47 protein-coding genes and 1 pseudogene (2 of these 48 only partly in view) are annotated in these 57,671 nt (G+C 57.7%); 24 read left to right on the top strand and 24 right to left on the bottom strand.

Translation table 11 applies throughout. The features are described from left to right. On the top strand, positions 1 to 863 hold the 3' portion of the coding sequence (locus GRX64_RS12560; protein WP_166267703.1) for an S-(hydroxymethyl)glutathione dehydrogenase/class III alcohol dehydrogenase. The gene continues 250 nt to the left of window position 1, outside the view; the window shows 863 of its 1,113 coding nt (coding positions 251–1,113); its start codon lies beyond the left edge, outside the window; its stop codon occupies positions 861 to 863. A 797-nt stretch (positions 864 to 1,660) separates the two neighbouring features. Here GRX64_RS12560 and GRX64_RS12555 read toward each other — a convergent pair. Then, positions 1,661 to 3,232, bottom strand: a complete 1,572-nt coding sequence (locus GRX64_RS12555; RefSeq protein WP_235937662.1) for an ice-binding family protein — start codon at positions 3,230 to 3,232, stop codon at positions 1,661 to 1,663. Between the two features lie 458 nt (positions 3,233 to 3,690). Here GRX64_RS12555 and GRX64_RS12550 point away from each other — a divergent pair, with 458 nt between their 5' ends. Then, positions 3,691 to 4,317: an FMN-binding negative transcriptional regulator gene (locus GRX64_RS12550; protein ID WP_166267701.1), complete on the top strand. Its 627-nt coding sequence runs from the start codon at positions 3,691 to 3,693 to the stop codon at positions 4,315 to 4,317. 194 nt (positions 4,318 to 4,511) lie between these two features. Here the strand turns inward: GRX64_RS12550 and glcF are convergent, their stop codons facing one another. From glcF to dctP, 8 genes are all read right to left on the bottom strand, one after another. Further along, a complete protein-coding gene (glcF, locus tag GRX64_RS12545; RefSeq protein WP_166267699.1) occupies positions 4,512 to 5,720 on the bottom strand; it encodes a glycolate oxidase subunit GlcF in 1,209 nt (402 codons plus the stop codon). Positions 5,721 to 5,829: 109 nt separating this feature from the next. Then, positions 5,830 to 6,888, bottom strand: coding sequence for a glycolate oxidase subunit GlcE (gene glcE, locus GRX64_RS12540; RefSeq protein ID WP_166267697.1), 1,059 nt, complete (start codon positions 6,886 to 6,888; stop codon positions 5,830 to 5,832). Next, a complete protein-coding gene (locus GRX64_RS12535) occupies positions 6,881 to 8,344 on the bottom strand; it encodes an FAD-linked oxidase C-terminal domain-containing protein (RefSeq protein ID WP_166267695.1) in 1,464 nt (487 codons plus the stop codon). Before GRX64_RS12535 ends, glcE begins: the two co-directional genes overlap by 8 nt. A gap of 30 nt (positions 8,345 to 8,374) precedes the next feature. Beyond that, positions 8,375 to 8,800, bottom strand: coding sequence for a GlcG/HbpS family heme-binding protein (locus GRX64_RS12530; protein ID WP_166267693.1), 426 nt, complete (start codon positions 8,798 to 8,800; stop codon positions 8,375 to 8,377). Between the two features lie 14 nt (positions 8,801 to 8,814). Further along, complete coding sequence (locus tag GRX64_RS12525) at positions 8,815 to 11,052, bottom strand: malate synthase G (protein ID WP_166267691.1); 2,238 nt, start codon at positions 11,050 to 11,052, stop codon at positions 8,815 to 8,817. A gap of 92 nt (positions 11,053 to 11,144) precedes the next feature. Beyond that, positions 11,145 to 12,686, bottom strand: a complete 1,542-nt coding sequence (locus GRX64_RS12520) for a TRAP transporter large permease (RefSeq protein ID WP_166267689.1) — start codon at positions 12,684 to 12,686, stop codon at positions 11,145 to 11,147. Next, positions 12,683 to 13,387: a TRAP transporter small permease subunit gene (locus GRX64_RS12515; RefSeq protein WP_166267687.1), complete on the bottom strand. Its 705-nt coding sequence runs from the start codon at positions 13,385 to 13,387 to the stop codon at positions 12,683 to 12,685. Before GRX64_RS12515 ends, GRX64_RS12520 begins: the two co-directional genes overlap by 4 nt. An 83-nt stretch (positions 13,388 to 13,470) precedes the next feature. Further along, positions 13,471 to 14,580 carry a TRAP transporter substrate-binding protein DctP gene (gene dctP / locus GRX64_RS12510; protein WP_166267685.1) on the bottom strand — a complete coding sequence of 370 codons (1,110 nt, stop codon included), beginning with the start codon at positions 14,578 to 14,580 and terminating at the stop codon, positions 13,471 to 13,473. A gap of 280 nt (positions 14,581 to 14,860) precedes the next feature. Between dctP and GRX64_RS12505 the strand changes: the two genes are divergently transcribed. The 10 genes from GRX64_RS12505 (at position 14,861) to GRX64_RS12460 (ending at position 27,215) form a co-directional block, all read left to right on the top strand. Further along, a complete protein-coding gene (locus GRX64_RS12505; protein WP_166267683.1) occupies positions 14,861 to 15,607 on the top strand; it encodes an FCD domain-containing protein in 747 nt (248 codons plus the stop codon). A 27-nt stretch (positions 15,608 to 15,634) separates the two neighbouring features. Next, positions 15,635 to 16,003, top strand: coding sequence for a CidA/LrgA family protein (locus GRX64_RS12500; protein ID WP_166267681.1), 369 nt, complete (start codon positions 15,635 to 15,637; stop codon positions 16,001 to 16,003). After that, complete coding sequence (locus GRX64_RS12495) at positions 15,996 to 16,727, top strand: LrgB family protein (RefSeq protein WP_166267679.1); 732 nt, start codon at positions 15,996 to 15,998, stop codon at positions 16,725 to 16,727. The genes GRX64_RS12500 and GRX64_RS12495 overlap by 8 nt, the downstream gene beginning before the upstream one ends. 2 nt (positions 16,728 to 16,729) lie before the next feature. Further along, complete coding sequence (locus GRX64_RS12490) at positions 16,730 to 18,682, top strand: ATP-binding protein (protein ID WP_166267677.1); 1,953 nt, start codon at positions 16,730 to 16,732, stop codon at positions 18,680 to 18,682. Between the two features lie 134 nt (positions 18,683 to 18,816). Further along, positions 18,817 to 19,887: a TRAP transporter substrate-binding protein gene (locus GRX64_RS12485; protein WP_166267863.1), complete on the top strand. Its 1,071-nt coding sequence runs from the start codon at positions 18,817 to 18,819 to the stop codon at positions 19,885 to 19,887. A 111-nt stretch (positions 19,888 to 19,998) separates the two neighbouring features. Continuing rightward, complete coding sequence (locus tag GRX64_RS12480) at positions 19,999 to 20,433, top strand: DUF4864 domain-containing protein (RefSeq protein ID WP_166267675.1); 435 nt, start codon at positions 19,999 to 20,001, stop codon at positions 20,431 to 20,433. 217 nt (positions 20,434 to 20,650) lie between these two features. Next, positions 20,651 to 21,631 (top strand): TAXI family TRAP transporter solute-binding subunit, encoded by a 981-nt coding sequence (locus tag GRX64_RS12475; protein WP_166267673.1) that lies wholly within the window; start codon positions 20,651 to 20,653, stop codon positions 21,629 to 21,631. Positions 21,632 to 21,765: 134 nt separating this feature from the next. Continuing rightward, on the top strand, positions 21,766 to 23,958 hold the full coding sequence (locus tag GRX64_RS12470) for a TRAP transporter permease (protein ID WP_166267671.1): 2,193 nt from the start codon (positions 21,766 to 21,768) through the stop codon (positions 23,956 to 23,958). Between the two features lie 90 nt (positions 23,959 to 24,048). Beyond that, positions 24,049 to 25,866 (top strand): sensor histidine kinase, encoded by a 1,818-nt coding sequence (locus tag GRX64_RS12465; protein WP_166267861.1) that lies wholly within the window; start codon positions 24,049 to 24,051, stop codon positions 25,864 to 25,866. After that, entirely contained in the window at positions 25,863 to 27,215 is a 1,353-nt protein-coding gene (locus tag GRX64_RS12460) for a sigma-54-dependent transcriptional regulator (RefSeq protein WP_166267669.1), read from the top strand. Before GRX64_RS12465 ends, GRX64_RS12460 begins: the two co-directional genes overlap by 4 nt. Here the strand turns inward: GRX64_RS12460 and GRX64_RS12455 are convergent. Together GRX64_RS12455 and GRX64_RS12450 are read right to left on the bottom strand one after the other, a co-directional pair. Beyond that, positions 27,205 to 27,687 carry a sensor histidine kinase gene (locus GRX64_RS12455; protein WP_166267667.1) on the bottom strand — a complete coding sequence of 161 codons (483 nt, stop codon included), beginning with the start codon at positions 27,685 to 27,687 and terminating at the stop codon, positions 27,205 to 27,207. The two genes, GRX64_RS12460 and GRX64_RS12455, sit on opposite strands and share 11 nt — an antisense overlap. After that, positions 27,678 to 28,310, bottom strand: coding sequence for a histidine kinase dimerization/phospho-acceptor domain-containing protein (locus GRX64_RS12450; RefSeq protein WP_235937674.1), 633 nt, complete (start codon positions 28,308 to 28,310; stop codon positions 27,678 to 27,680). Before GRX64_RS12450 ends, GRX64_RS12455 begins: the two co-directional genes overlap by 10 nt. 448 nt (positions 28,311 to 28,758) lie before the next feature. Between GRX64_RS12450 and GRX64_RS12445 the strand changes: the two genes are divergently transcribed. After that, positions 28,759 to 29,943: a MalY/PatB family protein gene (locus tag GRX64_RS12445; RefSeq protein WP_166267663.1), complete on the top strand. Its 1,185-nt coding sequence runs from the start codon at positions 28,759 to 28,761 to the stop codon at positions 29,941 to 29,943. Between the two features lie 59 nt (positions 29,944 to 30,002). Continuing rightward, a complete protein-coding gene (locus GRX64_RS12440) occupies positions 30,003 to 30,872 on the top strand; it encodes a diacylglycerol/lipid kinase family protein (RefSeq protein ID WP_166267661.1) in 870 nt (289 codons plus the stop codon). A gap of 37 nt (positions 30,873 to 30,909) precedes the next feature. Here the strand turns inward: GRX64_RS12440 and GRX64_RS12435 are convergent, their stop codons facing one another. Next, the gene (locus GRX64_RS12435; protein WP_166267659.1) at positions 30,910 to 31,137 is read right to left on the bottom strand and encodes a hypothetical protein; all 228 of its coding nucleotides are present in this window, start codon (positions 31,135 to 31,137) and stop codon (positions 30,910 to 30,912) included. A gap of 240 nt (positions 31,138 to 31,377) precedes the next feature. After that, positions 31,378 to 32,601, bottom strand: coding sequence for a GGDEF domain-containing protein (locus tag GRX64_RS12430; RefSeq protein WP_166267657.1), 1,224 nt, complete (start codon positions 32,599 to 32,601; stop codon positions 31,378 to 31,380). Positions 32,602 to 32,954: 353 nt separating this feature from the next. Here GRX64_RS12430 and GRX64_RS12425 point away from each other — a divergent pair, with 353 nt between their 5' ends. From GRX64_RS12425 to GRX64_RS12410, 4 genes are all read left to right on the top strand, one after another. After that, a complete protein-coding gene (locus GRX64_RS12425; protein ID WP_235937661.1) occupies positions 32,955 to 33,749 on the top strand; it encodes a CLCA_X family protein in 795 nt (264 codons plus the stop codon). A 124-nt stretch (positions 33,750 to 33,873) separates the two neighbouring features. Continuing rightward, the gene (folM, locus tag GRX64_RS12420; RefSeq protein ID WP_166267655.1) at positions 33,874 to 34,581 is read left to right on the top strand and encodes a dihydromonapterin reductase; all 708 of its coding nucleotides are present in this window, start codon (positions 33,874 to 33,876) and stop codon (positions 34,579 to 34,581) included. Between the two features lie 73 nt (positions 34,582 to 34,654). Next, the gene (locus GRX64_RS12415) at positions 34,655 to 36,037 is read left to right on the top strand and encodes a ribonuclease J (protein WP_166267653.1); all 1,383 of its coding nucleotides are present in this window, start codon (positions 34,655 to 34,657) and stop codon (positions 36,035 to 36,037) included. Positions 36,038 to 36,157: 120 nt separating this feature from the next. Then, positions 36,158 to 38,269 (top strand): NosR/NirI family protein, encoded by a 2,112-nt coding sequence (locus GRX64_RS12410; protein WP_166267651.1) that lies wholly within the window; start codon positions 36,158 to 36,160, stop codon positions 38,267 to 38,269. 43 nt (positions 38,270 to 38,312) lie between these two features. Here GRX64_RS12410 and GRX64_RS12405 read toward each other — a convergent pair whose 3' ends face one another. The 3 genes from GRX64_RS12405 to GRX64_RS12395 form a co-directional block, all read right to left on the bottom strand. Then, a complete protein-coding gene (locus tag GRX64_RS12405; protein ID WP_166267649.1) occupies positions 38,313 to 39,776 on the bottom strand; it encodes a patatin-like phospholipase family protein in 1,464 nt (487 codons plus the stop codon). Positions 39,777 to 39,968: 192 nt separating this feature from the next. Then, complete coding sequence (locus tag GRX64_RS12400) at positions 39,969 to 40,871, bottom strand: GGDEF domain-containing protein (protein WP_166267647.1); 903 nt, start codon at positions 40,869 to 40,871, stop codon at positions 39,969 to 39,971. Continuing rightward, positions 40,868 to 41,860, bottom strand: coding sequence for a diguanylate cyclase domain-containing protein (locus tag GRX64_RS12395; protein WP_166267645.1), 993 nt, complete (start codon positions 41,858 to 41,860; stop codon positions 40,868 to 40,870). Before GRX64_RS12395 ends, GRX64_RS12400 begins: the two co-directional genes overlap by 4 nt. 317 nt (positions 41,861 to 42,177) lie before the next feature. Here GRX64_RS12395 and GRX64_RS12390 point away from each other — a divergent pair, with 317 nt between their 5' ends. Genes GRX64_RS12390 through GRX64_RS12380 form a run of 3 tightly spaced genes read left to right on the top strand, consistent with a single transcriptional unit; the run spans position 42,178 to position 47,473 of the window. Beyond that, a complete protein-coding gene (locus GRX64_RS12390) occupies positions 42,178 to 45,114 on the top strand; it encodes a CheR family methyltransferase (protein ID WP_166267643.1) in 2,937 nt (978 codons plus the stop codon). 21 nt (positions 45,115 to 45,135) lie between these two features. Then, positions 45,136 to 46,776, top strand: coding sequence for a PAS domain-containing sensor histidine kinase (locus GRX64_RS12385; protein WP_166267641.1), 1,641 nt, complete (start codon positions 45,136 to 45,138; stop codon positions 46,774 to 46,776). A 31-nt stretch (positions 46,777 to 46,807) separates the two neighbouring features. Further along, positions 46,808 to 47,473 carry a response regulator transcription factor gene (locus GRX64_RS12380; protein ID WP_166267639.1) on the top strand — a complete coding sequence of 222 codons (666 nt, stop codon included), beginning with the start codon at positions 46,808 to 46,810 and terminating at the stop codon, positions 47,471 to 47,473. Positions 47,474 to 47,525: 52 nt separating this feature from the next. On the opposite strand, the gene GRX64_RS12375 is transcribed toward GRX64_RS12380, so the two are convergent. Then, on the bottom strand, positions 47,526 to 47,996 hold the full coding sequence (locus tag GRX64_RS12375; RefSeq protein WP_166267637.1) for an Hsp20/alpha crystallin family protein: 471 nt from the start codon (positions 47,994 to 47,996) through the stop codon (positions 47,526 to 47,528). Between the two features lie 254 nt (positions 47,997 to 48,250). On the opposite strand from GRX64_RS12375, the gene GRX64_RS12370 reads away from it, so the two are divergent. Further along, complete coding sequence (locus GRX64_RS12370; protein ID WP_166267635.1) at positions 48,251 to 48,931, top strand: hypothetical protein; 681 nt, start codon at positions 48,251 to 48,253, stop codon at positions 48,929 to 48,931. Positions 48,932 to 48,992: 61 nt separating this feature from the next. Continuing rightward, positions 48,993 to 49,214: an ABC transporter permease gene (locus GRX64_RS12365; RefSeq protein WP_166267633.1), complete on the top strand. Its 222-nt coding sequence runs from the start codon at positions 48,993 to 48,995 to the stop codon at positions 49,212 to 49,214. A gap of 43 nt (positions 49,215 to 49,257) precedes the next feature. Here the strand turns inward: GRX64_RS12365 and GRX64_RS12360 are convergent, their stop codons facing one another. From GRX64_RS12360 to GRX64_RS12340, 5 genes are read right to left on the bottom strand one after another with little or no spacing between them, the layout of a single operon-like run. After that, complete coding sequence (locus GRX64_RS12360) at positions 49,258 to 49,485, bottom strand: formate dehydrogenase subunit delta (RefSeq protein WP_166267631.1); 228 nt, start codon at positions 49,483 to 49,485, stop codon at positions 49,258 to 49,260. Further along, the gene (fdhD, locus tag GRX64_RS12355; protein ID WP_235937659.1) at positions 49,482 to 50,378 is read right to left on the bottom strand and encodes a formate dehydrogenase accessory sulfurtransferase FdhD; all 897 of its coding nucleotides are present in this window, start codon (positions 50,376 to 50,378) and stop codon (positions 49,482 to 49,484) included. The genes GRX64_RS12360 and fdhD overlap by 4 nt, the downstream gene beginning before the upstream one ends. Beyond that, the gene (fdhF, locus tag GRX64_RS12350) at positions 50,338 to 53,226 is read right to left on the bottom strand and encodes a formate dehydrogenase subunit alpha (protein WP_166267629.1); all 2,889 of its coding nucleotides are present in this window, start codon (positions 53,224 to 53,226) and stop codon (positions 50,338 to 50,340) included. Before fdhF ends, fdhD begins: the two co-directional genes overlap by 41 nt. A 26-nt stretch (positions 53,227 to 53,252) precedes the next feature. Beyond that, on the bottom strand, positions 53,253 to 54,788 hold the full coding sequence (locus tag GRX64_RS12345; protein ID WP_166267855.1) for a formate dehydrogenase beta subunit: 1,536 nt from the start codon (positions 54,786 to 54,788) through the stop codon (positions 53,253 to 53,255). After that, complete coding sequence (locus tag GRX64_RS12340) at positions 54,788 to 55,348, bottom strand: formate dehydrogenase subunit gamma (RefSeq protein ID WP_166267627.1); 561 nt, start codon at positions 55,346 to 55,348, stop codon at positions 54,788 to 54,790. The genes GRX64_RS12345 and GRX64_RS12340 overlap by 1 nt, the downstream gene beginning before the upstream one ends. A gap of 98 nt (positions 55,349 to 55,446) precedes the next feature. Here GRX64_RS12340 and GRX64_RS12335 point away from each other — a divergent pair, with 98 nt between their 5' ends. Continuing rightward, positions 55,447 to 56,544 (top strand): substrate-binding domain-containing protein, encoded by a 1,098-nt coding sequence (locus GRX64_RS12335; protein ID WP_166267625.1) that lies wholly within the window; start codon positions 55,447 to 55,449, stop codon positions 56,542 to 56,544. A 39-nt stretch (positions 56,545 to 56,583) separates the two neighbouring features. Here GRX64_RS12335 and GRX64_RS19605 read toward each other — a convergent pair. Beyond that, positions 56,584 to 56,766 (bottom strand): annotated as a pseudogene (locus GRX64_RS19605) (MFS transporter); the annotation flags it as partial. 216 nt (positions 56,767 to 56,982) lie between these two features. Then, a protein-coding gene (locus GRX64_RS12325; protein ID WP_166267623.1) for a protein kinase domain-containing protein crosses the window boundary here: on the bottom strand, positions 56,983 to 57,671 show its 3' end. Its footprint extends 1,162 nt past the window's final position; only the last 689 of its 1,851 coding nucleotides appear in the window; the start codon falls outside the window, past its right edge; it ends in the stop codon at positions 56,983 to 56,985.

Genomic DNA, 57,671 nt, shown 5'->3' with positions numbered 1-57,671 from the left:
ATGTCATTCCGCTCTACACCGCAGAGTGCGGCGAGTGCAAATTCTGCACATCCGGCAAGACCAACCTGTGCGGGTCGGTGCGCGCCACCCAGGGCAAAGGCGTGATGCCGGACGGCACCTCGCGGTTTTCCTACAAAGGCAAACCGGTTTACCACTACATGGGCTGCTCCACGTTCTCCGAGTTCACCGTGTTACCAGAAGTCTCCCTGGCCAAAATTCCCAAAGACGCGCCCCTGGATAAAGTGTGCTTGTTGGGCTGTGGTGTGACCACCGGTATCGGTGCCGTGTTGAATACCGCCAAGGTGGAAGAAGGCGCAACCGTGGCCATCTTCGGATTGGGTGGTATTGGTCTGGCCGCCATCATCGGCGCGACTATGGCGAAAGCGGGTCGAATCATCGCTATAGATGTCAACCCGGGCAAATTCGACATTGCCAGGCAACTCGGCGCCACCGATGTGGTCAACCCGAAAGACTACGACAAGCCCATCCAGGACGTCATCATCGAGATGACCGATGGCGGGGTGGATTATTCCTTTGAATGTGTCGGTAATGTGCAATTGATGCGCGCAGCCCTGGAGTGTTGCCACAAAGGGTGGGGCGAATCCATCATCATCGGTGTTGCCGGTGCCGGTGAAGAAATCAGCACCCGCCCTTTCCAGCTGGTCACTGGCCGAGTCTGGAAAGGCTCTGCATTTGGCGGTGTGAAAGGTCGCACCGAACTGCCGGGCTACGTGGAAAAAGCTCAAAAAGGCGACATCCCGCTGGACGTGTTCATTACCCACAACATGCCGTTGGACGACATCAACAAGGCGTTTGATCTGATGCACGAAGGCAAAAGCATCCGGACCGTCATTCACTACTGACACTGTCGGTTTATCACCCCTTTGCAGCGCGCTGCAAAGGGGTGTTTTAGGAACCTCCGAATAAGTCTATTGACGATTCTGCAAGCCTTGAGAGCCTTCCTGGTCTGTGTCGATTTTTCTGGCGACGCCGGTAATTCCGTAATCCGTTAGGCAGCGTCGTGTCAGCCGCCAGCACTAAAATGACCTGAACACGTGCTGGCCATGTTTGAGGAAATCGAGCAAGCCCGGGCGGTGGCCGGCGGCCGCGTGCGATGCGCCGCATGGAACCCTGGCGTCGAATGCAAGGCAACACAAAGCTCATTGCGGACGGTCGTGAATGCATAGACTTACAGTCTGTACCAAAGACCGCTGCTTGTACCTATGCCTATACCTGTACCTATACCTATAGCCGACGCTTCAGCTTCGGAACAGCCCCTCGTCCTGCCATAATGATCCTCAGGGCCCTGACGGGCCCTCCGAAGCTTAAGCGTCGGCGACAACAACCCCTCCGCCCGCAGAGGCCGGCGCTCCCGCTGGACATCGCCGTGTCTCTTTGTCTTGCGCGATGAACCATAAAAAAGGCAGCCGGAGCTGCCTTCTGTCGATCGAGTTGTCTGCGAATGTGTGCCCTGCAAAAGGAAACTTTGGATTCCGGAAACACAGGCGCCAAGTCTTGCGTTTTGTGCTCTCAACACGTTGAAGGCAACGGGCAAACCCTGACTCTATGGCTCTGGTTGTTCAGACTGTTAACACGACTGAATGGGTGTGCCGTTTTAACAGTGCTGTCCTGGTTTTATCCTTTTATCGGGCATCCATTTTTATGGCGCTGTAACGGTGTTCATTTCCAGGGTTACAGCAGTCTGTGATAGCAGCCTGCCGTTAACCGTTGCGCCTGTTTTAACGGTAACGCCTTTCTCGGCGATCACAATGCCTTTGAAACTTGCACCTGTATCGAGTACCACACCGGTGCCGCCGCCAACCTGCCAGAAGACATTCTCCGCCACCGCCCCGCCGGATAAAAGCACTTGGGTATTACTTGCCTGAAGTACATCGCCGGCTATCTGGAAGATCCAGACATCGTTGGCGCTGCCTGCAAGCGTCACATCCGTATTGATCAACACGTTTGTACCCCATTTATAAAGACCTGGGGCCAGTGTCTTGCCGCTGACATCACCTGCATGCAGTTCGGTAAAGTCAGGGGTGGTTCTACCTGCTGCGTCATTGTAGGCCGTTCCCATGTCGAGTACCGCGTTGGCAACCAGCGTGTTGTCTGGTGCTGTGCCGGCAAAGCACGCTCTGCCACCAGCACTGGCGACATACGCATCATCAGCGCCGTAGATGATGCTAGTTCCAGTCATTTCATCGCAAGAAACATTGTTCATGGCCGTCGCAGTGATTGGGCTGGCACCGATGTTCCCAGTGATAGCGGATTGAAACACATTGGTAATACCGGTTTTAGTCAGTATGACAAAATCGCCGGCGGTTCTGAGATTGACGGGTTCCGGGCCAGTCGCGATGGCGTCTCCGGTCTCAAATGTCCAGATGTAATCAGCTGTAAGCGCATTGGTTGCGAGATCCGTTACCGCCATTGTCAATGTCGCGGTATAGGTGGTGCTGGCAGCAAGATTGTTTACAGGGTTAAAGGTCACCAGCTTGTTCGAGTAACTGACGGTACCTTGTACGGGTGTTCCACCCATGGTCAGAGTGAAGCTGTCTGAATTAACGCTGGCAGGATCCAGTGTTTCGCTAAACACCGCATGGATGTTTCGGTTGAGTGCAAAGCCTGTCGCTGCATTAGTCGGGTCTGTGGAGACTACCGTGGGAGCGTCAGTGTCAGCCGCGATTCCGCTTCTGAACTGCCAGACATAGTCGTTTGCCAGTGACTTACCGGATAGGCTTTTTGCCGCTGCGGTAATGGTGGCGGTGTAAGGCGTATCGGCGGTGAAACCGGGCGCAGAGGGTGTAAACGTTACGCTACTGCTGTTGGCGTCGGTAGACACAGCACCTGTGAGTGCGGGTCCGGTGTCACCAGCCACAGTAAAACTGAAGCCGTCAATGGCTGTCGCGTCCATCGATTCACTAAAGTAAGCGATTACTTTGCTGTTGAGTGGCACCGGGTCGGCAGCATCGGCCGGGGCGGTAGACGTAACCGTCAGCGCGGCTGCCACGGAGCCGTTGTCGCTGCTGTTGTTGTTGCTATCACTACCACATCCTGCCAATAAAGCAGTGAACATGATCGCACTGATCCATAAGCTTCGACTTGCATAGTTTTTTATCGTATTCATTATTATATCCATTAAATGTTTTAACCGCAGATTAATACGTGCTGCGATTAATGGCGGCAAGAGGTTTGCTCTGACCGGAAGGTTCTTTTTTATTGCATTGGGCATACGGTGGTGTCACAAGATAGATCGCCGTCTAAATTATGATTAGGGTGTAGAGTTTGACAATAATTCCGTCTAGAACCGGGCCTTAGACGGTAGGAGAGACAGGTACTATGCGCTTAAAAAAGACAAATAGGTGAAATGTTTTTATGAAATTTGTAGTTTTAGATTAAATCGATGTCATTAAAATAGTCATTGTTACTGTTTTTTAGGCATTTTTGATAACAACGGCAGGTTAAAGATTGGGGCGATAAAATATAAGCACTTATACTGCTCTCTTAAAGCCAATATGTTTTTGTATTTAAGACTATTTTATTTAATACAGTTTCTATAGTTATTGGGTCATTTTATTGTTTGTTGCGAATATAAATATATCAAATAGTCTTTATTGTTCGATAATTCAATAGTGTAGATCAGCCGCTTCAGGCAGAATTGGCAGTCAGATCGCATAAGGAGATTGCCAGATGTACGTCCCCAGTCACTTCGCGGAACAGGATTCCCAAACGCTCCAGCAGTACATTCGTGATTATGGTTTCGGGTTGCTGATAGTCGCCGACGAGCAGGGCATTGAGGCGAATCACCTGCCTTTTCATATCAATACCGATGCGTCCGGGTCTCTGGGTCTGTTGCAGTGCCATCTCGCGCGGAGCAATCCGGTTTGGCAGCGGCTGGAACGCGGTGCCCGGGTGCTGGTGGTGTTTCAGGGGCCCGATGCCTATGTGTCACCGGCGTGGTACCCGACCAAAGCCGAGTCTGGCCGGGTTGTCCCGACCTGGAACTATCTGGCCGTCCACGCACAGGGACGCCCGCGCGTCGTGCAGGACGTAGACTGGCTGAGAAGCCACCTGCACCAACTGACCGATCGCCACGAGACAGGAAGAGCGCAACCCTGGTCAGTGGACGACGCGCCCCAGGATTATACCGAGCGCTTGATGCAGGGCATCGTGGGGGTTGAGATCCGCATCGAGACGCTGACGGGAAAACTGAAGGCGAGCCAGAACCAGCCGGGCCGTAACAAAGCAGGCGTTAAGGCAGCGCTGGCCGGTGGCGACGACACCAAGGGCCATGCGATGTCTAAATTTATCCGCTGACCCGCCACCGGAAATGCATGCGCAATGGATTGGAAAGGTCCCGTCGTTGTGGGCGCGTGGCAGCATCAAATGAATGCACGAAGCCACCCGGCACCAGACTAACCCATCACAAGACCTGACCGTGGGCTGGTAATTCACCCAGCGGGACCGGCTATCCCCTGGCCGTGCGGCGCAGGGGATGTTACATGCGTACGTTATCGGTCGAGCAATTCCACCCAGTGTTGCACTGGCACCTGGGCCTTGGTTTCCAGGTGTAACTGGCAGCCGATGTTGGCGGTGACGATGCGGTCGGGTTGGTCCAGGGTCAGTGCTTCGAGTTTGTTTTTCAGCAGCTTCTGACTCATTTCCGGTTGCATGATGGAGTAGGTGCCAGCCGAGCCGCAGCACAGGTGTTTGTCTTTGGTTTTGGCCAGATCAAAGCCGGCTTTGGTCAACACCTGTTCCACCAGGCCACTCTTCTGCATCGCATGTTGCAAGGTGCAGGGGCAGTGGAACGCTATTTTGTCGGTGGACTTCTGCAGCTCGAGTTTGCTCAGGTCTTCCGCCAGCAGGACCTCACCGATGTCTTTCATCAGTTCACTGACGCGTTTCGCCTTGTTGGCATACACCGGGTCGTTGCGAAGCAGGTGGCCATAATCCTGCACCATGGCACCACAGCCGGAGGCGGTCATGACGATGGCTTCGGCACCGGCTTCGATGGCCGGCCACCAGGCGTCGATGTTGCGACGCATGAAGTTCAGGCCTTCCTCATGAGCCGACAGGTGGTAACTGACCGCTCCGCAACACCCGGCTTCCGGTGCTTCCACCAGGGTAATGCCCAGTTTGTCCAGCACCCGCGCTGTTGAGGCGTTGGTGGTAGGCGCGGCGGAGGATTGCGCGCAGCCGGCTAACGCCATCATTGCCCGCGGGTGACTGGCGGTTGGCCAGGGTGATGCTTTGCGCCGGGGCGGCACCTTGGCTTTCAGGGCCGGCGGCAGCACCGGTTTGAACAGTTGCCCAAGCGCCAGCAGCGGTCCGAACCGATTGCTGTAGGGCAGCACTTTACGCAACGCCAGCCGCATCAACCGCTGCTTGCGTGGGCGTTCCAGCTTGTCGTCAATCACGCCACGGCCAATGTCCACCAGACGTCCGTACTGGACACCGGAGGGGCAGGTGGTTTCGCAGGCGCGGCAGGTCAGGCAGCGGTCGAGGTGATCCCGGGTTTTGTCGGTCACCTCGGCGCCTTCCAGCATTTCCTTGATCAGGTAGATTCGGCCACGGGGGCCGTCGCGCTCATCGTTGAGCTCCTGATAGGTCGGGCAGGTTGCGGTGCAAAAACCGCAATGGACACAGGCCCGCAGAATCTCCTCGGCTTCGATGCCGTCCGGGGAGTTTTTAAATTCAGCAACAAGGTTCGTCTTCATGGAGCACCTGGTGGTTTATATCCGGCTGTCGTTATAACAGTCACTGTCGTGGTCGTTATCACCGTCGTTATCACCGTCGTTTTCACAACCGTTCTAACGGTGACAACGGTTACATCCAGCTATAAAGACGGCCGGGATTAAACAGGCCATCCGGATCAAAAGAGTGTTTCAGTCGCTTCTGGATCGCCTGCAACGCGGGCAACTGCCGGTGCATCACTTCACCGGTGCGATCCCCGCCCCGGAACAGGCTGACCTGTCCGCCGGCTTTCTCAGCATGAGCTTCCATCGACGCCAGTTCGGCATCACCGCGATACCAGCGCTGTGAACCGGCCCAGTCGATCAACCAGGGGCCGTCCAGCGGCGGATTGGGCGCGGTGGAGTTAACCGAGAAGCGCCACAGGGGTTGGTCACCCGCGAAAAACGGTAATTGCTGATCACGCAGTTGCTGCCAGAATTCGTCGCCGCCCGTCATCAGGGGAATATCCCATTGTTTGGCGGTGGCCTCGACAGCCGACTGCGCGCCGGACAGCCGCAGATAAAGCTTACCGTCCAGCCAGCACGCGGCTGACAGCGGTTTCGGTTCGGCGGCACGGGCGTTCATGAACAGAATGGCTTCGTTCTGCCGCATCTCGCGCGACAGGGTGACGGTGGTGGCCGGTCGTGGCAGCACCTTGAGACTGATTTCCGTCAGCACGCCCAGGGAGCCCATGGCGCCGGCCTGGGTTCGGGACACATCGTAACCGGCAACGTTTTTCATCACCTGGCCACCGAAACGCAGCTTTTCGCCGGTGCCGTTGATCAACCCGACGCCCAGCACCTGATCACGCACTGAGCTCCACCAGGGTCGTCCGGGGCCAGACTGGTTGCAGGCCAGGGTGCCGCCAATGGTGGAGGCGTCGCTGAAATGCGGCGGCTCGAAGGACAGCATCTGATTGTTCTTCGCCAGTGCCGCTTCAATCTCAAGCAGTGGCGTACCGGCGCGTACCGTCAGCACCAACTCCACCGGCTGGTAGGTGACGATGCCACTGTGGCCGCTGACGTCGAGACGGTCGGCGTCGATGGCACGCCCCATAAAGGCCTTGCTGCCGCCCCCGACGATGCTGAGTTTACGGGCCTCGGTGCGCGCGGTTTTAATCTGGTCCTGCAGCTGTTCAGTGATATCAGGCATGGTGAGCTTCCGCCGCCTGTGGTTTTAAGTTAATGGCCCGGTATTCCTGGCAGTTGCGCAGGGTGGGTACGCCCTTACCGGGGTTAAGCGTGCCGCGCGGGTCAAAAGCCTCTTTCACGGCATTCAGCTGTTCGATTTCCTGGTCGGTAAACTGCATCGGCATCTGACGTATTTTCTCAATGCCAACACCGTGTTCACCGGTGATGCATCCGCCCACTTCCACGCACAGTTGCAAGATACTGCTGCCAAAGGCTTCGGCTCGTTCAAACTCGCCGGGTTTGTTGGCATCAAACAGGATCAGCGGGTGCAGGTTGCCGTCGCCGGCATGGAAAACATTGGCCACACGCAGGCCGTATTGCTTGGACATGTCCTGCATGGCGTTCAGGACATCGGCCAGATGAGCCCGGGGGATGGTGCCGTCCATGCAATAGTAGTCCGGGGATATCCGGCCCATAGCGGGGAAGGCATTCTTGCGGCCTTTCCACAACAGCGCTCGTTCGGCTTCGTCTTTGGAGGTCCGAATGGAGGTGGCGCCGAAGTCCCGGAACAGGGCTTCCACTTTCTCGATGTGTTCCTGCACTTCTTCTTTGGTGCCGTCCACTTCGCACAGCAACAAGGCTTCGGCCTCGACCGGGTAACCGGCGTGGGTAAAGTCTTCCACGGCTTTTATGGCGTGGCTGTCCATCATCTCCAGACCGGCAGGAATGATGCCCTGGGCAATGATGCCGCCGACCGCATCGCCGCCGTTGTCGACGCTGTCAAAACCGGCCATCACAACGCGGGCGATTTCCGGTGTCGGCAGCAGTTTGACCTGAATTTCGGTGATGATGCCCAGTAACCCTTCGGACCCAGTGATCAGGGCCAGCAAGTCCATGCCGCAGCTGTCCAGGCCATCGCTGCCAATGACAACGCGCTCACCTTCAACCGTGATCATTTCTACGCTGAGGATGTTGTGGGTGGTCAGGCCGTATTTCAGGCAGTGCACACCGCCGGAATTCTCGCCGACATTGCCACCGATGGTGCAGGCAATTTGCGACGACGGGTCGGGTCCGTAATAGAGACCGTATTCCGACGCGGCTTCGCTGATCGCCAGATTACGCACCCCGGATTGCAGCCGCGCCGAGCGGGCCATTGGATCAATGTCGAGAATGCGGTTGAATTTGGCCAGCGACAACACCACGCCGCCGGCATCCGGCAAAGCGCCGGCGCTCAGGCCGGTGCCGGCACCACGGGCAACCACCGGTATCTGATAGCGGTGACAAACGCGCATGACTTCCTGAACCTGGTCCACTGTCTCCGGCAACACCACCATCAGGGGCATCACACAATACATCGACAGGCCGTCACACTCGTAGGGCTTGAGTGTCTCCTCGTCGGTGATCACAAAGGCCGGATCAATAAAGCTCCGGAACATGCTGGCCAGTTCGGCCTTATCGGGTTTGCTTGCGGAATTCATCACCATACTCCGGGCGGTTGCTGTGCTGTTTTAACCGCGATCAATGTTGAAGTAATCGATACCCGCCTGGGCGCAGGTCATGTCCTGTTGCGGGGTGCCAGAGCTGAGGCCAATACCGCCAACCACTTCGCCGTCAACGGTGATTGGCAGGCCACCACCAACCACACAAAGCCGACCGCCCATGGACGTGTGGATACCGAACACCAGGTTGCCGGGGACACAAGCGGCGTTGTATTCGTGCGTTGCCTTACGGGCGGCGGCCGCCGTATAGGCTTTATCCTGGGCGATGGTGATGCTGGTGATCTTGCCACCGTCCATGCGCTCGAAAGCGATCAGATTGCCGGACTCATCGGTGATCGCAATACACATGGGGATACCGATTTCACGGGATTTGGCCGCGGCGCCTTCAATCAGAATACGGGCGTCTTCCTGGTCGAGTCTCTTTAGTGTCATCATAAATATTATTCCTGTTACGGGGCTTGTTGAAAAGGCGACTGGCTGTTGCCGATACGGTTCGGCGGGGCCAGGGTCTGTAGACCCTTGGCCTGCCGCCGACGCTCATGCAACACCGGTTCGGTATAGCCACTGGGCTGTTCACAGCCAGTGAAAATCAAATCGTATGCAGCCTGAAAGACCACACTTTTATCAAACTCACGGCCCATCTTGCGGTAGTGGGGATCGCCCGCATTTTGGCTGTCCACCACCACCGCCATGAATTTCAGCGTATCGATCACCTGATCGTCGGTGCAGATGCCGTGATAAAGCCAGTTGGCCAGCAACTGACTGGAAATTCTCAGGGTGGCTCGGTCTTCCATCAACCCGATGTCATTGATATCGGGTACTTTGGAGCAGCCAATACCTTGGTTCACCCAGCGCACCACATAGCCCAGTATGCCTTGTGCGCAGTTGTCGAGCTCGGCCTGAATACGGTCCGGGGCAAGCCGTGTCTGGCCCAGCAATGGCGGGGTCAGGAGTTGATCCAGACTGTCTCGCTTGCGGGACATAAGAGCCTGTTGCCGGGCCTGCACGTCCACCTGATGATAGTGAACCGCGTGCAGTGTCGCGGCGGTTGGTGAGGGCACCCAGGCGCAGTTGGCACCCGCTTCGGGGTGAGCTCGTTTGGTTTCCATCATGCGCCGCATCTCGTCCGGCATCGGCCACATGCCTTTACCGATCTGTGCGACGCCGGCGAGGCCGCAGGCCAGGCCAATGTCCACATTGCGATTTTCGTAGGCCTGTATCCAGGGCTGGGTCTTGATGTCGTCTTTCGGCAGCACCGGGCCGGCGGCCATGCAGGTGTGAATCTCGTCACCGGTCCGGTCCAGAAAACCGGTGTTAATGAACGCCAGTCGTTCGCGTACGGCGCGAATGCATTCGGTCAGGTTGGCGGAGGTGCGCCGTTCTTCGTCCATCACACCCACTTTGATGGTATTGCGCGCCAGTCCCAGGGCGTCTTCGACCCGCTCAAACAGCAGGTTGGTAAAGGCCACTTCATCCGGCCCATGCATTTTGGGTTTGACGATGTAAACGCTGCCTTGCCGGCTGTTGCGGCGGGGGCTCAGGCCCTTCAGGTCGTGCAGTGTACAGAAAGTGGTCACCATGGCGTCCAGTAGACCTTCGGGTACCGCCTGGTTGTTGGCATCCAGCACCGCGTCGGTGGTCATCAGGTGCCCGACGTTGCGCAACAGCAGCAGACTGCGCCCGGGCAGCGTGAGTGTGGCCCCGGTAGGAGTCTGGTAATGCCGGTCGTCGTTGAGCTGCCGGGTGATGGGATGGCCGTGCTTGAGGAAGGTGTCTTCCAGCGTGCCTTTCATCAGCGCCAGCCAGTTGCGATAGACCAAGACTTTGTCATCGGCGTCGACGGCGGCGACGGAGTCCTCGCAATCCATGATCGTGCTGACCGCGGATTCAAGCACCACGTCCCTCACGCCGGATGCGGCGAGCGCACCGATGGGATGCTCCCGGTCGATAATCAGTTCAATGTGCAGGCCATGATTTTTCAGCAGGATGACGAGGCCACGTTCATCCCGGCTGTGACCCACCAATTGCGCCGGCTGCGCCAGGGCCGTGGTATCGCCATCAGAGGTGGTGGCTTCGAGCACCCACCGGTCGTGGATATTTTCAAGCCGGTATTCCACGACATCGACGTGCGAGCCATGGGCCAGAGGGGTCGATTGATCCAGGAAATCGGCGGCCCAGCGGATCACGCGCTCGCCCCGAAACGGATTGAACTCGTCGGTTTTTTCGCAGCCTGTGTTTTCGGCGATCATATCGGTGCCGTACAACGCATCGTAGAGGCTGCCCCAGCGGGCATTGGCGGCGTTGACCGCAAATCGGGCGTTATTGACCGGTACCACCAGTTGTGGACCGGCAATGTGAGCGATTTCGTCGTCGACATGAGTGGTGTCGATCTGGAACGGTTTGCCTTCCGGCACCAGATATCCGATGTCGGCTAGAAACGTGGTGTATTGGTCCAGGTGAATGGTGCGACCTTTGTGGGCATCGTGCCATTGGTCAACCTGGGTTTGCAGTCGGTCACGGAAAGCGAGCAGTTCCCGGTTGCGCGGTGCCAGTTCCGTGACAATGGCCTCAAAGGATTGCCAGAACTGGTCCGGGTCAATGCCGGTCCCAGGCGCAATCTCATGGGCCACCAGATCATGGAGCGGTGCCGCAATCTTCAATCCGTTGATGGTGATTCGACTGTTCATCTGGTTCTCGCTGACGCTTGCTAACTCGGTGGAACCCGCCCGACAGCGCCCTCAAAAGAGGCCGCCGCCGGGCGGGAGCATGATCCCGACGGTTAGCCGTAGACCAGGCCTGGCAGCCAGGTAACGATGGATGGGAACACGATGCACAGGAACAGCCCCAGTGCTTGCAGTCCCAGGAACACCAGGGCGGAACGGAAGATCGTCGCCATGGAGATTTCCGGTGGACACACACCGCGGATGTAGAACAGTGCATAGCCAAAGGGCGGACTCAGGAACGACATCTGCATGTTCACCAGGTACAGCACCCCGAACCAGAGCACCACATCGGAACCGTCAATACCGGGCAGGCCGAACAGGCCATCAAAGGTCAGTGCTTCGACGATGGGAATGAAAATAGGCACGGCCAGCAGCAGAATGCCCACCCAGTCGAGGAACATGCCCAGTACCACCAGCAGCAACATCAGCAGAGCCAGCACCGCGTAGGGCGACAGACCAATGCCAAGGATGGTTTCAGTGATGAATGCCTGGCCACCCTGGAGGATGTAGAAACCGACAAACACCGAGGCCCCGAACATGATCCACAGCACCATGGCGGAAGCCTTGGTGGTGGTAATCGAAGCATCCCTGAGCGCCGAAATTGACAGTGCGCCATGTTTCCAGGCCACCAGCATGGCACCAAAGGAGCCAATACCCGCTGCCTCTACCGGCGTTGCGACCCCGCCGAACAACAGGCCAAGTACGAGGAAGACCAGGATCAGCGGCGCGATCAGGCTGCGCAGCAAACGCAGTTTCTCAAGGGTGGATACGCGCTCTTCAACCGGCACCGGTGGCCCCAACTTGGGGTTGAGCCAACTGCGGATCAGGACGTAGGCGACGTACGTCATCGACAGCATCAGGCCCGGCATCACCGACCCGAGGTAGAGCTCGCCCACAGACTGCTGGGCGACCACGGCATACAGGATGGCGAGGATCGAGGGCGGAATCAGGATGCCCAGGGTGCCGCCGGCCATAATGGAGCCGAGGGCGATCTGGTGATCGTAACCGCGTTTCAGCATCGCGGGCAGGGCAATGATGCCCATCGTGACTACGGCGGCCCCGATCACCCCGACCATCGCGGCCAGAATGGTGGATGCCAGGATGGTGGCTACGGCCAGACCGCCGCTGAGGCCGCCCATCCATTTGTAGACCACACTGAACATTTCCTCGATCAGGCCAGCGCGTTCAAGCATCGAAGCCATGAAAATGAACAGCGGAATCGCCGCCAGGTCGGAGTTGGTCATCATCGGAAAAATACGGCTCGGCACGATATTGAGCATCGCGGTGTCGCCCACCAGATAGACAAACATGACCCCGAGGCCACCGGTAACGAAAGCCAGCGGCAGGCCCATCATCAGGGCCACCATCAGCGACCCGAACATCAGGTACGTTAACGGTCCGATGCTGACTCCCGACAGGGTGCCGGCAAGCCGGAACAGGAAGTAGTCGTCGCTGTAAGGATCGTAAAACAGTATGTTGATGACTTCGACACAGATGATAAAACCGAGCCCGACGGTCGCCAGGATCATCAGCCAGGTGCCGAGTTGACCGATCAGACGGTCTTTGGCCGTGGTAGCGTTGGCAGCTTGAGTGCTCATTCAGATGCCTCCCGGCCCAGACGGATAAACACTGAAATGTCTTTCAGCAGCTTGGAAATACCGGCCAGCAGTAGCATAAACGAGCCCAGCAGCATGATGCCTTTGACCGGCCAGTACTGGATGCCCCAGGTCTCAACAGTGGTTTCACCCATGGAATATGCGTTCTCGAAATAGGTCCAGGACGTCAGCACCAGTACCAGTGCAAACATGAAGAAAAACATGGAAGTAAAGATGTCCATGCCAATGCGTCCGCGCAGGGGCAGGAAGTTGTAAACCACATCCACCCGGACGTGGGCGCCGTGTAACAGTGCAAAGCCACCGGCCAACAGGTATTGCATGCCCAGCAGCAGATAGCTGGCCTCATGCACCCAGATGGTCGGGGTGTTGAATATGTAACGCATGATTACTTCGAAGAAGTAGAAACAGACGGCGTTGACGGTCCAGAACGAGATAAACAGACCCGTTTTGTCGCTCATCCAGTCTACCGCCCGGGTAAACAGGTTGGCGTCCGAGCTCTGGTATTCGACGGTGGGTGGCTCGTCCTGCCCTTCGCCTATGGGTGGGACAGCGGCCTCCGTCTCGTCCTGCGTATCTGAACTGCGCCAGCGGTCGAGCGCAATCATGATCAGTGGCATGATTGCCAGCCAGCCCCAGTAAAGCCAGTGGGGCATTACAAAACCAAAACCTTCCAATTCAGACATGATGTACTACCTCTGGTATTGACCAGAATTATCGATGGAAAAAGGGGAGAGCAAAGCTCTCCCCTGGTCAAACACTTGGGACGTTACTTCATGCCCTTGATGTCTTCCTCGGTGATATAACCGACGGTGTCGTTCATCATGTATTCGAGCTGCATGTCGAAGATCGCACGGGCGTCTTCGTTCTTGTTCGCCCAGCGGTACCAGACTGGAATAGCCGCGCGGCGGAATTCCTGCAGGTCAGCCTGGCTCAGGCGAGTCACCGTGGTGCCAGCTTCCTTGAACTTTTTCATGGCTTCAATGTTGCGCTTCTGAATAGCCAGGTAGTGCTTCTGGGAGTAGATCCGGACTTCGTCTTCCACCAGTTGCTGCAACTTGGGATCCAGCGCTTTCCACGCCCGCAGGTTGACGGTCAGGTCCATCAGGTCAACCGGCTGGTAGACCGACATGACGCCTGGAGGCCCCATCAGGATGGTGTCGGTGACCTGGGCAAAGCCAAGTTCCCAGTTGACCGCAGGCCCTACGTAGTCAGCGGAGTCGATGGTGCCTTTTTCCAGTGCAGGGAAAATGTCCGAGCCTGGCAGGCTGACCGCTGACACACCGAATTCAGCAAAGACTTCCGCAACCATACCGCCAGGCAGGCGCATTTTCAGACCCTTGAGGTCGTCCAGGCTGTTAATCGGCTCTTTGGAGTGAATGATGTTGGCGTCGTGCTGAATCGGTCCGACGTAGAACAGGCCGAACTTCTCGTAGATTTCACGGGTTTTTTCCAGCATGCCCAGAGAGTAGAACATGGTGTCCCACTGGTGTGGCTGGTCCGGACCGGCCGGATAGGACGACAGGAAAACAGAGGCCGGAATTTTGCCTGACCAATAGAGTGTGAAGGGGTTCATGCCCTGCAGCACACCATTTCGAACGGCATCGAACAGACCGTTATTGTCGGCAGCGACCGCTTTGGCGGGGAAACAGGTGAATTTCAGTTCGCCACCGCTCTTTTCTTCGATGCCGTCGCACCAGTCTTTGAACAGGTCGTAACCGACGGTGCCCGCATCCCAGACCGACTGGATTTTCCAGGTGGTAGCGGCCTGTGCGCTGCTGGCCAGGAGAACGGCCCCGATGGTTGCGGAGGTCAGCAGTGTTTTGAAGATGCCGCGGCGCGGCGTCACGCTTGTTGTGTCAAATTCATTCTTATTCATAATCGGACTCCAGAAGACTCATCACATTGTTGTTGTTGGACTTCGCCGCCACACTTTGAGCCCTCGGTGCACTCAGCGAGGTCCCCGGAATTACTATCACGGTGACGTTAACCCTAATCATTGGTTCAGAATTGGTGGTAAGTCCAGATGAATGGCAACTGGTCGGACCAGTTTTTCTAGACAGTTATTGGGGCATGAGCCATATTCAGCTTAAGGCGGGCAGATAGCTCACATTTCAGATTGTTAATAACGGAACTGGTCTGACCAGTGGTTTCTACTGATGGAAAACAAGTCGGTACCTATATCCCGGGCGGTGGCACACCGTCTGGAACAGCTCATTCTGGACGGCACCCTGGCTCCTGAGCAGATGATTCCCTCAGAGCGCCAACTGGCGGCCAGACTGGGGGTTTCCCGTGCGGTCATTCGTGAGGCGTTGCGCGAGCTTCAAGGTCGGGGCATCATTGAAACCCGTCATGGCAAAGGCTCCTTCGTTTCCCATATGCTGCCTGAGCCCGAAACCGACGGGCCGTTGATGCAGCTTTTCATTGGCCACTCCCGGACCTTGTACGATCTGTTTGAAGTGCGCGAAGAGCTTGAAGGCAAAGCCGCCTATCTGGCGGCTGAGCGGGCGACAGAAAAAGACCAGTACCTGATCACCAAAGCGTTCAATGAAATGGAGATGGCCGATCCGTTGACCAACGCGGAACTCGATCATGCCTTCCACCGTGCCATTGTGAATGCCTCCCACAACCCGGTACTGATCCATGTGCTGAACAGCCTGAAAGACCTGATGTTGCACTCGGTACAGGCCTCGGTCGCCAACCTGAGTCACCGGGAGGCGTTCAAACGCCAGATTGACAAACACCACCGCCAGATCTATCACTCCGTTATCAGTCGTCAGGCGAAGTGGGCTAAAAAAGCGGCCATGGCCCATGTGGTTCATGTCAGCAACTCCCTGCGCCAGATCGAAGAACAGGAACACGGCATCATTCGCGCGGCCATTGAGCCGCACCACTACCCGCAATGACCCGGTGACGGGCCAGGACAAGGGCGTATGAATTTTCTGAACGGCATCACCCTGCTATTGATTTATCAGTTGGTGGGAGAGGTAAGTGTACGGCTGCTTGAGTTGCCGATTCCCGGACCAGTGATGGGCATGGTGATGCTTTTTATATCGTTGGTCCTGAGCGACCCCGTAAAAGCAGCGGTGGAGCCAGCAGCAACGTCACTCCTGAGCCATCTGTCACTGTTGTTTGTCCCCGCCGGGGTCGGCCTGATGGTGCATTTTCACCGGTTGGCTGAGGAGTGGCTGCCAATCAGTACCACCCTGATTGTCGGGACCATTGTCACCATGGCGGTCACCGCTTGGGTGATGCAGTTGGCGGGGCGGTGGGTGACTGGGGAGAAACGCCAGGATGACTGAGCCGAAGCTGGTCCAGATCTGGGTCTATCTGTCAGCGTCACCGTTACTGGGCCTGGCCATGACCCTGGTGGTCTACAGTCTTGCCTACAGACTCTATATACGGGCCAATTCCAACCCGTTACTGAACCCGGTGGTGACGTCGGTGGCCGTGTTGATCGGAATTCTGCTGGCCACCAACACGACCTACGATGTCTATTTCGACGGTGCCCAGTTTGTCCATTTCCTGCTTGGCCCGGCGACCGTGGCCCTTGCCGTGCCGCTGTACCAGCAATTTGCCAAACTGAAGCAGGTATGGCTGCCGGTGACGGTTGCATTAATGGCCGGTGTTTTGGTTGGCACGTTCAGTTCCATCACCATTGCCAAACTGCTGGGCGCCAGTCTCGAAACCCAGCTCTCGCTTGCACCCAAGTCGGTAACCGCGCCGGTTGCCATGGGCATATCGGAGCAGATCGGTGGCCTGCATTCGCTCACTGCAGCACTGGTCGTGGTAACCGGGATTATCGGCGCGGTCATAGGGACCAAGCTGTTTGATCTGATGGGCGTCAAGGACGACAGTGTCAAAGGCATCGCCATGGGGCTGACGGCCCACGGTATCGGCACCGCCCGTGCGTTTCAGGTCAGCGACCAAATGGGTGCGTTTTCAGGGCTGGCGATGGCGCTATCCGCCTTCACCTACGCCATCGTTTTGCCCTGGCTGTTGGGCCTTATTGGCATGATTGACTAACCGTGAAGAAAAAACACGATAACGTGGGACTCAAGGTTCTGCCAGTGGCGATGTTGTGGTTCATCAGAGTCTCGGTGGTGGTGATTTCGTTATTGGCCGTGTTTTACATCGACCGCTTCAATTACCGGTCGTTTCTCGAACAGACGCGGGCGGATGTTGCCAGCGAGCTGGCCGTTTTGCGGGCGGAACTGGAAGGCGCCATCACCAAGAATCTGCAAACCGTCCGGGGAATGGAAGCGGCGATCGCCACGGAGCCCGGCTTGAGCCAGGAGCGATTTGATGAACTGGCCGATGTCATTCTGCAAGACCGCCTGCAATTGAGGAACATTGGTGCTGCGCCGGACATGGTCATCCGTATGACGTACCCATTGGCCGGTAACGAGGCTGCGATCGGCCTCGATTTCCGGGCCAACAAAGACCAGTGGCCTGAAGTAAAGCGCAGTGCTGAATCTGGCCAGTTGGTGCTGGCGGGTCCGGTGAACCTGGTGCAGGGCGGGCAGGCATTTATTGGCCGGATTCCGGTGTTTACCCCGGCCAGGGGCGGTGAACCCCGAAAGCTGTGGGGCATGATTTCCGCGGTGATTGATAGGGCGCAGTTGTATCAAGAAGCCGGACTGCTGGCGTCGGACCAACTGCAGACGGGGATGCGCAAGACCCTGGCGGGTGGCGAGCCTGGCCCGGTCTTCCATGGCGAGCCGGCGCTGTTCGATGACAATCCGGTGATCATGTCGGTCAGCGTTCCCGGCGGAACCTGGGACTTGGCCGCGGTACCGGCGGGCGGCTGGCCCCAGGTCGCGGACAACGTGTTGACGGAGCGGTTCCTGCTGGCGCTGGCGTTGTTGGCGATCATCGTACCGGTGTTGATGCTGACCTGGTCCATCCAGCGCCAGCGCATTGGTCAAAGTCAGTTGCGCGCGCTGTTCGAGCTCTCACCTTTGGGAATCGCCCTGGCCGACGATGAAACCGGTCGCTTCATCGACGTTAATCAGGCCATGCTGGCTCTGACCGGTTATGACCGGGTTGAGTTGCTGACCCGCAAGGTCTCGGACCTGACCGGTGGTTTGGAACAGACCCCCCTGAGTCACAACGCCGTTGGTGGACTGCAGGAGCACACCTGCCTGCGGGAAGACGGGTCGCTGTTCTTCGGGCTACTGACCTGGGCGCCTCTGCAAGATGAGTCGGGGCGAAAGCTGGTCTGGCTGGTGGTGCAGGATATTTCCGAGCAGAAACGCATTGAGAAAATGAAAAGTGAGTTTGTCTCAACGGTCAGTCATGAGCTCAGAACACCGTTGTCGTCGATTTCCGGCTCATTGAAGCTGGTGGCCGGCGGGGCAGTTGGCGAGATGCCAGAGAAAATGCAGAGCATGGTCGATATTGCGCTTAAGAACAGTCATCGCCTGGCTTATCTGATTGATGACCTGCTCGATATGGACAAGCTGGTTGCCGGCAAGATGCGACTCTCCATGATGACTTTACCGGTATTGCCACTGGTGGAATCCAGTATTCGAAATCAGCTTGGCTATGCCAACCATTACGGGGTATCAATCCGTCTGGAAGGCGCCGTCTCAGACAGTCGCGTGCGGGTAGATGAGCAACGCTTCCAGCAGGTAATGGCGAACCTGTTGTCGAATGCCCTTAAGTTTTCACCGGCCGGTAGCGAAGTGGTGGTGACGGTTGAAACTCTGGGCGAGCTTTTGCAGGTCTCGGTTCAGGATCAGGGGCCTGGCATTCCACTATCGTTCCATAACCGGATTTTCCAGCGCTTCGCCCAGGCAGATTCATCCGACACCCGCGCCAAGGGGGGGACCGGGTTGGGACTGGCGATCACCAAGAAACTGATGGAGTTGATGGACGGGGACGTAGAATTTGAATCGGAATCGGGCCAAGGTAGCCGGTTCTTCATCTCGATGCCGGTAGCGAAGAGCGACGATGCATCCACCGCTCAAATCGTTTAGTTTATACAGAGTCGTCGCTGGCCGACGGCTGCTGATGATAACAACCCATAACTAAGTTAAGTAAACGGCGATCGCGGTCTATGATGACCTATAACAAACACAATACACAGCCACTGGAAACTGGACGCCTTATGATGACTCGTCTGCTAAAAGGAGCTGCCCTGGCACTGCTCTTGACCGTTGCAACTTCCCTGGTCCATGCCGAAAAAACCTACACCTTGAAATTGGCTGAAACCTGGGGCCCAAATTACCCGATACTCGGCGATACCACCCGCAGCATGGCCGCCATGGCCAAAATAATGTCCAACGGCCGATTGGATATCCGAATCGACTCGTCCAACAAGCACAAGGCGCCGTTCGGCATTTTCGACATGGTGAAAGCGGGCCAGTACGACATGGGTCATACTGCCTCCTACTACTACAAGGGCAAAATCCCCAATGCCATGTACTTTACCACCGTGCCGTTCGGCATGATTGCGCCGGAGCAGTACGCCTGGTTTTACTACGGTGGCGGCATGGAGCTGATGCAGAAAGTGTATGAACCCCACGGTTTGCTCTCGTTTCCCGGCGGCAATACCGGTAACCAGATGGGCGGTTGGTTCCGTAAGGAAATCAACTCGCTGGAGGATCTTCAGGGCCTGAAAATGCGCACCCCCGGGTTTGCCGGTGAAGTGATGTCGGAAGTGGGCGTGGCGGTGACCAATATTCCGCCTGCGGAATTGTTCACGGCATTGGAGCGCGGCACCATCGACGCGCTGGAGTGGGTAGGGCCGGCTCTGGACTTGAGTATGGGTTTCCACCAGATTGCCAATTACTACTATTCAGGTTGGCAGGAGCCAGCGGCGGAAGTGCAGTTTCTGGTTAACCAGAAAACCTGGGATTCGCTGCCGGAGGATCTGCAAGAAATTCTGCGGGTGGCGATGCGAACCGCCGCGTACGACATGTACGCACAGAGCATGCACCTGAACGGCCAGAACTGGAGCACGATGAAAGAAAACTATCCCAATGTGCAGGCCAAGACCTTCCCGCCGGAAGTCATTGATGCATTGCGGGCAGCGACTGAGAAACTGTTGGCCGAGGCCGCCGAAAGCAACCCGCTGGCCCAGGAAATCATCAGTTCCCAGGCCAACTACATCAAGGCTATCCGGCCCTGGACCAACATTTCTGACAAGGCTTATCTCAACAGTATTTCCACCGGCAATTAAGGCTAACAGCGTCGGGAATTCCCGGCGCATTGCTTCGGGTCTTTTGTGACGGCACTGAATCTATCCCCGTCCGGTGGGCGTATGATGGGTATAGACCTTGGAGAAAGCCGTATGTTGCTATTGAACACATTGTGTCGTCAGGCGCTGGTGCGCACATTGGTTGCTGTGTGCTTGTTCAGCGCCGGATCGTCGGTTTGGGCGGATGGTCGGGAACAGGCGGTGAGAGACACCATTCTTTCCCAGATCGAGGCCTTCGCCATTGACGATGCCGAGGCGGCCTGGTCGTACGCCAGCGATGCGATCCAGGCGCAGTTCGGCTCCCCCGACGTTTTTATAAGCATGGTGCGCCAACGTTACCCTGCCATTTACCGCGCTACCGAGATCGAATTTCGGGAATTGGTGCCCCACGACGGCTTTGTGGTCCAGACGGTCCGGTTTAAGGGCCCGCAAGGCGGACTCTGGGACAGTGTCTACACCCTGACCGAGCAAGAGGACGGCTGGCACATTGGCGGCGTCGCGTTGAAGCAGGCGAATTTGGGTATTTAAGCAAAGTCCGCCCGGCGGCCGAATGGTCAAATCTCACCCATTGCCCCCGTGATGATGGGTCAAGTCCCACCCATTTATTCCGTGCTTTAAATCTCAGAGCCACCCATGGCACGGTCTGAGCTTGTTGGCCCAGTGATTGCAGAGACAACATGGAATGCACGGAAGTCGGTAAGGCTTCGTTCCCATGACAATAAAGACAATCATTCTGGAGCAAACTATGAACACTCTACGTGCCCTCTCGCTGGCCACACTCGCTGCCTCTGTCGTCGCCTCCGGCGCGGCCATTGGTCAGGATCGTTCCGACTGGCCCTCCAACTTCACCGTTGGCACCGCCAGCCAGGGTGGAACCTACTTCGCCTACGGCGCCGGGTGGGCCAACTTTGTGGCAGAGAACCTGGGCGTCTCCGGCGGTGCGGAAATCACCGGTGGCCCCATGCAGAACATGGCGCTGGTGCATACCGGCGACGTTGGTTTTGGCCTGACCACCATGGGTCCCGCCCGTGAATCCATGGACGGCAAGAGCCCGCTGGCTCCAGGCATGCAAATGGACAATGTCTGTGCCATGTTCCCGATGTACCAGACCCCGTTCTCGGTGACCGCACTGTCCAGTTCCGGCATCAACACGATTGCGGACATTCCCGACGGTGCCAGCATTGGTTTCGGTCCAGCCGGCTCCACCTCGGACACTTACTTTCCTCGCATGATGGAAACCCTGGGCGTAAAGTTTGAACGTCGCAATGGCAGCTGGTCGGACCTGGGTGGTCAGCTTCAAGACGGCCTGATTGATGTTGTGGCGTTTGCGGCGGGTATTCCGATTCCGGCGGTCAGTCAGCTCGAAGTCCAGGCGGACGTGAACATCATCGAGTTTACCGAAGATGAAATGAACAAGATCACCGCTGCTTTCCCGGTGTCTGAGTTCACCATTCCCAAAGGTACCTACAGCTCGTTGGATACCGATGCCCGCGCGGTTTCCATGTGGAACTTCTCCATTGCAAACTGTGATCTGCCGGAGAGCTTCGTCTACGAAGTCACCAAGCTGACCATGGAAAACAACGACAAGATGATGTCGATCCATAAGGCGGCCCGTACCACCGTACCGGAGAACTACACCAAGAATACCTTTATCCCTTTCCACCCAGGCGCAGCCCGTTGGTTCAACGAGAACGGCTATCCGATTGATGCCAGCCTGATCAAGTAACCGCTCGGCAGTGTCCGTTACGGGCACTGCTTAACGGCTTTTATTGACTGATAAGGCAGGGAGCTTCCGGGTTCCCTGTTTCCGGATTACCGTCAGCGGGTCGCTGGCCGCATGCTAGTGGGTTTGGGTGAATCATGACCATTGAAAAAAATGAAAAAGAGTCTGAATTAGAACCAGCGTCTCCTCACGTTGAGGCCGTGGTGGTTCAGGGGGTGGATGACGAACCGGTTGAGGCCAATCGCCGGCTGTACACGTCCGGGCTGCTTCGATTTGTCGCACTGCTGTCGATTGCGTATTCGTCGTTTCACTTGTACACGTTGAACGTGGCGCCACTGGAAACCTGGTCGTTTCGCATCGTTCACGTCTGTGGGGCGTTGATCCTGGGCTACATCCTGTTTTCAGGTGCCCGCTTCTCGAATACCCGGCAAGTATCGTCTGTCCATCGGTTAACGTCCGTGGCGGCCATAATTCTCCTGATACCGGCCATCTACGCGCTGGTTCAAACCGTGTTTATGTATCAAACCATGCAGGAAGGCGCGCTGCGAATTCCGGTGGATACCGAAACCTGGCACTTTGGCTGGCCTCTGTTAGTCGCCACGGGCCTGGGCATTGTCACCAGCTGGTTTCATCAGCGTGAGCGGTCGGTATTCAGCTTGCCCGACCTGGTCCTGATCGTGTGTTCCGTGGCCACCGCCGCGTATTTGCTGGTGGTCTACAACTCGCCTCTGCGCATGAGTACCGGCACCTCGTTTGCGCCGGTCGGCATATCCTTCGCGGCCATCGCCGGGGTCGGATTGATCATGGAAATGACTCGCCGGCTCACCGGTCTGGCGCTTGTTATTATTGCGCTGGTTTTTCTGGTTTATGTGTTTGCCGGACCCTATCTGCCGGGCTTTCTCGGTTATCCGGGCCTGTCGGTCCAGCGGTTTTTCAGCCAGGTTTATACCGATGCCGGCGTGTTGGGACCTACCACCGCGGTATCGTCGACGTACATTATTCTGTTCATTATTTTTGCGGCGTTCCTGCAGGCCTCAAAAGTGGGCGACTATTTTGTCAACTTTGCCTTTGCTGTCGCCGGTCGCTCCCGCGGCGGACCGGCCAAGGTGTCGATCTTCGCATCGGGCCTGATGGGTATGATCAACGGCACCAGCGCTGGCAACGTGGTATCCACCGGCTCGCTGACCATCCCGCTGATGAAAAAGGTGGGGTATAAGGCCCGTTCTGCCGGTGCGGTCGAAGCGGCGGCGTCAACCGGGGGCCAGATTATGCCTCCGATCATGGGAGCCGGTGCGTTCATCATGGCCGAAATTACCGGTATTCCTTATACCGAGATTGCCATTGCGGCGATTATTCCCGCCATCCTGTACTTTGCCTCGGTCTACTTCATGGTGGATTTTGAAGCCGCTCGTACCGGCATGCGGGGCATGCGCAAGGACGAGCTGCCGTCGATAAAGCTGCTGCTCAAGCAGGTGTACCTGTTTATCCCGATCATCATCCTGATTGTGGCTCTGTTTATGGGTTATTCGGTGATCCGGGCCGGTACCTTGGCGACGGTGTCGGCGGCGGTGGTCAGTTGGCTGTCACCCAATAAAATGGGCATTCGGGCGATTCTGCGGGCCCTCGACCTGGCCAGCCATATGTCGGTCCAGATCATCGTGGTGTGCGCCTGCGCCGGTGTCATCGTCGGGGTTATTTCGCTGACGGGTGTCGGTGCGCGTTTCTCCTCGCTGCTGCTGGGTGTGGCTGAGACCAGCCAGTTGCTGGCGCTGATCTTCGCCATGTTCATTTCCATCTTGTTGGGGATGGGCATGCCGACCACGGCCGCCTACGCGGTGGCCGCCTCGGTGGTGGCGCCGGGCTTGGTGCAACTGGGGATCGAGCCGCTGACCGCGCACTTCTTTGTGTTCTACTTCGCGGTGGTGTCGGCGATTACGCCGCCGGTGGCGCTGGCGTCCTATGCCGCCGCCGGGATATCCGGGGCAAACGCCATGGAAACCTCGGTGGCTTCGTTCCGAATCGGGCTGGCGGCGTTCATCGTGCCATTCATGTTCTTCTATAACAGCGCGTTGCTGATGGACGCCAGTGTGGTGGAAATCGCCCGCGCATTGGTGACGGCGACCGCCGGTGTGTACCTGCTGTCGGCTGCGGTCCAGGCCTGGTTCCTCAACCGGCCGGCCGGTGTGATCGCACGCCTGCTGCTGTTAGCGGCGGCGTTGTTGATGATCGAAGGTGGCCTGATGACGGACGTGGCCGGTATTGGTATGGCCGCGCTGGTGTTCTTCCTGCAGAAACAGACTGGCGGCCCGCAGACCGCGACTCAGCCATAATTTGCTCAGCGGACAACCTGCAGCCATTGCAGGTTGTCCAAAGGTGTCGCAATGGCTAACCTGACGTCTGTCTTCCATGAACGATCCAGCATGACTTATCGATTTTGGGCCGCCATTCTGTTTGTGCTTACCGGGATTCTGTCCTGGCAATTGGGTGCCTGGTTGGGCTACCGGACGGTCGAGCGTGAAAGCCGGGAGGAGTCCTTCCGCTACAGCCAACTGGTGGCCAACGAGCTCAAACGATACCAGCCGATACCGGAATTGATGGCCCAGCATCCATTGCTGCAGGCCACCCTGGAATCGCCCGCAAACGCCGGTCTGATCCTGCAGGCCAACAAAGAAATGAAGCGCATGGCAGCCATTGTCGGTAGCTCGGATGTGTACCTTATGGACCGTACCGGACTGACAATCGCCGCCAGCAATTACGACCTCGAAAGCAGTTTTATCGGTCGCAACTACGACTTCCGTCCCTACTTCTACCAGGCCATGGCCTCGGGGCGCGCGTCGCTCTATTTTGCCCTGGGTATTCAGTCCGATTTGCGTGGCCTGTATTTCTCGCACCCGATCATGACCGACGCCGGTGAGCGCCTTGGTGTTATCGCGGTCAAGGTCCAGGTCAATGAACTTGAGTCGCAATGGCAACGCCCCGCGGTCTATAACGATGCCGAAATGGTCGTGCTGGATGGGGATGGGATCAGTTTCCTGGCCAGCCGTCCTGACTGGTTGTATCGTAATTTTGAGCCGGCAGACCATCAGGCCCGGAACTTTGCCAAAATTCAGCAGCGTTATCCCGACCGTTCTCTGGCGCCGATGAAGATCGTGAAACTGGGGCAGCCAATGGGGATGGCCGGTGACTCAGAGCGCATCCGGATTACGGACGGTGATGTGTCCCGGGAATACCTCAGCGTTCATACTCCTTTGCCTCAACTGGATTGGAGTCTGCAGGTGATGATTGGTACCCGGTCGGTGTTGTGGACCCGGGTCGAATCGATGGTGGCGGGATTGCTGCTGTTTTTGGGCGGGTTTCTGACCTGGCTGTACCTGCGTGAGCGCTACCGGAGGGAAGCCGAACTGGCGCAGCGCGGTGAACAGCTGGAGCGCCGGGTAACCGAGCGGACGGCGGACCTGGAAGCCTCCAACCGGCAGTTGCTGGAAGAAGTGCGGCAGCGCAAAATCGCGGAAAAAGGCCTCAAGGAAACCCAGCAGGAACTGATACAGGCCGCCAAGCTCGCGGTGCTGGGGCAGATGTCGGCGGGCTTGAACCACGAGATGAATCAGCCCCTGACGGCGATTCAGGGCTATGCCCGGAACAGCCGGCAATTTTTGACCCGGGGCAATCACGAGATGGTGGACTCGAACCTCGCGGAGATAACCCTGTTGTGCACGAAAATGGCCGAGCTGACCCGACAGTTCAAGGTCTTTGCCCGCAAGTCGGAAGGGCCGCCAGCGTCTGTTGATCTGCGCACCTCGGTGGATGCTGCACTGAAAATCATCACCGCCCAGGACAACAGCGACGGCGTTGACATTGACTGGCAACGGCCGCCAGAGCCAGTGATGTGTCATGGCGACCTGATCCGCATCGAGCAGGTGGTGGTCAACCTGATCGCCAATGCCATGCAGGCGGTGGAACAGGTGGACTCTGCCCGGATCAGCATTGAAATCGTGGGGGACGAGACCGAGTGGCATTGCCGGGTGCGGGACAATGGGTCTGGTCTGCCGGCCAACACCGAGCAGATCTTCGAGCCGTTTTTCACTACCAAATCAATGAAGCAGGGCCTGGGGCTCGGGTTGTCCATTTCGCGCCAGATAGTCGATGCACTGGGCGGGCGTCTGACCGGCAATAACCGGGTGGATGGCCCGGGTGCTGAATTTGTTTTAACGCTAACCAAGCGGGGAGTAGCCGAATGACCACACCGGCCATCGTATTCATTGATGACGATCCCGATATTCGTCAGGTCATGGCGCAAACCATGGCGCTGGAGGAACTGGCGGTCGAGTGCGTGGCGGACGGCCAGAGCGGGTTGGCAAAACTGTCGGCAGAGTTCGCCGGCGTGGTCTTGTGTGACTTCAACATGCCTGGCATGAACGGGCTTGAGGTACTGCAGGCGGTTCGGACGCTGGACGATGCCATCCCGGTGATCATCCTCACCGGACAGGGTGATATCAGCACGGCAGTGACCGCCATGCAGCAGGGCGCTTACGATTTCATCGAAAAACCGTTTGACCATGACGAGTTGATCGAGCTGCTCAAACGGGCGCTGGAAAAACGCCAGCTGGCGCTCGAAAACCGACGCCTGAAGGCCCAGTTAAAGCTGTTGGCGCGGCCGGGGCCCCGGTTGTTGGGCGATTCGCCGGGTATGCAGCGGGTGTTGTCCACCATCACGCCGCTGCTCAACACCTCTGCCAATATACTGTTACGTGGCGAAACCGGTGCGGGCAAAGACGCGATTGCACGGTATATCCATGAGAACAGTCAGCGCAGCACCCACAACTTTGTTGCGATCAATTGCGGTGCGGTGCCTGAAAACCTGATCGAGAGCGAATTGTTCGGTCATGAGTCCGGTGCTTTCACCGGCGCCGATAAACGGCGGGTCGGCAAATTTGAACACGCCCATCGGGGCACGCTCTTCCTGGACGAGGTGGAAAGCATGCCACTGCCGTTGCAGGTCAAGCTGCTTCGGGTCTTGGAAGAATTAAAGGTCGAGCGGCTGGGCAGCAATGCTTCGATTGACGTCGATGTGCGGGTAATCGCCGCGACCAAGGCCGATCTGAAAAAGCTCAGCGATGCGGGCGAGTTTCGGGCCGACCTGTATTACCGTCTCAATGTGGTGCAGGTGGATATTCCACCGCTGCGGGAGCGTAAAGACGATGTGCCGTTGCTGTTTCACCACTTCGTACTGATTGCGGCCGCACGGTATGACCGGGAGAGCGTGCCGCTGGATGCGAGCCAGGCGGCGCAACTGATGCAGCACAACTGGCCCGGTAATGTCCGGGAGTTGCGTAACCTGGCCGAGCGCTATGTGTTGCTGGGTCCGATGGCGCTGGCCGAAAATCCGGGCGCCATGGCACCCGACATTGCGGGCCGCCAGACCTTGGTTGAAATGATGGACAGTTTTGAACGCTCGGCGATTGTCAGTGCGCTCAATGTCTGCCAGGGCAGTATCAAGGACACCATGTTGCAGTTGGGCCTGGCCCGCAAAACCCTGTACGACAAGATGAAAAAGCACGGGCTGGACAAAGCCGAATTCAAGGAGTGACGTTGTCTCCGGTACCGGGTAGCTCGACGTAAAACCGGCAGCCGGTTTCCTCATTGCGGTACGCCAGACGGCCACCCAGCTTGACGATAATGGACCGGGACAAGTGCAGTCCCAGTCCCGTGCCACCGTAGGTGCGACCTGTGGAGGTATCCGGCTGGGCAAACCGCTCAAAAATCTGGCCGGCAAACTCCGCCGAAATACCCGGACCCTGATCGATGATATCGACACGGAAACCACGGTCGGTTTCACTCAGGTTCACCCGAATCACGGAGTCCCTGGGGCTGAACTTGATGGCATTGGACAGCAGGTTCTGAAATACCTGTATTAGTTGATCGTAGTCTGCGGTAATCCAGGCGCGCTCGACGATCGCAGTTGCAATAACAATGTCTTTCTCGATGGCGGAATAGTGCTGGTTGCCGCAGGCTTCGTTGACCACTGTTGCCAGATTCAGGGGAGCCAGTTTCAATGGCACGGCCCGTGCTCGAGTTTTTCCACGTCAAGCACGGCGTTGGTCAGGTCGATCAGTCGTTGGGTATTTTTGCGCGCCATCGCGACGATAGCGCCCGACTGTTTGCCTCCCAATTCAATGGCACCGCCGTCCAGGAGCGACAGTGCCCCGTGAATTGCGGTCAGCGGTGTGCGAAGTTCATGGCTGACAATCGACATCCAGTTGCGACGCTCCATTTCCAACCGGGCGCGCGCACTCTCCGCCAACAACCGGGAGTCTTCATATTGGTAGGCAATGGCCCCGGTAAACACCATGGCACCGATGGTGGCCATCATCCGGCCTGCCATCTCTCCCTCGGCGTCGAGAGGTGTCAGCCAGCCCAGGTAATGACTGACCAACAGCCCCACGAGTCCCGACGCCAGAATGCCAATCACCTGGAAGACCCGCAGCCGATAACCAATAAAATTGGCCAGCAGTGGCAGGGTGACAAACCAGACCAGGACGCGTGAGAACAGGCCCTGATCGGTCACGGCAGTGGCGAGCACCAGGCCAACGGCGACGGCGATGAACAAGTCGCCGGTCAACTGGACCTTCCCGGTGTTTCGCAACACAACAAAGCAGGCCATCAGTAACGGCAGCGCAACCATCACTACAACGATGCCCGGCAACCAGCCCTGACTGGCTTATCGAATTCATGCCATGGCGGCACAGCTCAGTGAGCCGTACAGTATAATGCCAGTCAGCAACCGGTCGCGTGCCCTGTTATCGACGTCTGATCGCAGTTCGACCAGTATACAGCAGTCCAGAATGCGACTATGCCAGTCAATCAGTGCAGACATCGGCATTCAATAAGTTCCATCGCGCTGACGTGTTCGTCACGCAGGCGTATTGTGGGTCTCTCAATGTGTTTGGCGCTTCGAGTGCCGCGTCAGGTGATTGAAATCACCTGACAGCCGCTGGTTAGTATTTTAGTGACCATTCCGGGTAAGCGTTAATAGATTCGGGGGCAGGTAACGAATTTGGCGTTTGCTGGGGCCGTCGGTGCTGTGAGCGTTCGCAAACCAGGGTTTTGACCCTGCCTGAAAGGAGGTTTTGATGGTGGATTTTGACCGCATTGTTTCCCGAGCACACACCCAGGCAGTCAAATATGACGCTCGCCGGGCGGTATTCGGGGCGGACGACGTAACACCCCTGTGGGTGGCGGACATGGATTTTCCGGCCCCGGAGGCCGTGACGGACGCGCTGATCGAACGTGCCAGGCACCCGATATATGGCTACACCCTGTATCCGGAAAGCCTTTACGATGCCTTGATCCAGTGGTATTCCACGCGCTTTGACTGCCTGGTTGAACGATCATCCATCGTCATGGCGCCGGGCGTGGTGCCCTCCTTGCACGTTGCGGCTCTGGCGTTTGCAGCCCCTGGTGATGGCATCATTGTGCAGCCACCGGTGTACGCCCCGTTTTTCTCATCTGTTGAGCTGACCGGCCGGCGACTGATCGAAAATCCGCTGCGGTTGCGGGATGGCCGCTATGAGATGGACCTGGAACATCTGGAGGCCTGTGCCCGGGACGGCGCAAAAATGCTGTTCCTGTGCTCGCCCCATAATCCGGTGGGCCGGGTCTGGCAGCGCGAGGAATTGCAGGCGGTGTTGGCCATTGCCCGGCGATACCAGCTCGTGGTGGTGTCCGATGAGATTCATTGTGATCTGGTGTACCCCGATCAGGCACCTCACACTATGCTCGCAACCCTGGCAACCGAGGCGGATCAGTTGATTACTGCTGTGGCACCGAGTAAGACGTTCAATGTGCCCGGGTTGGGACTCTCCAGCCTGATCGTGCCAGACCCGACCCATCGTGCGGCGCTTAAAGCCGTGTTCAATCGCCTGCACATGATTCAGTGCAATCCCTTTAGCATTGCCGCGTTTGAAGCGGCATACCGCCACGGGTCCGAATGGCTTGAGCAACTGCTCGGCTATGTCGCGGCCAACCGTGATTTCGTCCGCGACTATGTTGCCGGGCAGTTGCCGGGTATACGCCTGGTAGAGCCGGAAGGGACTTACCTGTTGTGGTTGGATTGCCGGGAGCTGGGGCTCACTGACGAAGCCCTGAAGACCTTTTTTATAAAACAGGCGAAAATAGGCCTGAGCGCAGGTGTCACCTTCGGCACGGGTGGCAGTGGCTTTATGCGCATGAATATTGGTGCGCCCAGGGCAGTGTTAATGAGCGCGCTGGATCGACTGCGAGTGGCCCTGTCGTCGCTTGACCCTGCGGCCGGATAGCTGCGCGGGCGGCATCGCGTCGGTGGGAGCCGTGCCGCAACGAAAGGAGTTCGTAGCCTATGACGATCTGGTTGATTGCAAATCCGCAAGCAGGCAGTGGCGACCGGGGCGAAACATTTTGGTGTCCGTTTCTGGCCGCGGCTGGCTTGGCTGAACCGTCGGTCTGTGACCTGAACGATACCGCCTGGGTGAACTCGGTGAAGGCCGGGGATTGGTTACTGGCGGCCGGGGGTGATGGCACGGTCAATAAAACGGCGGCCATCTGTCTGTCCACGGGCGGCATCCTCGGGGTATTGCCATCCGGGACGGCAAACGATTTTGCCCGCAACCTGGCGCTGCCGGAGGACCCGCAAGCGCTGTGCGACCTGATCGCCGAAGGTCATACAAGGCCGGTGGATGTGGCGTGGGCTAACGGTCAGATGTACCTCAATGTCTGCCATATCGGCATGGGCACGTGGCCCGTGCGGGAAGCCACCAGTGAGCTCAAGCAACGTTGGGGCCGATTGGGCTATGCTCGGGTTCTGCTCGGCCAGTATCGGGCTTATCGCGGCTTCCGGGCCGCGATCCGCTGCCAGCAAGCGTGGGTAAAGGGGCGCTGGTTAACCATAGGCGTTGCCACGGGCGCATTCTATGGTGGCGGTCATTTCATTCCCCAGGCCACAGCCAACGATGGGCAACTGGACGTGGTGGCGGTTCGGCCGAGGCCAATTCCGCATCTGTTGCTGGCTTTCCTGCTAACGCGGCTATTGGGGCGAACACCTAAAACAAGCGAGACCCTTGTTCATCTCAAAGGGGTGCGCTGCGACATCAAGACCCGGCGGCCCAAAACGGTTACTGCGGATGGCGAGATTATGGGTGAGACGCCGCTTGAGGTGCGGTGTGAGGCCGGTTGCCTTCAGGTAATCTGCAGTGCCGTGGTGACTACCTGAAGGCGGGTTGAGGGTGGTAGCGTTGGCGAGGCCGGCATCATGCTTGCCAGAATCGTTTGCTCATTTCGGCTTCAAGGGTTCCAGATGCGAGCCCGATGTCCGCCTCCAGTTGCTGGATCCGGACCGGATCCCAGCCGATGTCGCGCCGTAATTGCTGGCGCTCTGCGGACCGTTTGAACCACAGCGCCGGAAGCATAAACAGTCTTTGGCCTGTTGGGATGGTCGGTTGCAATGCGAGGGTGTGTCGTTGAGTCAGCGTTGTCATGGTAGCCTCCTGTGCGTTTGTGTTGCTGGTCAGTGTTTGAGCAATGATGCGCGCAATCGGCGTGGCGAAACAGATTCAGGTTGTCTGATATTTGACCAGTACAGAGGGTGTTTGGTCTGTGCTGTACCGGTTAGATTTTTAGGTAACTGTGATGGTTTTAATGGGGCGTGTCATCGAGCACCCAGTCAGGCTTGACGCGCCGGTCTGTCGGTGTGGACCGAGTATGGCGTGGGGTATGCTTCAGCTTGGCATTTTCTGCGAGTTGGCCGGTTTGGCCATCGACAGGGCGGTGTCGGCAGGCAATTCAGAATCGCTGATGGAGATCGCGTTGCGGCCATTGTTTTTGGCCACATAAAGCGCGGCATCGGCGTCGGTAAGGATGGATTTGAACTCGCTGTGCCGAGTGTTTCTGTGGGCTACCCCGACACTGATGGACAAGCCGAGGGGCTGGCCACCAATTTTATGGCCGGACTGCGCCAATTGCTCACACAAACGCTGGGCGATCAGTTGCCCTTGGGACCTTGAGGTGTTGGGCAGTACCGCCGTAAATTCCTCGCCACCGATGCGCCCGATGATGTCTTCATCCCGGAGCTCCAGGCGCAGAAACTCACCCACAAAGCGCAGTGCCATGTCGCCGGTGGCATGGCCCCACCGATCATTCACCCGCTTGAAATGGTCGATGTCGATCATCAACACCGTCAGCGGTATGTTGCGTTTAACGGCATCCATAAAGCAGTCAGTCGCTTTGTGAAACAAGGCTCGACGATTGAACAGTTGCGTGAGTTCATCGCGCTCGGACAATGCTTTTAACGCTTGTTCTGTCTGCACCGAAACCAAGAGAGGCAGTGTTAATGCCGTGCAGGTCGCCAACAAAATATGGCTGATCAGGATTGCCTCAAGGATGCGTACGGTGTCGGGCAGCGTGTCGGGCCAGGCCATGACCACCACTTGAATGGCCATCAGCGCAGCGTGAACAGAAAAAAACGAGCGCAGTAGCTTGATCGGGATGCCCGGAGACAGCTTAATCGAATGCAGGATGGTGGCCGCAACAGTAAACAGAATCGCCGTCATCAGGGCGGTTAACGCCCGAGTGGTGTAGGGGTCTGAATGCCAGACAAGCAGGGTGCCGATAAATGCCGCAATCGTCAGTGCGAGGCTTACAGGCCCCGCCCCGGTCAACGGTTGCTGCAGAAAATGCCGGATCCCGATAATCATCAGCAGCGGTGACGCCACCAGTAGAATGTCCGCCAGCACCAGGGTAAGCCAGGGCATTGCGATCAATACCGATGCTCCGGCGGCGGCAGTGCCCAGTGCAAACAGGCCACAGGAAACGGCCCAGTACAGGAAGCACAATTGCTTTTGGCGGTGATAATAAATAGCAGCCAACAACCCACCGAGGAGCGCATTGATCCCGATGGTCAGGAGAAACAAAGTCGGCAAATGAAGCTCAAACACCCAAGGCATCCCTTGTTCGCCAAATTAATAAGTATCGGTAACAATATCACCGGTCGGTCTCGGGGATTGTAGAGAATTGAAACCGAAAGGTTACGGAAGCCTTGGTGTGTAAAGCTTTGAGCGCATGTCGAGGGTAAAAAACGTGCGTCTAAAGTCGTAAGTCAGAAACGTTCAGGGCGCCCGTCGGCCTCGCATTTCGAAGGGTTGGAGTGATCGGTCGGTGGCCGACAGCGTATGTTGTCACAGTCTGCAGGTCGAGCATCGTGCAATGCTATGGCAGTGAGACAAAAGTCTGGCAGGTCAGGGTGAAGCGAGGGGTCTCATACACACGAACGGTAACAAAACAGGATGCTTTAGCCGGAATGACTGAGCAGCGTGCCACGCCAATGAAACGCTTCCACCGCCGGGGGCCCCAGCACCGACAGGCTCATGAGGTGTCGTTTCTGGACATCCGGCGACGGTTCAATTTTCGCTCCGTCGCCCTCGGCCGGTGGGTTACCGAGCCTGAAAAACAGCGGGCTGCGGGATTGTTCTACGATGCGTTGTGTGACCTGATGGCAATTCTGAAAGGGCCGGAAGCATTGGTTTCGTTACGCGGTACACTCGCATTGCACTATGGCATCGGTGGCCAGCTCGGTGTTGCGGCGCATTACACGCCCGCGACCCGAACCTTTGCGTTGGCCAAGAATGCCGGGCCCGGCAGTATCGCCCACGAATGGTTTCACGCCTTTGATCATTACATAGGCGACAAGGCATTTTCCGGGGTCAGTGCCAGTCGTTTTGGCTCCAAGGCATGGTTGGGCGAGACGTCCATGATCAGCCACCGTCTGAATAACAAGCTGGCGCAGTGCTATCAGGCGGTCATGCTGAGCGCGGATGGGACCGGGCCAAGCGAGTGTTTCAGGCATTCGGTCAAGCGTGATAAAACGCTGGGTACCGTTTATTACAGCCAGCCGGAAGAGCTCTGCGCTCGCGCTTTTGAAGCCTTTGTGCAGGATGCGGAGATTAAAAATGCGTTTCTGGTCAACGGCACGGTGGCGTCTGAGGACGCCGGGCTTGGGCTGTACCCTCAGGCCGAGCAACGGCAACGGACCAACGCAGCCTTCGGTGCGTATTTTGGGGATCTGGGCCGGGCATTATCGGTCGCATCCGCCTGAGGGCTGTGATCGACCGCCTGTGTGAGCCGTCGGGGGATCGAGATTGAAGAACACGTTGGCTCAGCCGCACGCCCATTGCTGTGTCTCGCATGAGTATCCGCTTTGAAAACCAAGGAGTAAGTCCGTGACAGCCCCCATCCTCATTACCGGTGCCGGCCAGCGTATTGGTCTGGCGTTTGCGCAGCATTGTCTCGACCATCAGCAACCGATCATCGTGACGTATCGTCGGCGTAAAACCGCCATTGATGAACTGGAGCGCAACGGAGCGGTGTGCCTGCACGCCGATTTTGCCACCAACGACGGGGTGGCTGACTTTCTGGACCGGCTGACGGCGACGACCGGGAGTCTGCGGGCGATCATCCACAACGCCTCCGACTGGTTGCCGGAATCGCGGGAGATGACGCCGGAGCATGTCATCCAGACCATGCTGCAGGTGCATACGACAGCGCCTTACCTGATCAACCTGCGGTGCCGGTCATTGCTGGAAGCCGGCGAGGGGCCACGGGACATCATCCACATGACCGACTACGTGGTCGATAAAGGCAGTGCCAAACACATCGCCTACGCGGCCAGCAAAGCCGGCATGGCAAACCTGACACTGTCGTTTGCCCGGTTGCTGGCGCCCAGGGTGAAGGTCAACAGCGTGGCGCCGTCGCTGATTCTGTTCAATGACCACGACGATGGCGATTATCGCGCCAAAACCCTGAAAAAGTCCCTGCTGGAGGTCGAGCCGGGCACGGGTGTGGCCGTCGAGACGTTGCAGTTTCTGCTCGATAATTCCTATCTGACTGGCCACACCATCGCACTCGACGGCGGCCGTCATTTGAAGTAGTGCGGGCGACAGGGCCATCTGAAACACGCTACGGTGGCCAACTGCATCCACAATCGTAACTTCAAGGACGATCATGACGCCTGACCAACACGATCTCTGGTTTCTCCCGCTTGGCGGTACCGGCGAGATCGGTATGAACCTCAATCTCTATGGCCATGACGGCCAGTGGTTGATGGTCGACTGCGGCGTCACGTTCCCCAAGCCGGGACGGGTGACCGCCGACGGCAGCGTTCACCAGCGTCGTGAACCGCCGGTGCAAATGGCCGACCCGGCGTTTATTGCGGACCGGCGGGACCAACTGGCGGGGCTCATCATCACCCACGCCCACGAAGACCATATCGGCGCGGTACCGTATTTGTGGCCGCTGTTGCAGTGCCCGATCTACACCAGCCGCTTCACCGCCGAAATCCTCCGGCGCAAGCTCGCCGAATTTGACTTACTGCACCGGGTGCCCATTCATGTGGTTGAGGTTGACCAGCGCCGCCAAATTGGGCCTTTCGATGTGCAATGGTTGGCGTTGACCCACTCCATCCCCGACCCGAATGCACTGATGATTCGCACCGCCGCCGGGCACATTTTCCACAGTGGCGACTGGAAGCTGGACGCACAGCCGCTGGTTGGCCACGGCTATTGCCCGGAAACGTTTAAGGCACTGGCCGACGAAGGCGTGACCGCCATGGTGTGTGACTCCACCAACGCCACGGTTGACGGCCATTCCGCCTCGGAAAGCGATTTACAGCAAGGCCTGCTGGAGGCGGTGACGTCAGCGTCCGGGCGGGTCATCGTGGCGTGTTTTGGCAGCAACATTGCTCGCTTGCACACCCTGGCGATGGTGGCCAGGGCCACCCAGCGCTATATGGGCCTGCTGGGGCGGTCCCTCATTAATATGAGTGGCGCCGCCAAGGCGGCGGGGTTGTGGAATGCCGACGATCACCTGATCAGCCCGTCTCATCTGGGTTATTTACCGCGCCACGAAGTGCTGGCGGTGGCAACCGGCAGTCAGGGCGAGCCGCGCACAGCCTTACGACGGTTGGCGGCGGGCACGCATCCGGACGTGGAGCTGGAGGCGGGTGACCGGGTCATCTTCAGTGCCCGCGCCATTCCCGGCAATGAAGACGATATCGCTGCCCTGATCGACCGCCTCAAAGCCTTGGGTGTCGAAGTGGTGACGGCCGAGTCTGCCGATCTGCCCATTCACGCCTCCGGGCATCCGGCGGCGGATGAATTACGCGCCATGTACGGTTGGGTTCGCCCGGGCCTGGCCATCCCCGTCCACGGGGAGGCAATCCACATGAGCACCCACGCCGGGATTGCCAAGGCCTGCGGTGTGCCGAAAACACTGGTCGGTCGTAACGGCGATTTGTTCATGATTCGCCCGGTACCGGGCATTCGCCGCCAGATCGTCGAGACCGGCCGGCTCGGCTGCGACAAGGGCGAGTTGGTCAGGGTGGTTTAGCAGCGCCAAAGCGCTCGACTAGTACCAGGGTAGGGGGTATTTGGCTCGTAAGTAGCGTTGAGCCCCCCCCAGTCATGCAGTGAGACTGGAAGGCAAACTTGAATTCCAGGTGCCCGCGCTATGAATGTGGTGTCCGCAAACGCTGTTTTCCTCGCTCTACTGATGGCTATTTTGTGGTTGCCACCGGTGCACGCGGACATCAACGAACACCATCAGGCGCTGATTCAGCAACTGTTCCCCAAGGCGACGCGGATCGAAGACAAACTGTCCGACTACCCCGTCTACCCCGTTTACCAGCTCAACCAATTGCTTGGTTACGCCTACGAATCCAGCGATATCAGCGATCTGACCGGATACTCCGGCAGACCTATCAACCTGATGATCGGCATTGATGCAGACGGCCATTTTGCCGGTGTGCACGTGCTCGACCATCATGAGCCGGTTTTCCTGCACGGCCTGGGCGAGGAGCCGTTGTTTGAGTTTGTCGGTCAGTACGCGGGCCGCTCGCTCACCGAGCACATAGTAGTGAATAGCAAAAAAGCCGGCACTGATAGTGGCGGCGACGGCGGCGTGGTGTATTTCGACGGGGTTACCTCCGCCACCATATCGGTCATCATCATCAATGACAGCGTGCTGTCATCGGCGCTGAAGGTCGCACGCAATAAGCTGGAGGCCTTCGCCCAGGCCCCGGCGGCACGGCCAAAGCCCGACTTTTACCAGCCTTTGACCTGGCAGCAAATGCTGGATCAGGGCTACGTCGGGCACTGGCGGGTATCGGTGACCGAGGCCGAAGCGCTGATTGGCAACGGCCTCGATCGTTACCCGGCGGTGCCGGAGCCCGGTCCGGAAGAGGCCTTTACCGATATTTACTACGCCTACGCCAGTGCCCCGATTGTAGGGCGCAACCTGCTGGGGGACGCCAGCTATGAACGACTGGTGTCCAACATGAAGAAGGGCGAGCAGATGCTGGCGGTGATGTCGCGAGGCCTGTTCACCCATGTGCCTGACGACTTCCGACCCGGTACCGTGCCGGGCGAGTTGTTGCTGGAGCAGAGCGATCTGGTGGTGGAGTTGCGGGACATGAACCGGCTGGACGCCGACACCCGGCTGATCGCGGGGGGGGTGCCGGACTTTGCCAAAGCTCACTTGTTCAAAATGGGCGGCAGTGGTGGTTTTAATCCCGGCGCAGACGCCCAACTGGTGCTGAGCCTGGCGTTGCCGAGAAACCATTTGGTGGTGGACCGGTTGTCGTTGCGCAGCCCGCTGGCGCTGCCCCAGGACATGTTTGAGTTGGTGGCGCCGCCCAAGGAACAATACCGGCAACCGGCCTGGATCGGCTTGTGGCTGGACCGCTGGCTGCAGATTACCATGCTGGTGATCAGTCTGGTCGTCCTGACCGTGTTTTTCTCCCGCCAGGCCTATTTCAGCCGCTACCCGAAGCGGGTGCATCGCTTTCGCTGGGGGTTCCTGTTCTTTACCGTCTTCTTTATCGGCTTCTACGCCCAGGGCCAACTCTCGGTGGTGAACATATTCACGGTCCTGCTGTCGCTCTGGGACGGGTTTGATATCGCGGTGTTCCTTCTGGACCCGGTCATTTTCATCCTCTGGCTGTATACCTTTGTATCGCTGTTCATATGGGGGCGTGGCCTTTTCTGTGGCTGGTTGTGCCCGTTCGGTGCCCTGCAGGAAATGGCTTCGTGGCTGGCCAAAAAACTCAACATCAAACAACGTCGGGTGCCGGAGGCATGGCATCGGCGGTTAATCAGCCTGAAATACCTGATCTTGTTGGGGCTGGTGGGCACCTCGTTCTATTCGTTGACCCTGGCCGAGCAACTGGCCGAGGTGGAACCCTTCAAAACCAGCATCACCCTGTTCTTCTGGCGCTACTGGCCGTTTGTGCTGTACGCGGTCGGGCTGCTGGTGGCGAGCATGTTCGTGCACAAATTCTTTTGCCGTTACCTGTGCCCGCTGGGTGCCGGTCTGGCAGTATTGGGCCGGCTACGTCTGTTCAGCTGGCTGGAGCGGGTGAAGTTGTGTGGCTCGCCTTGCCAGTTGTGCAAGCGGCGCTGTGAAATCAACGCCATTCGAACCGATGGCCGTATCGATTACGACGAATGCATCCAGTGCTTGGAGTGCGTGGTGATATTGCGGGACGACAGCCAGTGTGTGGATAAAGTGATTGCCCAGAAACGCAGCAACCGTGGCGAGATCCTGGCGGTGAACGTGGGCTAGGGGTTGACCTGGGCGCGCTCGTTGCACCTCAAAATTGCCTGCGTCAGACGGTGTTCCGGTCCACCCCGGCTTGCAGTTTCAGGTGCCTGATACAGTCTGTGAAGGCACGATTGATGCGGGTCTGGTCCCGGATCATCGCGAGTTTGGGCCAGGTGGCCTGTTCCCCCAGGTGGATGTACATGTCGATGTCTTCCGGCGTCGGGTTGGCGAGCACCTTTCGGTAGAGCATGGGCCGCATCGGAAAATAGATGTTGATGTCACCCAGGTAGGACTGGCTCGCCATGGCATGAGCCTGCTCCAGGAAAGGGCGCAGGATGGAAGAAGGGCCTGACTCTGGCGTCAGCTTGAGGGTCGTCGCCAGTTGCCCCCGCATCAGTGACACGGCGGCCTGTTTAAGGGAAGCCTTGGCGCCCCGCTTTTGAGGCGGGCTGAGAAACGGCAGTACGTGTGGGTTGGCCTGACTGACAATGGTTTTGTTGACGTTGTGTAGCCGCGCCATCCGCATCAGCGGCAAATCGCCGTGCACACTGCCATCAATCCAGCTTTCCGTGGGCATGTAGGGGGCTTCGGCCGTGTTGCCCCGGGTGAAATCCCGAGCTTGCAGAGTAACCGGAGGGTAAATGCCGGGAACCGCGCAGGAGGCCAGTACGGCGGATTCCACCAGCACGTCCGGTGACGCCAGTTCGTTGAGCAACCGGGGTTTTTGCCGGGTACGGGTGGGCGAGACCGAGATGTTCAGCATGCGCCCGCTGTGTTGATAGGCTTCCTTGAAACTGCGGCTGCCCAGGTTGGCGCGAATATGGCGTTGTAATTGCGCCTGGTCCATGGCGTATCCCTGACGCCAGATGCGGTCTGGCCTGAGCCATTGAAACGCTTGCCGGTCGATCTGGTTCGGGTGTTGGAAAAAATCGGCCAGTTCAGCGTCGTTGCGACAGCATATCGCCCCCGCGACAATGGCACCCATGCTGGCGCCGGCAATGACATCCGGCAGCAAGTCCTGCTGCCAGAGCGCCCGGGTCACCCCCAGATGGTAGACACCGAATGCCGCGCCTCCGCTCAGCATCAGGGCAGGGCGGCCATAAACCTGCTCGGCTTTTCGAAACAGGTTCAGCTTGTGTTCCGGGGACACCCCGGGCATCGGCTGGTCGCAGATAAACCGCATTGAGCATTCGACTTCATCCAGAAACTCGGTCACAACCTGCTTGGTGCCGGTCAGGGCGACGGCGTACAAATCCGGGTTCGCCAGCTCGCCCTGGTGGCGGTACAGGCTTTCCTGGAGAACCCGGGTGAGCCCGAGGGTGTCGCCGCGCCGACGGCAGTGCCGCATCGTCTCCAGATGTTCGCGAATCAGTGGCTCATGAAGCAGCTGGGTGTCGGGCTGCTCCCGCCACAGCAGCATCCCGTCCAGTTCGTCGATGGCTTCGGCGGCGACCAGCCATTGCTCATAGGATCTGGCAGTGCCCAATTGGTGCTGCAACTGTTTTCGTAGTGTCTGCTGTTTGCCCATGGTGCCTACGATAGCCTAGATCAGGCATTTCAGGATACCCGGCGATGGCCAGCAGGGGCTAACTCACGTTACAGGCGCTCGTAATATCCCCCGTTAACACCGCACCCGCCGAGAAGGCGGTACCTGAGGGTCGGGGTTAGGGTTCAACAGGGAAGGATGATTCAGGGGGCCGTGGTCCTGTTCCATCAATGCTCAAAAGTAGCGGCTGTCGCTTTCACTCGGGTAGCAGACGATCTTGTTTTTGCCGGACCGTTTTGCCAGGTATAGAGCCTGGTCGGCGGCTTTGATCAGTGCCTGGGTGTCGGTGGCCTGGCTGGGGAAATTCGCCAGGCCAATGCTCATGGTGGTGCAGGTGCTGTCGGTAAAGGATTGCTTGATGTGCATCCGGATGCGGTCGGCAATTTCAATGGCGGCGTCCATACTGGTGTCTGGCAACACCACGATAAATTCCTCACCGCCGTAACGGCCTGCAATGTCCATCGACCGAAGATTGGCTCTGAGTACCTGTCCCACCGTTTCTATCACACGGTCTCCATGCTGGTGGCCGTGCCGGTCATTGACGTGCTTGAAGTCGTCCAGGTCTGCCATCAGCAGCGTCAGTTGCTTACCCTGTCGGCTTGAAAGCGCCAGCTCTTTTTCCAGTATGGCGATCACCGTCTGGTGATTATAAATTTTTGTCATGCTATCCATGCTGGACTTGGCAACCAGTGACTGCAGAAATTGCTGATCCACAAAAATAACCGGGTCCTTGGTCAGCGATACGATATTCTCAAGGTAGTCGAGGGCCGCCACCGCAAAGCCAACGTCCCGTCGCAGTTTGTTTTTGAGCGTGCGCCGGTGATTCCGAATTCGCCGATACATCGCAATCGCTTCCGTGCGTTCAAAATAACTGCCGGTAATGGCGTACAGCGTCCGTTGGTACGACGTCTGCGAGGCGATATCGTCATGCCCGTTTGGCTCCGGTCCGGACGTGGTTCGACTTCTGGTCTTATCCAGCGGCAGCAGATCCACAATCATAAACCCCAGCGCAGACCGGTAAGACTGCAGGCGATTGGGTGTGAACAGCTTGCGGGCGCTAATGGTCTTTTCCATCATCCTGGCAATCCTCTTGACCTGTAATGGCCAACGTCGGAATGTTTTACGGAATCACCCCGGCGATGCTCGTAGATCTGAAGAGCATTGTCCCCCAGGCTGCGGGCCTCATTGCAGACATATTCGGCGGCTTGAATCAGCAAGTCGGTATCAATACTGGGCAGGGGGGTCGACAGTGCAAATATGCCAACGGACAGGCCAATCTGATGCGGATTGTCCGCTGCCTGAAAGTGCTGTCGGACGGTATTGATCAGATCGAGTGCGATATAGGTGGCATGGGAGGTCTTTGTATCCCGCAACAGCAGGACAAGGTCCCGCTCCCGTAGCTGGCAGAATATGCTGTTTTTGGGCAGTTGCGGTTTAATGATGTCGACCACTTTATCAGCGGGAAATTGTGTCCTGGCACTCCCTCGGCGGTCAAACTCATCGTCATACAGCGAGTCCAGGTGCAGGAATAACAGGTTCTGGGGGTGTTTCCGGCTCGTCGACATGCTGACGCTGCGGCGCAGTTTTTCGTGGAAATATTCCGGTGTCGCTGTCATGCAGTGGCTGTCATGGACAGACGGCGGTTTGACCATGTTCGAGGTGGTGGGCAGCGACCGCAGAACAAACACAAAACCCAGCTTGCCGGACCCGGAATCGGTGACCTCGGTCTTATTAATGTTCACGCACTGAGTGCCATGACGCAGACCAATGTTGCACAGTCCGTTGAGTGACTCCGGGTTAAATTCTTTCGACACAGCCCTGAGTGCCGCATGGTCTCTCATGCCTGACCGTCCGAGGGGGGACGGGTGCAGAAGGGCATCTATGCGATGACCGAACGCACGGGTAAAGGTGGTCTCAAGCAGTTTTTCGGCGGCGTGGTTCAGGTATGAAATATAGCCGTCCTGATTGGTCACAACCAAGCTTTCATCCATCGACTCGAGCACGTTCCAGGCCAGGTATTTAATGTGCCGTGGCGCGAGTGTCTCGTCCGCTTTTGCGTGTTGCATCCTTGTCTCCAACGTCGTTCATGCCCTCCAAGTGGCTCTGGACAGGCAAAGTTCCATTTCAGGATTAGGCCGCGATCATGAGGAATAGTATTGAACTCGGTCTACAGAGTGTAAGTGCGAAATAAAGGGTTTGATATCGGGCACGGTAGGAACCCGCTATAGGAGTTAGCCCTAACGTTGAGGGAACTTGTCCCAGATCAGTAGGCAAAGGTTGCCAATGCCGACCTTTCTAAGGTGCTATATTAGATATCACCCCCATATCAGCGCACAATGCACGCTAATAGGCCGTTAAATATGATGCAGTTACCGATAGCTCTATGATTATCGACCAGACGAAACCAGACTCGGATCCCTCGCAGTTGTCTTTTCCGGTCATTGCGATAGGGGCTTCGGCGGGTGGCCTCGAAGCGCTCAGGCAATTCTTTCAAAGCCTGGTTGCTGAGCCTGGCTGCGCTTTTATCGTTGTTACCCACCACAAAGGCGACCACCCCAGTTTGCTGCCGGAGCTGCTGGCACGGTATTCGGAACTTCGGTGTGTCGAAGCGGCCGACGGTATGGCGCTGGAACCGAACTGTATTTACACCAATCCGTCGGGCGAATGGCTTGTAGGCCTTAAATCGGGCCGCTTAACACTGAAAAGTTATCAGAAAACAACGACCGAAAAGACGAAAGGTAAAAGTGCAATCAATACTATTTACCATCCTGTTGACTATGTATTTCGTCAGGTGGCCCAGGAACTCACCGACAAGGCGGTGGGTTTAATCCTGTCGGGATCGGGCAGTGACGGCACGCTGGGTCTGCAGGCGATCAAGGCTGAAAATGGCACGATCATGGCGCAAGAGCCAACCACGGCAGAATTTGACGGCATGCCGTCGACCGCGATCGCGACGGGGTTGGTGGATTACGTAAAGCCACCCGATGAGTTGGCGACGAAGTTGGGATTGTTCCTGCAACAACGCGCCATGCTGTACAACGATGAGCGGGATAAGCGGCTTGATATACCAGTCTGGGCCCTCGATAAGATTTGTGCGTTATTGCGCAGCCGAACGGGCAATGATTTTTCCTCTTACAAAGAGAACACCTTTTTACGAAGGATCGGTCGCAGAATGGCCCTGCATGGTGTGACCGGCGCCTCCGATTACATCGCTTTACTGGAAAGCGATGAAGTTGAGATCGATCAGCTGTTTAAGGACCTGCTTATCCGGGTTACAAGTTTTTTCCGGGACCCGCCGCTGTGGGAAGCCTGTCGCAAGAAAGTGTTTCAGGACCTGATCAAACAGTTTTCGAACAAGGAAGGCTTGAGAGTATGGGTGCCCGGGTGCGCGACCGGTGAGGAAGCCTACACCATTGCCATACTGCTGATGGACTGTATGGATCGTCTGGGCATTCAGGTGCCTTTGCAGATTTTTGCGACCGACCTGGATGAAGCGGCTATCGATATCGCTCGCAAGGGCGAGTACCCGGATGGGGTGAAGAGTGATATCCCCAGTGATTATTTATACCGGTACTTTACGTATACCCAGAACGCCTTTGTCATACACAAGCATGTACGAGAGAAAATCATATTTGCGCCCCATAATGTGATCAAGGACCCGCCGTTCACCCACGTCGATATCGTCTCTTGTCGTAACTTATTGATTTATCTTAAGCAAGACCTGCAGGACCAGTTGCTATCCCGTTTTTTTATGTCGTTGAGACAGCAGGGTCTGCTGTTGCTGGGTCCCTCAGAGTCGATCAATGGACACACCGAACTGTTCACACCGGTCAACACCAAGTGGAAGGTTTATTCCCGAAACGAGAATGCTGCCTCTGCAAGGCTGCCGACCCTGGCCCAGGCGGTACAACCGTATTCGTCACAGTATCTGCTGGAGACCCGGACCCGAGACAGCGCTCATTCAAGAACAACGACCAGCTTCAGTCAGGTGGTGGTCAAGTTGTTGGCCCAGCGTTTTGCGCCCAGTGCTTTGCTCATCAACGAACGTGGCGATGTCCATTACCTGCACGCCAAGGCCGGGATGTTTTTAGAGCCGGCCGAGGGCCGTCCACGGTACAACGTCTTCGAGATGGGGCGCGGAGACCTACCGCTGGAACTGTCACCCATGTTGCGGTGGGCGGCGTCCCATGAAGGGCAGTCAATCAGCCGGTCGGTGGAAATTGACATAGGCCAGGAGTCCGGCGTAGTGATGGTTTCCCTGGAAAAGCTGCTGTTGCCAGAGGCATTGCGGGGCTTGTTCCTGGTGACACTGCAAGTGCAGGAACCCATACCTGGCAAAGGCGCGAAAACAAGCGTTCTTCAGCCCGCTGCAACGGATCACCGGTTGCAGATGGAAACCGAGCTGGAAAGGGCCCGGAGTTCCTACCAGGCGTTGGTGGAGGCATTGGAAATATCCAATGAAGAGCTCAAGTCCAGCAACGAAGAACTACAGTCCACGAATGAAGAGCTGCAGAGCAGCAATGAAGAGCTCGAGACGTCCAAAGAGGAAACACAGTCGTTGTATGAGGAGCTCAGCACGGTTAATTCGGAGTTGCAAGGCAAGGTGGATAATCTGTCGCAGGCCAATGACGATATGCAGAACCTGCTGAACAGCACCAACATGGCGATTCTGTATCTGGATAACCGGTTACATATCAAGCGGTTTACGGATAAGACCCAGGAGATCATTGCGATTCGAGAGTCCGATGAAGGTCGGCCGATTCATGACCTGGCAACGCACCTTTTGTATGGCGACCTTGTTAGAGATGCAAAAGCGGTCTTGAATACACTACAAGGTGCGGAAAAAGAGGTTCAGACTAAGGACGGTCACTGGTACCTGATGAAGTTGCTGCCCTACCGGACCCAGAACAATGTGATTGACGGCTTGATCTGTACTTTTGTCGATATTGATGCCATGAAGGTTGAGCAGCGGTCCGAGAGCAGGATGAAGCGAATTCTATCGTCATTGGCTCAGCCGCTTTTGGTACTGGGGTCTGAGTGGCTCGTCAAATTTGCCAATCAGGCCTTCTGTGAACGTTTTGCCGTGTCACGGTCAGACACTGAAAACGTGTCGTTAATGACGTTGATGGACGGCGTGTGGAGCATGCCATGCATCACCAAGGGCTATAAGGAGTTGGTGTCGGGTAAATGCCGGTCGACCAGCTGTTCTGTGAACCGGGAGTTTCCGGGATTGGGGCCCATGGCGTTCAACGTAACACTGTCGGTTTCCGAGGCCGACCAGGGCGACGAAGTGCTGATCCTGATGACGGTCGACATTTAACGGGGTAGGTGGGTGCTGCCAATGGCGGGGGACGAGGGAAAACACATCATAAAAGCCAGTCAGCCTTGGGATGACCTCCGGCAGGCGGCTGTACAGCGGCTTGAAGAGCAGCATCCGGCCCTCGAAGACCTGGAGCCCGGTGATCTGCACACGCTCGTGTACGAGCTCAGCGTTCACAAACTCGAACTGCAACTCCAGAATGAAGAACTGCGCTCGGTGCACGATGAGCTTGAGCGCGCCCGAGACCGTTATTTCACGCTGTACGAGCGCGCGCCGGTTGCGTATTTGACGTTAACCGACGAGGGCCGGATATCGAGTTGCAATCGCGCTGCGTGTGACCTGCTCAAGTGTGAAAAATCCGACATCATCGGCACCGACCTGCACGAATTTATTCATCCTGCCTGGCAGGACGAGCTCTACAAGCACCGTCGCCAACTGTATCAGACGTCGCGCAGGCAAAAGTGTGAGATCCAGGTTCGAAGACCGGATGGCCAGGCCAGATTTGTGTTGCTTGAAAGCGAACTCAGCGACGAGTCGGGTTCGAACCAAAGCTTTTGGTATGTGTCCATGGCGGATATTGATGCCCAAAAGGCAGTGGAAGACGAGCTGTCTCGGCTGAACAGCGACTTGGAAAAACGGGTTGAGGCGCGGGCTCAGCAGTATAAGGAAAGTCGGCAGGAGATGGAGTCCATTCTCAATGCGGTGGCCGACCCAATCATTACCATGGACGGTCGGGGCCTGGTCGAATCGGCAAACCGGTCGGCGGAAAAGCTGCTCGGTTACTCCCTTGACCAACTGGTGGGCCATAATATCTGTCTGCTGCTGTCAGACCCGGACATGTCGAATCTGGAGCAGTTCATGCATGAACGGCTGAGCAACGCAGTGGTGGAGTCAAGGATCCTGCGTTGCGATGTGACGGTGCTAAACCAGAGTGGCGAGCGGATTCCGGTCGAGCTTGGCGTCAGTCAAATCGACCACAGAAATAAGTTCACCGCCATTTTGCGCGATACCCGCGAAAAAAAGCGCTTGCAGCGAGAAGTCATGCAAGTGGCTGAAAATGAACGCAGCCGCATTAGCCGAGAGTTACACGACAGTCTTGGTCAGGAATTGGCTGCGATGTCACTGTCCACCATGGGGCAGGCGCGGACCTACAGTGGCAAGGACGATTCGGTGGCAAGCGCTTTTTCGGCTTTCAGCCAACGACTGCAGCACGCGATTAAACAACTGCGCACCATTATATTTGATTTGGCGCCGCTGGACGTGTCGGACAGCGGCCTTGTGGAGGCCCTGGAATCGCTGGCCCGTGCGGTATCAGCGGACAATTCGGTGTCATGCAGTTGCCACATTGAGGCCGGCCAGGCTGAGTCCGTGATTGACAGCGAAAAAGAAATACAATTACTGAGAATTGCCCAGGAAGCAGTTCATAACGCACGTAAACATGCCGGCGCCCAACACATCGTAATCGCATTGCGTAAGACCGGGCAAAACCTGAGGTTGCAGATTATTGATGATGGAAAGGGTATATCATTGCCGTCAAATGACAGGATCGATGGCCAGGGTATCCGCATCATGAATTATCGCGCGCAGTTGATTGGCGCTGAGTTATCGGTGCAGGCTTATGTCCCACATGGCACGCTTGTTAGCTGCAATCTTCCATTGTAAGGATGCAAGTGCTTGCGGAAAAGGAGGCTAAATGACCGCAAAGATCGTGATAGTAGATGACCATCCCGTGTTTCGTGAGGGGTTGGTTGCGCTGATCAATCAAGATGTCCGGTTTGAGGTGGTCGGGGAGACCGCTGGCGCAAAAGAGGCGCTTAAGCTGGTTCGATCCCTGGCGCCGGATGCGGTGATTGTAGACCTGACTTTGGCAGAGGGCAGTGGCCTGCAACTGATCAAGTCACTGCGCCATGAAGGCTGTCGGGCCAAACTGCTGGTGGTTTCCATGCACGATGACATGGTTTTCGCCGAGCGTGCCCTGCGCGCGGGCGCCAACGGGTACATCAACAAAGAGCAAGCTGCTGACAAAGTCCTTACCGCCCTGAGTGAGGTGTTGAATGGGGATGTTTACCTCGACAAGTCCGTGTCGGCCTACATACTGAACCGGCAGTTCAGCACCAATGGTCACGACGATCGTCCGGAGGACGTATTGTCGGATCGAGAGCTTGAAGTGTTTGGTTTTCTTGGTCACGGCCTTTCGTCCCGGGAAATCGCCGATAAGCTCTACCTGAGCTATAAAACCATTGACTCTCACCGTGAGCATATAAAAAGCAAGTTGGGTTTGCGTAACAATGCAAAATTGATTCAGCGCGCCGTGGAATGGGCAATGCTGTCAGACTCGCCAAGGAAAAATGATCGTTGAAGATGACTGCGAGTGCTCATACGTCGAACACCCGCAGGCAATTCATCGGTTTTTAATGCACCGGGATCGATTTCACTTCTTTTTTCCGGCCCGGAATCTTGTCCATTTTGACCGTTAATACGCCCTGCTTGCACTCCGCATCGATGCTGTCGAAATTAACGTAATCAGGCAGCGGCAATACCCGCATAAAGGAACCGTAACTGCGTTCGATGTGGGTAAACTCTTCGTTCTTTTCCTCTTTCTCCTGCTTTCTTTCTCCGCTGATTGTAAGCTGACCTTCGTTGACTTCGACCTTGATGTCTTTGCTTTCGAGTCCCGGGGTATCCAGTTTGAGAATCAGGTTTTTCTCGTTCTCGATGACGTCCAATGCTGGAAACCAGCGTGCCAAGGTTCCTGTTTTTTCACCGTTGCGCCAGAAATCCATCATTTGCGACATTCTTTCATTCAGGCGAGACAGTTCTGTAAACGGATCCCATTGGCCAAGATCGCCGGCCGAAGGACGTTTGATGGGAAAAAGTGCCATGGTTGAGCCTCCTTAACGTAATCATTCAGGCTTCTGACGTCAGAGTCCTGACAAGAGTTCCGACAGAAGCCCAGCCTCCTTTTACGATTCTATTTAACGGGTTATGGGACGAGCTGGCGATAGGATTGAGCCCGATTGTGGGCTAGGGAAAGGGCGGAGGTTTTACGGCGTCTGGATTGATTGCAAAATAGGGCACAAACACGACAGGCAAACGAAAAGGTTTGTCCAACCGCGAGGGTGGGGGAAGGTGCATCATGAGCGTAAAGCTGGGCGGTGTTCAGCTCTGGTGGCTGGCACTGATCACTGCAGTAATCCCTCTGTTGACCATTCATCTGACGTTTCTGGTGTCCATACTTGAAGGCCATGTTGCGGCCTGCATTCCCTACTGGGAGAGCTGTACCAGTATCAGCAGAACCGGCCGGCACGGCACGGCTTATTTTATCTTTAAGGGCGCCATGCTACCCGAGGCATTGCTTGGGGTGATGTTCTGGTGTCTGAATGCGCGTTGGTTAGAACAGCTTGGTTGCCGGAACCGGGGAATACCGTGGGTGCCGTGGCTTGGGCTGGTGACCGGGCTGGCCCTGGCCGCCTATGTATTGACCCTGGGGCATGGCGGGGAGGGCTTCGCACAGGTGCGCCGTACTGGTGTGACAATGTATTTTAGCCTGACGTTTATCAATCAGTTACTGCTGACCGGCGCTTTACTGAATCATCAGGTTTGGGGCAGGGCGGGCCGCCGATTGCTCGGGCTGTGTCTGGTGACGCTGACCGTGGGATTGCTGTCGGTGCTGGTGAGTGTGATCGCCCCCGGTCACTATCAGCGCATGGACGATGGCTTTGAGTGGGTGCTGGCGGTGCTGGTCAACGCCCACGCTCTCTGGGTGGCGCTGTTATGGAAGCAAAGCCGGTTTCAGGCGCGGCTCTGGGTGGGGTAGACTGGTTCGGCCTATCCGTCATCTATCCATTGTTCGATCAATCCGACAGGAACACAGAGCCATGAGTGCATCATCAGAGAATAAAGCCGCGACCAACAATATTTCATGGAAGCTTGCCACGGTAGGGTCTGTCAGCTCGGTATTTGCAGCGTTAGTGACCCTGGGGGAGGTGTCTCCCATTATCACGGGTTTAATGCTGCTGGCAGCGGTGGGTTGGGGGTTTGCCGCCCGGGACAACAAACGGGAAAAGGATCAACAGGCGCAGGACAAACCGCAGGGCTGAGTACCCTGTGGCCGCTCCACATGTGCGAGCACAGGGGCCTGGCTCAGCGCTTCTGCTTCAATCGTTCGACGGCAAGTCTGGAGACGGGGGATAGCTGCGCGCCGTCGCTGTCGGCATAGCTGATAAGCTGCGCCTTCATACTGCGGGCCCAGAATTTCTTCAGGTGTCCGGCGACCATTTCCGCCGCATCGTGTTCGTCATCATGGTGTAAGTTGTTGGCGCCAATCTGGTTAATCATGTTGATCAGGTTCTGTAATTGCTGGTCACTCACGGGCGGCCCTCCCGGGCAGTGTTTGTTGCATCAGACTGATGGCCTGCGTGGTAAATCACATGGCGACCCGGACGGGCGAAGCCGATCAGGGTGATGCCTGCTTTCCCGGCTTCGCGTATGGCCAGCCCCGTGGGGGCAGAGACGGCGACCAGGCAACCAATGCCCACCGCAGCCGCCTTTTGCACCATCTCAAAGCTGGCCCGGCTGGAAATCAGTGCGAAACCACAGTCAAAATCGTTACCCGACCGCAACCGGTGGCCAATCAGCTTGTCGAGCGCATTGTGACGCCCGATGTCTTCCCGTACCGCGACAATCTGGCCATCCACGTCACACCAGGCGGCGGCATGGGTTGCGCCGGTTTCTGCCTGCAGAGGCTGGTAAGCTTTGAGGTCTTCCACCGCACGCTGAATCGCGACGTCCGGAATGACCGGGTGCGGGCCAACCCTGGGGACTGGGCGGATCGCATGGGCCAGGGATTCGGTGCCGCACAGGCCGCAGCCGGTGCGCCCAGCCATGTTGCGCCGCTGCGCTTTGAGGCGGAACAGCCGCTCGTTGGCGATGCGCATCTCAATGGACACGCCATCCGGGCCAACGTCCAACTGCAGGTCAAAGAGTTCCCCGGGGCGCTGCAGGATAGTTTCGGTGAGGCTGAACCCCAGGGCAAAGTCCTCCAGGTTTGCTGGAGTGGCCATCATCACCGCATGGGAAACACCGTTGTAGACCATGGCCACCGGAATTTCTTCGGCAACGACGTCCGCGCTGACGCCACCCTGCTCCGGCCCGCGTACATCGACACGGGTGTGGGTCAACGGCGGGGGTGGCTCCCGGGCGTCGGCGCTCGCCGCGTCCGGGTCACTTGAGCGCGGTGGTTGCATCTTGGTCTGCCTGCTCAAGGTATTCCTTCTGGCGTTTGTCGAAGTCGCGGAATTGCTGCTGCCACTGTGAAGGCTGGGACACTTTCTCCGCTTGCACTGCCGTTACTTTGTACTCCGGACAGTTGGTTGCCCAGTCGGAATTTTCGGTGGTGATGATGTTGGCGCCACTGCCGGGGTGGTGGAAGGTCGTGTACACAACTCCCGGTAACATGCGATCGCTGAGTTTTGCCCGCAGCACGGTCTGGCCCACGCGACTGGAGATGCCGACCCAGTCTCCGTCATGCACGCCGCGCAATTCGGCGTCGCTGGGGTGGATCTCAAGCAGGTCTTCCTGGTGCCATTGGCGGTTATCGGTCCGGCGGGTCTGGGCGCCGACGTTGTATTGGCTCAGGATGCGCCCGGTAGTCAGTAGCAGCGGGAAACGGCGATTGGTGCGCTCCTCGGTCGCCAGGTACTCGGTGATCGCGAAGTGGCCTTTGCCGATCGGGAAGTCCAGCGTGTGCATGGTCGGCGTGCCGTCCGGGTGGTCGCCGTTACAGGGCCACTGGATGCTGCCCTGTTGTTCCAGTTTGTCGTAGCTGACGCCGGTAAAGGTTGGGGTCAGTTGGGCGATCTCGTCCATGATCTCAGACGGGTGGTTGTAATGCATCGGGTAGCCCAGGGCGTTGGACAGGGCGCAGGTGACTTCCCAGTCTTCCAGGCCCGCCACCGCAGGCATCACTTTGCGGACCCGGTTGATCCGTCTCTCGGCGTTGGTGAACGTGCCGTTTTTCTCAAGGAAGGTGGAGCCCGGCAGCAGCACGTGGGCGAACTTGGCGGTTTCGTTCAGGAAAATATCCTGCACGATCAGACAGTCCAGTGCCTTCAGCGCCGATTCCACATGGTGGGTGTTGGGGTCCGACTGGGCGATGTCCTCACCTTGCACGTACATGGCCTTGAAGGTACCGGCAATGGCCGCATCGAACATATTGGGAATGCGCAGGCCGGGCTCGTTGTCGAGCGTCACGCCCCAGACCGCTTCAAAACGGCCGCGGACGAGATCGTCGGCGATGTGCTGGTACCCCGGCAATTCGTGGGGGAAGGACCCCATGTCGCAGGAACCCTGAACGTTGTTCTGGCCCCGTAGCGGGTTGACACCCACCCCTTCGCGACCGATGTTGCCGGTCGCCATGGCCAGGTTGGCAATGCCCATCACCATGGTGGAGCCCTGGCTGTGTTCGGTCACGCCCAGGCCGTAATAGATCGCGCCATTGCCGGCTCGGGCATAGGCTCGAGCCGCCCGACGAACGTCGGCCGCCGCCACCCCGGTGATCATTTCCAGAGTTTCCGGTGAATTGCGGTCTTCGCTGATAAAGTTGCGCCAGTCAGTGTAGGCCTTGGGTTCACAGCGGCTCTCAATAAACTCCTGGTCTTCCAGGCCTTCAGTGACAACGACGTGGGCCAGGGAATTGATCAGCGCCACGTTGGTGCCGGGGCGCAGTGGCAGGTGAATGCCTTCGCCACCGTGGGGTGTTTTTAGCAGGTCAATGTAGCGGGGGTCCGCCACGATCAGTTTGGCGCCTTGTCGCAGACGCTTGCGCATCTGCGAGGCAAACACCGGGTGCGCGTCCGTCGGGTTGGCGCCAATGACCAGAATGGTGTCGGACATCATCACCGAATCGAAGGTCTGGGTGCCGGCGGACTCGCCCATGGTGGTCTTGAGGCCGTAACCGGTCGGCGAATGGCAGACGCGGGCACAGGTGTCGGTGTTGTTGTTGCCGAACGCTGCCCGAATCAGCTTCTGCACCAGGTAGGTTTCTTCGTTGGTGCAGCGAGACGATGTGATGCCGCCAATGCTCTCACGACCGTGCTGCGCCTGAATCGCTTTCAGGCGGCTGGCGGCAAAGCCAAGGGCTTCGTCCCAGCTCACGGCACGCCAGGGCTCGTCGATGGTGTGCCGGATCATGGGTTCTTTGATGCGGTCTTTGTGGGTCGCGTAACCGAATGCAAAGCGGCCCTTCACACAGGAGTGACCGTGGTTCGCGTCGCCGCCTTTATAGGGCACCATGCGCACCAGCTCATTGCCTTTCATTTCGGCCTTGAACGAACAGCCAACGCCACAATAGGCGCAGGTGGTCACCACGCTGTGCTCGGGTTGGCCGACCTCGATGACGCTCTTTTCCATCAGTGTGGAGGTCGGGCAGGCCTGAACACAGGCACCACAGGAGACGCATTCGGAGTCCATGAAGTTTTCGTTCTGACTTGCCGACACCTTGGAGTCAAACCCCCGGCCATCGATGGTCAGCGCAAAGGTACCCTGAACTTCTTCACAGGCACGGACACAGCGTGAACAGACAATGCATTTGCTGGGGTCGAAGCTGAAATAGGGATTCGAGTCGTCGGTTTCGGCGTCGAGGTGATTTTCACCATCAAAGCCGTAGCGCACCTCCCGCAGGCCAACTGCCCCCGCCACGTCCTGCAGCTCGCAATTGCCGTTGGCGGGGCAGGTCAGACAATCCAGGGGGTGGTCCGAGATATAGAGTTCCATGATGTTGCGACGCAACTTGCCCAGTTTGTTGTTCTGGGTGGTCACAGTCATGCCTTCGGCGACCGGGGTGGTGCACGACGCCGGGTAGCCGCGGCGACCCTCGACCTCCACCGCACACAACCGGCAGGAACCAAAGGCTTCCAGATTGTCGGAGGCGCACAGCTTGGGAATATTGATGCCGGCCAACGCGGCGGCGCGCAGCACCGAGGTGCCTTCCGGCACACGGATGTCGACGCCGTCAATGCTGAGCGCGACCAGGGTTTCGGATAGCTGGGCGGGGGTGCCGTAGTCCCGGTTTGGGTTAAGGCCTTCGGTCGCAGGGTCGAAATAGTTCAACATGGTGCGTGTCCTCGTTATCCGGCCTGTCAGGCACCCAGGTCATCGGGAAAATGCTTCATTACGCTCTGCACGGGGAAGGGCGTCATGCCGCCCATGGCGCACAGGGAACCGTCCACCATGGTCTCGCACAGCTCGGTCAGCAGTTCGAGATTGGCCTCACGGTTGTCACCGGCGCGAATCCGGTCAATCACTTCAACCCCTCGCACGGCGCCAATTCGGCACGGCGTGCATTTGCCACAGGATTCGACGGTGCAGAACTCCATGGCGAACCGGGCCTGTTCGCCCATGTCCACGGTGTCGTCGAACATCACCACACCGCCATGACCTACCACGCCGCCAAAGGCGGCAAACGCTTCATAGTCCATCGGCGAGTCCCACTGACTTTCCGGCAGGTAGGCGCCCAGCGGGCCGCCTACCTGAACCGCCTTCAAGGGTCGGCCCGAGTGTGTGCCGCCGCCAAAGTCTTCCATCAGCGCCCGCAGGGTAATGCCGAACGCCAGCTCAACCAGCCCGCCACGTTTTATGTTGCCGGCCAGTTGCAGGGCCAGGGTGCCCCGGGAGCGCCCCACGCCATAATTCGCATAGGCTTTGCCACCCTGATCGAGAATGAAGGGAATGGCCGCCAGTGACAGCACGTTATTGACGACGGTGGGCTGGCCGAACAAACCCTTGATGGCGGGCAGCGGCGGTTTGGCCCGCACCATGCCGCGCTTGCCTTCAAGACTGTCGAGCAGAGCGGTTTCTTCACCGCAAATATAGGCACCGGCCGCCAGCCGCACTTCCAGGTCAAACCGTTGGCCGCTGCCGAGAATGTTGTCCCCGAGATAACCGGCGTCGTAGGCTCGCTCAAGCGCGGCCTTGAAGATCCGGTGGGCGACCGGGTATTCCGAGCGCAGGTAAACGTAGCCCTGAGTGGCGCCCACTGCCAGCCCTGCAATGGTCATGCCTTCAATCAGCATAAACGGGTCGCACTCCATCACCAGGCGGTCGGCAAAGGTTCCGGAATCGCCCTCGTCGGCATTGCAGACAACGTACTTCTGGCCTGCTGGCTCGTCGTGCACAGTTTGCCACTTGATCCCGGTGGGGAAAGCGGCGCCGCCGCGTCCACGCAGCCCGGAGCTTTTAACCTCATCCACGATGGCTTGCGGCGACCGCTTGAGTGCTTTGGCCAGGCCGGAAAATCCTTGGTGGGCGCGGTAGTCGTCCAGTGACAGCGGCGCCGTGATACCAATCCGGGAAAAAGTCAGCCGCTGCTGCTTTTTCAGATAGGGAATGTCGTCGGTCCGGCCCAGTGCCAGTGGATGCGATGACAGGCCTTCAAACAGGCCGGCATCGGCGAGCCCGGCAACCGTGTCGGGTTCAACCGGGCCATAGGCGACCCGGCCATCGGGGGTGTCCACCTCGACCATGGGTTCCAGCCACGCCAGACCGCGCGAGCCATTGCGCACAATGTTGATGTCCAGATTGCGGTCGGCCGCCTCGCGCGCCATCAAGGTGGCGACCTGGTCGGCGCCCATGGCCAGCGCGGTGGTGTCACAGGGCACGTAAACAGTCGTTGGCATCATTTCAGCTCCAGGGTGGTGGTGGTCAGCTGATCGGCCAGGCGGTCGAACTTGTCTGCAGTCATGCGGCCATGAATGGCGTCACCGACGCGGATCGACGGCGCGCAGGCGCAGTTGCCCAGACAGTACACCGGCTCCACGGTAAATTCGTTGTCCCGGCTGGTCTGGTGGTAATCGATGCCCAGCCTGGCCTTGATGTGCGCTTCCAGTTGTCGGCCACCCATGGCCTGGCAGGCCTCTGCGCGACAGACGTGTACCACGTGGGTGCCCGTCGGGTGGGTGCGGAAGTGATGATAAAAACTGATGATGCCGTGCACTTCGGCTCGCGTCTGTCGCAGCGATTCCGCAATAATCGGCACGGCGGCTTCGGGAATGTAGCCGAAGCGATCCTGGACGGCGTGCAGTATGGGCAGCATGGCGCCGGGCATGCCTTTAAGCGCCTCTACCTGCTGGCGGATCAGGTCCGGAGTCCATTCTTCAAACGGCGGTGGGTTGTTCGGGTGCGCCACCGCTGCAGCGCCACCTTGAACACGACCATATGAATTATTCCGTTCAGACATATGCATGACCGTTCTTAATTGTTACTGGTTTTACCGTGGGGATAAACCCACTATATTGAAACTATCACTTCGTCTACTGCCGATAAATATGAAGCATTATGCATAAGAAGAAGCTCAGCATTTCACCCGCCTGGGTGTTCCGGTCGGACGACGGTGAACTTTTTGATCCGGTGCTGTTCCGGCTGCTCAAAAGCATCAGCGAGTCCGGCAAGCTCACCACTGCCGCCAATGCGGCGGGCATTTCCTATCGCCACGCCTGGAATTTGCTCAACCGCGGCGCCGATTTTTTTGGCATGCCCCTGGTCCTGATGCGCAAAGGCCACGGGACCCGCTTGTCGCCCCTGGGCGACAAGCTGCTCTGGTCGGAGCAGCGGGTGAAGGCCCGACTCGGCCCCCAGATCGACAGCATGGCCTTGGAGCTGAGCAATCAACTCCAGCAGCTGTTTGCCGGGTCGCACCCGATACTTCGTTTGCATGCCAGCCACGGTTACGCCGTGGCGCTGTTGCCCGATTTTTCTGACCGGGTGGACCTGAATCTGCAGTACTGCAACCCGGAAGACGCCCTCAATGCGCTTGGCCGTGGTGACTGTGACCTGGCCAGTTTTCATCTGCCTGACTGCCCCCGGTTGGCCGCGCAGGTCATGGATCTGTACCGCCGCCAGCTGGAATCACACGATCTCAGGGTGATTCGCTTCGTCACCCGCGAACAGGGCCTGATGATTCGTCACAACAGCCAATCCACCGTCGCGGGTCTGAAAGATCTGACCCTGCCGGAGACTCGTTTTATCAACCGCGACCGTCATTCCGGCACCCGGATTTTGTTTAACCTGCTGCTCAAGGATCGTGGCATCTCAGAAGGCCAGATCCACGGCGCCGAACGCGAGGAGTTCACCCATACCGCCGTCGCCGCCTATGTTGCCGCCGGTATGGCGGACACCGGTTTCGGTGTGGAAGCGGCCGCCCGACAATTTGGCCTCGACTTTATCAACCTTGCCACCGAACACTACCTGCTGGTCTGTCACCAGGACCTGCTGAGACAAGACAAACTGCACCCGTTGCTGGACCTGATGCGGTCGGCCGAGTTCATCGATGCCATCGACAAGCTGCCCGGTTATGCGCCGGACCGGTGTGGCGAGATCTGCACCTTTGCGGAGCTGTTGGCCGACGATCATCGGGCGCCAGTCCGGCGCGCCTGAAGGTTGTTCCCTATCGCTGAGCCCTTGAGTGGCGCCTTTGACCTGAACTTGACGAAACCGTGAAATAATCACCGGACCCACCAGGCCGGCAGCGGACCAGGCGGCTAACAGGCGGCCATGGATAGCGCCAACCATTTCAGTGCCGAAGTTGTCCGCCAGGTACGACGGTACAGTGGCAAAGCCGCCGCCATAGATGCTCAGGATGATGCAGATGGAAATCACAAGTTTATTGTTGCGGTATAGGCATCGGTGTTCATCGGTGTTCATCGGTGATCTGCCCGTTTTCAGGCATTACAGCGCCACGCATCGGAGTTAAAAGCGGGATTGGGTGCAACCCGCGCAAGGTGCTTTGAATCCGGGTTCAGGTGTTGCTGGCCGACCGGCTTCGGCAAGGGACAGTGCGATCACCGCAGTGGTCTGGCGCAGGCCTGCCAGAAGTCAGCGGGTGGTGTCATCCTGCCTGGGGTTGCGGGGATAATAACGCTCAGGCAAATGCTCGATGTGGGGGAAGAACCGGGTGTCCTTGTACGGCATCTTCATGAAACCGGAAACCCCGAGGCCCTCGATGTGCCCGACCGCGGCGAGGATCTCGTCGAGGCGACGGCAGAACTCCTCTTCCCGGTCCGGGTCCAGCAGGCGGTAGTGGCTGTGAATCTTGAGGTGGCGGGGCAGTGCCTCGAAGATGATCATGCCGGTGTGGTGAATGGTGTTCAGGGCTTCCAGTGCAGTGATGATGGCCTTGGGCAGCACCAGAAACTCTTCCGGGTCCGGGCCGTCTTCAAAATAGGAATGCACCCGTGAGCGGTCTTCCACCTCCGGTGCCGCGCTCACCTGGTAAGGCAGGCGCATCTCCGGCGCCAGTATGAACGGCTGGTCCGGGCCTTCGCGGTCAATGTGGAGGGTGTCGCGGGCATTAAACAGGCAGCTTTTGAAAATGCCTTGACGGTAAATCGCCTGCGCCAGGTTGACCATGTTGTTCACCGCCGTCACAAAGGCGGTCTTGAGGCTGGGGTCGTAGAGGTTCAGCGAGGTGTCCACGTAGACGCCATCGGTCTCCCAGCGCACCGCCAGGCCACCTTCCACCGGGTAGCGTCCGAGCCGGCTCACCGACGCCAGGAACGCCTTCT

The sequence above is a fragment of the Marinobacter caseinilyticus genome (assembly GCF_011074955.1).
GTDB classification, from domain to species: domain Bacteria; phylum Pseudomonadota; class Gammaproteobacteria; order Pseudomonadales; family Oleiphilaceae; genus Marinobacter; species Marinobacter caseinilyticus.
The sequence above is the reverse complement of the archived record's forward strand: the minus strand, read 5'-3'. Positions and strand labels throughout refer to the sequence as shown.

What these genes read in the sequence shown, in the direction of transcription:
- GRX64_RS12385 (WP_166267641.1), top strand. Translation starts at nt 45,136, where the DNA reads ATGGCGGGGGACGAGGGAAAACACATCATAAAAGCCAGTCAGCCTTGG.
- GRX64_RS12365 (WP_166267633.1), top strand. Translation starts at nt 48,993, where the DNA reads ATGAGTGCATCATCAGAGAATAAAGCCGCGACCAACAATATTTCATGG.
- glcF (WP_166267699.1), bottom strand. Translation starts at nt 5,720, where the DNA reads ATGAAGACGAACCTTGTTGCTGAATTTAAAAACTCCCCGGACGGCATC.
- GRX64_RS12425 (WP_235937661.1), top strand. Translation starts at nt 32,955, where the DNA reads ATGACTGAGCAGCGTGCCACGCCAATGAAACGCTTCCACCGCCGGGGG.
- GRX64_RS12405 (WP_166267649.1), bottom strand. Translation starts at nt 39,776, where the DNA reads ATGGGCAAACAGCAGACACTACGAAAACAGTTGCAGCACCAATTGGGC.
- GRX64_RS12410 (WP_166267651.1), top strand. Translation starts at nt 36,158, where the DNA reads ATGAATGTGGTGTCCGCAAACGCTGTTTTCCTCGCTCTACTGATGGCT.
- GRX64_RS12390 (WP_166267643.1), top strand. Translation starts at nt 42,178, where the DNA reads ATGATTATCGACCAGACGAAACCAGACTCGGATCCCTCGCAGTTGTCT.
- GRX64_RS12515 (WP_166267687.1), bottom strand. Translation starts at nt 13,387, where the DNA reads ATGTCTGAATTGGAAGGTTTTGGTTTTGTAATGCCCCACTGGCTTTAC.
- GRX64_RS12535 (WP_166267695.1), bottom strand. Translation starts at nt 8,344, where the DNA reads ATGAATTCCGCAAGCAAACCCGATAAGGCCGAACTGGCCAGCATGTTC.
- GRX64_RS12380 (WP_166267639.1), top strand. Translation starts at nt 46,808, where the DNA reads ATGACCGCAAAGATCGTGATAGTAGATGACCATCCCGTGTTTCGTGAG.
- GRX64_RS12335 (WP_166267625.1), top strand. Translation starts at nt 55,447, where the DNA reads ATGCATAAGAAGAAGCTCAGCATTTCACCCGCCTGGGTGTTCCGGTCG.
- fdhF (WP_166267629.1), bottom strand. Translation starts at nt 53,226, where the DNA reads ATGTTGAACTATTTCGACCCTGCGACCGAAGGCCTTAACCCAAACCGG.
- glcE (WP_166267697.1), bottom strand. Translation starts at nt 6,888, where the DNA reads ATGCCTGATATCACTGAACAGCTGCAGGACCAGATTAAAACCGCGCGC.
- GRX64_RS12480 (WP_166267675.1), top strand. Translation starts at nt 19,999, where the DNA reads ATGTTGCTATTGAACACATTGTGTCGTCAGGCGCTGGTGCGCACATTG.
- GRX64_RS12520 (WP_166267689.1), bottom strand. Translation starts at nt 12,686, where the DNA reads ATGAGCACTCAAGCTGCCAACGCTACCACGGCCAAAGACCGTCTGATC.
- GRX64_RS12525 (WP_166267691.1), bottom strand. Translation starts at nt 11,052, where the DNA reads ATGAACAGTCGAATCACCATCAACGGATTGAAGATTGCGGCACCGCTC.
- GRX64_RS12440 (WP_166267661.1), top strand. Translation starts at nt 30,003, where the DNA reads ATGACGATCTGGTTGATTGCAAATCCGCAAGCAGGCAGTGGCGACCGG.
- GRX64_RS12340 (WP_166267627.1), bottom strand. Translation starts at nt 55,348, where the DNA reads ATGTCTGAACGGAATAATTCATATGGTCGTGTTCAAGGTGGCGCTGCA.
- GRX64_RS12345 (WP_166267855.1), bottom strand. Translation starts at nt 54,788, where the DNA reads ATGCCAACGACTGTTTACGTGCCCTGTGACACCACCGCGCTGGCCATG.
- GRX64_RS12495 (WP_166267679.1), top strand. Translation starts at nt 15,996, where the DNA reads ATGACTGAGCCGAAGCTGGTCCAGATCTGGGTCTATCTGTCAGCGTCA.
- GRX64_RS12415 (WP_166267653.1), top strand. Translation starts at nt 34,655, where the DNA reads ATGACGCCTGACCAACACGATCTCTGGTTTCTCCCGCTTGGCGGTACC.
- GRX64_RS12530 (WP_166267693.1), bottom strand. Translation starts at nt 8,800, where the DNA reads ATGATGACACTAAAGAGACTCGACCAGGAAGACGCCCGTATTCTGATT.
- GRX64_RS12460 (WP_166267669.1), top strand. Translation starts at nt 25,863, where the DNA reads ATGACCACACCGGCCATCGTATTCATTGATGACGATCCCGATATTCGT.
- GRX64_RS12400 (WP_166267647.1), bottom strand. Translation starts at nt 40,871, where the DNA reads ATGATGGAAAAGACCATTAGCGCCCGCAAGCTGTTCACACCCAATCGC.
- GRX64_RS12430 (WP_166267657.1), bottom strand. Translation starts at nt 32,601, where the DNA reads ATGCCTTGGGTGTTTGAGCTTCATTTGCCGACTTTGTTTCTCCTGACC.
- GRX64_RS12485 (WP_166267863.1), top strand. Translation starts at nt 18,817, where the DNA reads ATGACTCGTCTGCTAAAAGGAGCTGCCCTGGCACTGCTCTTGACCGTT.
- GRX64_RS12555 (WP_235937662.1), bottom strand. Translation starts at nt 3,232, where the DNA reads ATGCCCAATGCAATAAAAAAGAACCTTCCGGTCAGAGCAAACCTCTTG.
- GRX64_RS12465 (WP_166267861.1), top strand. Translation starts at nt 24,049, where the DNA reads ATGACTTATCGATTTTGGGCCGCCATTCTGTTTGTGCTTACCGGGATT.
- GRX64_RS12395 (WP_166267645.1), bottom strand. Translation starts at nt 41,860, where the DNA reads ATGCAACACGCAAAAGCGGACGAGACACTCGCGCCACGGCACATTAAA.
- GRX64_RS12450 (WP_235937674.1), bottom strand. Translation starts at nt 28,310, where the DNA reads ATGGTTGCGCTGCCGTTACTGATGGCCTGCTTTGTTGTGTTGCGAAAC.
- GRX64_RS12475 (WP_166267673.1), top strand. Translation starts at nt 20,651, where the DNA reads ATGAACACTCTACGTGCCCTCTCGCTGGCCACACTCGCTGCCTCTGTC.
- GRX64_RS12445 (WP_166267663.1), top strand. Translation starts at nt 28,759, where the DNA reads ATGGTGGATTTTGACCGCATTGTTTCCCGAGCACACACCCAGGCAGTC.
- GRX64_RS12370 (WP_166267635.1), top strand. Translation starts at nt 48,251, where the DNA reads ATGAGCGTAAAGCTGGGCGGTGTTCAGCTCTGGTGGCTGGCACTGATC.
- GRX64_RS12550 (WP_166267701.1), top strand. Translation starts at nt 3,691, where the DNA reads ATGTACGTCCCCAGTCACTTCGCGGAACAGGATTCCCAAACGCTCCAG.
- GRX64_RS12500 (WP_166267681.1), top strand. Translation starts at nt 15,635, where the DNA reads ATGAATTTTCTGAACGGCATCACCCTGCTATTGATTTATCAGTTGGTG.
- GRX64_RS12435 (WP_166267659.1), bottom strand. Translation starts at nt 31,137, where the DNA reads ATGACAACGCTGACTCAACGACACACCCTCGCATTGCAACCGACCATC.
- GRX64_RS12470 (WP_166267671.1), top strand. Translation starts at nt 21,766, where the DNA reads ATGACCATTGAAAAAAATGAAAAAGAGTCTGAATTAGAACCAGCGTCT.
- GRX64_RS12505 (WP_166267683.1), top strand. Translation starts at nt 14,861, where the DNA reads ATGGAAAACAAGTCGGTACCTATATCCCGGGCGGTGGCACACCGTCTG.
- dctP (WP_166267685.1), bottom strand. Translation starts at nt 14,580, where the DNA reads ATGAATAAGAATGAATTTGACACAACAAGCGTGACGCCGCGCCGCGGC.
- GRX64_RS12375 (WP_166267637.1), bottom strand. Translation starts at nt 47,996, where the DNA reads ATGGCACTTTTTCCCATCAAACGTCCTTCGGCCGGCGATCTTGGCCAA.